General features: G+C 52.9%; 36 protein-coding genes and 1 pseudogene. 19 read left to right on the top strand and 18 right to left on the bottom strand.

The annotated features are described in order from the left end of the window. The first annotated feature begins 286 nt into the window (after nucleotides 1-286). Both RID21_RS24890 and RID21_RS24885 read left to right on the top strand, forming a co-directional pair. On the top strand, nucleotides 287-1,420 hold the full coding sequence (locus tag RID21_RS24890; protein WP_350193639.1) for a DUF4238 domain-containing protein: 1,134 nt from the start codon (nucleotides 287-289) through the stop codon (nucleotides 1,418-1,420). Nucleotides 1,421-1,528: 108 nt separating this feature from the next. Continuing rightward, complete coding sequence (locus RID21_RS24885) at nucleotides 1,529-2,641, top strand: VRR-NUC domain-containing protein (RefSeq protein WP_350193637.1); 1,113 nt, start codon at nucleotides 1,529-1,531, stop codon at nucleotides 2,639-2,641. Nucleotides 2,642-2,716: 75 nt separating this feature from the next. Here the strand turns inward: RID21_RS24885 and RID21_RS24880 are convergent, their stop codons facing one another. Both RID21_RS24880 and RID21_RS24875 read right to left on the bottom strand, forming a co-directional pair. Then, nucleotides 2,717-3,760 (bottom strand): glycosyltransferase family 4 protein, encoded by a 1,044-nt coding sequence (locus RID21_RS24880; RefSeq protein ID WP_350193635.1) that lies wholly within the window; start codon nucleotides 3,758-3,760, stop codon nucleotides 2,717-2,719. Nucleotides 3,761-3,864: 104 nt separating this feature from the next. Beyond that, entirely contained in the window at nucleotides 3,865-5,649 is a 1,785-nt protein-coding gene (locus RID21_RS24875; RefSeq protein ID WP_350193633.1) for a redoxin family protein, read from the bottom strand. Between the two features lie 188 nt (nucleotides 5,650-5,837). Here RID21_RS24875 and RID21_RS24870 point away from each other — a divergent pair, with 188 nt between their 5' ends. After that, entirely contained in the window at nucleotides 5,838-6,773 is a 936-nt protein-coding gene (locus RID21_RS24870; RefSeq protein WP_350193631.1) for a sugar phosphate isomerase/epimerase family protein, read from the top strand. Between the two features lie 25 nt (nucleotides 6,774-6,798). Here the strand turns inward: RID21_RS24870 and RID21_RS24865 are convergent, their stop codons facing one another. From RID21_RS24865 to RID21_RS24855, 3 genes are all read right to left on the bottom strand, one after another. Further along, nucleotides 6,799-7,248, bottom strand: a complete 450-nt coding sequence (locus RID21_RS24865) for a nuclear transport factor 2 family protein (RefSeq protein ID WP_350193629.1) — start codon at nucleotides 7,246-7,248, stop codon at nucleotides 6,799-6,801. Between the two features lie 141 nt (nucleotides 7,249-7,389). Next, nucleotides 7,390-7,947 (bottom strand): dihydrofolate reductase family protein, encoded by a 558-nt coding sequence (locus RID21_RS24860; RefSeq protein WP_350193627.1) that lies wholly within the window; start codon nucleotides 7,945-7,947, stop codon nucleotides 7,390-7,392. A 21-nt stretch (nucleotides 7,948-7,968) separates the two neighbouring features. Continuing rightward, the gene (locus tag RID21_RS24855) at nucleotides 7,969-8,958 is read right to left on the bottom strand and encodes a metallophosphoesterase family protein (protein WP_350193625.1); all 990 of its coding nucleotides are present in this window, start codon (nucleotides 8,956-8,958) and stop codon (nucleotides 7,969-7,971) included. Between the two features lie 280 nt (nucleotides 8,959-9,238). Between RID21_RS24855 and RID21_RS24850 the strand changes: the two genes are divergently transcribed. Next, nucleotides 9,239-9,442, top strand: a complete 204-nt coding sequence (locus RID21_RS24850) for a hypothetical protein (protein WP_145189933.1) — start codon at nucleotides 9,239-9,241, stop codon at nucleotides 9,440-9,442. A gap of 24 nt (nucleotides 9,443-9,466) precedes the next feature. Here the strand turns inward: RID21_RS24850 and RID21_RS24845 are convergent, their stop codons facing one another. From RID21_RS24845 to RID21_RS24835, 3 genes are all read right to left on the bottom strand, one after another. Next, a complete protein-coding gene (locus RID21_RS24845) occupies nucleotides 9,467-10,612 on the bottom strand; it encodes a lactonase family protein (protein ID WP_350193623.1) in 1,146 nt (381 codons plus the stop codon). Nucleotides 10,613-10,702: 90 nt separating this feature from the next. Beyond that, nucleotides 10,703-11,032, bottom strand: coding sequence for a rhodanese-like domain-containing protein (locus RID21_RS24840; protein WP_350193621.1), 330 nt, complete (start codon nucleotides 11,030-11,032; stop codon nucleotides 10,703-10,705). 50 nt (nucleotides 11,033-11,082) lie between these two features. Beyond that, nucleotides 11,083-12,555, bottom strand: a complete 1,473-nt coding sequence (locus RID21_RS24835) for a sulfatase family protein (protein ID WP_502892631.1) — start codon at nucleotides 12,553-12,555, stop codon at nucleotides 11,083-11,085. Between the two features lie 246 nt (nucleotides 12,556-12,801). Here RID21_RS24835 and RID21_RS24830 point away from each other — a divergent pair, with 246 nt between their 5' ends. The 3 genes from RID21_RS24830 to RID21_RS24820 all read left to right on the top strand — a co-directional run bounded on the left by RID21_RS24830 (nucleotide 12,802) and on the right by RID21_RS24820 (nucleotide 17,298). Continuing rightward, the gene (locus tag RID21_RS24830; RefSeq protein WP_155365809.1) at nucleotides 12,802-14,127 is read left to right on the top strand and encodes an Nramp family divalent metal transporter; all 1,326 of its coding nucleotides are present in this window, start codon (nucleotides 12,802-12,804) and stop codon (nucleotides 14,125-14,127) included. A 7-nt stretch (nucleotides 14,128-14,134) separates the two neighbouring features. Beyond that, nucleotides 14,135-15,565 (top strand): sulfatase family protein, encoded by a 1,431-nt coding sequence (locus RID21_RS24825; RefSeq protein WP_350193619.1) that lies wholly within the window; start codon nucleotides 14,135-14,137, stop codon nucleotides 15,563-15,565. A gap of 1,172 nt (nucleotides 15,566-16,737) precedes the next feature. Then, nucleotides 16,738-17,298, top strand: a complete 561-nt coding sequence (locus RID21_RS24820; protein ID WP_145042995.1) for a DUF309 domain-containing protein — start codon at nucleotides 16,738-16,740, stop codon at nucleotides 17,296-17,298. A gap of 95 nt (nucleotides 17,299-17,393) precedes the next feature. Here the strand turns inward: RID21_RS24820 and RID21_RS24815 are convergent, their stop codons facing one another. Then, nucleotides 17,394-18,671, bottom strand: a complete 1,278-nt coding sequence (locus RID21_RS24815; protein WP_155365811.1) for an alpha/beta hydrolase — start codon at nucleotides 18,669-18,671, stop codon at nucleotides 17,394-17,396. A 267-nt stretch (nucleotides 18,672-18,938) separates the two neighbouring features. Here RID21_RS24815 and RID21_RS24810 point away from each other — a divergent pair, with 267 nt between their 5' ends. Both RID21_RS24810 and RID21_RS24805 read left to right on the top strand, forming a co-directional pair. After that, on the top strand, nucleotides 18,939-20,381 hold the full coding sequence (locus tag RID21_RS24810) for a sulfatase-like hydrolase/transferase (RefSeq protein ID WP_350193617.1): 1,443 nt from the start codon (nucleotides 18,939-18,941) through the stop codon (nucleotides 20,379-20,381). A gap of 548 nt (nucleotides 20,382-20,929) precedes the next feature. Beyond that, nucleotides 20,930-21,370 (top strand): hypothetical protein, encoded by a 441-nt coding sequence (locus RID21_RS24805; RefSeq protein WP_350193615.1) that lies wholly within the window; start codon nucleotides 20,930-20,932, stop codon nucleotides 21,368-21,370. A gap of 39 nt (nucleotides 21,371-21,409) precedes the next feature. On the opposite strand, the gene RID21_RS24800 is transcribed toward RID21_RS24805, so the two are convergent. Further along, nucleotides 21,410-22,333 (bottom strand): HDOD domain-containing protein, encoded by a 924-nt coding sequence (locus tag RID21_RS24800; protein ID WP_350193613.1) that lies wholly within the window; start codon nucleotides 22,331-22,333, stop codon nucleotides 21,410-21,412. 370 nt (nucleotides 22,334-22,703) lie between these two features. On the opposite strand from RID21_RS24800, the gene RID21_RS24795 reads away from it, so the two are divergent. Beyond that, nucleotides 22,704-23,762 carry a M42 family metallopeptidase gene (locus RID21_RS24795; protein ID WP_350193611.1) on the top strand — a complete coding sequence of 353 codons (1,059 nt, stop codon included), beginning with the start codon at nucleotides 22,704-22,706 and terminating at the stop codon, nucleotides 23,760-23,762. Between the two features lie 25 nt (nucleotides 23,763-23,787). On the opposite strand, the gene hemL is transcribed toward RID21_RS24795, so the two are convergent. Together hemL and RID21_RS24785 are read right to left on the bottom strand one after the other, a co-directional pair. Then, nucleotides 23,788-25,083: a glutamate-1-semialdehyde 2,1-aminomutase gene (hemL, locus tag RID21_RS24790; protein ID WP_350193609.1), complete on the bottom strand. Its 1,296-nt coding sequence runs from the start codon at nucleotides 25,081-25,083 to the stop codon at nucleotides 23,788-23,790. Between the two features lie 15 nt (nucleotides 25,084-25,098). Then, a complete protein-coding gene (locus RID21_RS24785; RefSeq protein ID WP_350193607.1) occupies nucleotides 25,099-26,367 on the bottom strand; it encodes a PQQ-binding-like beta-propeller repeat protein in 1,269 nt (422 codons plus the stop codon). Nucleotides 26,368-26,622: 255 nt separating this feature from the next. Between RID21_RS24785 and RID21_RS24780 the strand changes: the two genes are divergently transcribed. Further along, on the top strand, nucleotides 26,623-28,224 hold the full coding sequence (locus tag RID21_RS24780; protein WP_350193605.1) for an ABC1 kinase family protein: 1,602 nt from the start codon (nucleotides 26,623-26,625) through the stop codon (nucleotides 28,222-28,224). A 59-nt stretch (nucleotides 28,225-28,283) separates the two neighbouring features. Here RID21_RS24780 and RID21_RS24775 read toward each other — a convergent pair whose 3' ends face one another. Together RID21_RS24775 and RID21_RS24770 are read right to left on the bottom strand one after the other, a co-directional pair. Further along, nucleotides 28,284-32,039, bottom strand: a complete 3,756-nt coding sequence (locus RID21_RS24775; RefSeq protein ID WP_350193602.1) for a 3-keto-alpha-glucoside-1,2-lyase-like domain-containing protein — start codon at nucleotides 32,037-32,039, stop codon at nucleotides 28,284-28,286. 200 nt (nucleotides 32,040-32,239) lie between these two features. Next, on the bottom strand, nucleotides 32,240-33,304 hold the full coding sequence (locus RID21_RS24770) for a protein arginine kinase (protein WP_350193600.1): 1,065 nt from the start codon (nucleotides 33,302-33,304) through the stop codon (nucleotides 32,240-32,242). 439 nt (nucleotides 33,305-33,743) lie between these two features. Here RID21_RS24770 and trpE point away from each other — a divergent pair, with 439 nt between their 5' ends. The 4 genes from trpE (at nucleotide 33,744) to RID21_RS24750 (ending at nucleotide 38,442) form a co-directional block, all read left to right on the top strand. Beyond that, nucleotides 33,744-35,252: an anthranilate synthase component I gene (gene trpE / locus RID21_RS24765; RefSeq protein WP_350193598.1), complete on the top strand. Its 1,509-nt coding sequence runs from the start codon at nucleotides 33,744-33,746 to the stop codon at nucleotides 35,250-35,252. Nucleotides 35,253-35,350: 98 nt separating this feature from the next. Further along, a complete protein-coding gene (locus RID21_RS24760; protein WP_350193596.1) occupies nucleotides 35,351-37,036 on the top strand; it encodes an Nramp family divalent metal transporter in 1,686 nt (561 codons plus the stop codon). Nucleotides 37,037-37,283: 247 nt separating this feature from the next. Further along, nucleotides 37,284-37,631, top strand: coding sequence for a histidine triad nucleotide-binding protein (locus tag RID21_RS24755; protein ID WP_350193594.1), 348 nt, complete (start codon nucleotides 37,284-37,286; stop codon nucleotides 37,629-37,631). 118 nt (nucleotides 37,632-37,749) lie between these two features. After that, on the top strand, nucleotides 37,750-38,442 hold the full coding sequence (locus tag RID21_RS24750; RefSeq protein WP_350193592.1) for a hypothetical protein: 693 nt from the start codon (nucleotides 37,750-37,752) through the stop codon (nucleotides 38,440-38,442). 20 nt (nucleotides 38,443-38,462) lie between these two features. On the opposite strand, the gene RID21_RS24745 is transcribed toward RID21_RS24750, so the two are convergent. Both RID21_RS24745 and RID21_RS24740 read right to left on the bottom strand, forming a co-directional pair. Beyond that, complete coding sequence (locus RID21_RS24745; protein ID WP_350193590.1) at nucleotides 38,463-38,750, bottom strand: hypothetical protein; 288 nt, start codon at nucleotides 38,748-38,750, stop codon at nucleotides 38,463-38,465. Nucleotides 38,751-39,007: 257 nt separating this feature from the next. After that, nucleotides 39,008-42,460, bottom strand: a complete 3,453-nt coding sequence (locus tag RID21_RS24740; RefSeq protein WP_350193588.1) for a pyruvate carboxylase — start codon at nucleotides 42,458-42,460, stop codon at nucleotides 39,008-39,010. Between the two features lie 355 nt (nucleotides 42,461-42,815). Between RID21_RS24740 and RID21_RS24735 the strand changes: the two genes are divergently transcribed. Together RID21_RS24735 and RID21_RS24730 are read left to right on the top strand one after the other, a co-directional pair. Further along, nucleotides 42,816-43,796: a class I SAM-dependent methyltransferase gene (locus RID21_RS24735; protein WP_350193586.1), complete on the top strand. Its 981-nt coding sequence runs from the start codon at nucleotides 42,816-42,818 to the stop codon at nucleotides 43,794-43,796. A 157-nt stretch (nucleotides 43,797-43,953) separates the two neighbouring features. Then, nucleotides 43,954-44,748, top strand: a complete 795-nt coding sequence (locus tag RID21_RS24730; RefSeq protein WP_350193584.1) for an ankyrin repeat domain-containing protein — start codon at nucleotides 43,954-43,956, stop codon at nucleotides 44,746-44,748. Between the two features lie 52 nt (nucleotides 44,749-44,800). On the opposite strand, the gene RID21_RS24725 is transcribed toward RID21_RS24730, so the two are convergent. Next, nucleotides 44,801-45,934: a DUF6263 family protein gene (locus tag RID21_RS24725; RefSeq protein WP_350193582.1), complete on the bottom strand. Its 1,134-nt coding sequence runs from the start codon at nucleotides 45,932-45,934 to the stop codon at nucleotides 44,801-44,803. 146 nt (nucleotides 45,935-46,080) lie between these two features. Here RID21_RS24725 and RID21_RS24720 point away from each other — a divergent pair, with 146 nt between their 5' ends. Next, nucleotides 46,081-47,514: a sulfatase family protein gene (locus RID21_RS24720; RefSeq protein ID WP_350193580.1), complete on the top strand. Its 1,434-nt coding sequence runs from the start codon at nucleotides 46,081-46,083 to the stop codon at nucleotides 47,512-47,514. Between the two features lie 267 nt (nucleotides 47,515-47,781). Next, entirely contained in the window at nucleotides 47,782-49,875 is a 2,094-nt protein-coding gene (locus RID21_RS24715; protein WP_350193578.1) for a hypothetical protein, read from the top strand. Between the two features lie 522 nt (nucleotides 49,876-50,397). Here RID21_RS24715 and RID21_RS30720 read toward each other — a convergent pair. Next, nucleotides 50,398-50,518: pseudogene (locus RID21_RS30720) on the bottom strand (IS110 family transposase); the annotation flags it as partial.

Below are 50,518 nucleotides of genomic sequence, written 5' to 3'. Positions count from 1 at the left end.
CTAAGGATACTTGATGACTGTTTATCAATAGCAGTCCGATCAACAACCTGATGAGGACGATGCTCTTAAAGTTTGACCACCAACCTTTTGCTATATCAAAGCCTCACTCAGAGAAATCTGAGTGAGGCTTTTTTTGCGCGCCTGGGCATGGTGCGAACCGATTAATTAAAAAACGTGTCTTAAAGAACAGTATGGTTGTATAATGTTTATTTTAGGCTTCGTACAAATAAATCGATTTCTATGAAGTGTTGTAGATAATTACCCATTCTTCAGAAAGCTGATTTAAATGACGGAGTATGCCAATCAACATTTTGTTCCACAGTTTTATTTCAAGAACTTCTCAAATGGCAGCAGACAGATTTCTCTTCTTCTTAATGAGTGTGGGAGAGTTATAAATAATGCTCCTATCAAAGGGCAGTGTTCAAAGAAAAACTTTTATGGGTCTCAAGAAATAGAGTCTCAATTTTCATCACTTGAAGCTAACTACAGTAAGGCAATATGCGCAGCACTTCAGATTGCCTGGGATGGTAGTTCTCCCTTCTTTTCTGATCAAGAACTGGCTTGGCTCTTCGAAGCTATTTTATTTCAAAGAGCTCGGACAGCACACCAGATTGCCAAAACTTCTCCAGCAAACATGGCACTCTTCCTAAGGTGTTTTCGTGATTATCTTGAGCATGAAGGAGATGATGATTTAGTCAGATATATTGACGATGAACAAGTTGAATTAGTGGAAGACAACTGGGTGTCAGCTTTGCGGGGTATTGGTATTGCTTTAGAGAGCGTGCCATTAATTATGGATTTGGATCTATATCTATTAAGAAATCAAACAGATTATCCATTTGTTTTTAGTGATGCTCCAGTCGTGTTTCTCAATACTTATCTGCGTAATGTTAAAAATCGTGGAGTTTTGGGTCTCCAGTCACCTGGCTTACAAATATTTTTCCCAATTAATCCATGGACGGCCATTATGTTGATTGATAGAGACAAATATGGAGTGACATTTAAACAATCGATGTTTTATGACATTTTTGAAAGAAGTGACATATCAAAAATCAATGCGCTACAATTTTATCATTCTATGAACGGAATATATTTTAGTGATGAGACATATGTTGATTACGTTACAGATTTGTGGCGAGTGCATCGATCAAAAATGAAATTTGTAAGGTCACAATTTCATTTGAGATCAGACTGGCTTTTAGATGGACAGCCTACTGAATCAAATTTGTATCATTGTTTTGAACCTCAGATAAATTACAAGCTCGACCTGTCTTTTATTCAATGCGAACCAATTGACGAAAAACAGTATCATTTCTCGCATCGTAATCCAGAGATCGTAGCTGAACATAAACAATGGCTTGATGAAATGGATGAACTGGAAAACAAGTCCCAAAAGAAAATCACTAGTAGCAATGAATAATGATGCATTATTATGAATGAATGTAAACATAAACATGTAATATGTCTCAATCAGTACGAGCTAATAAGAAAGTATCAATGTCGAGCTTGTAATGAGGTGATGATGTGTATGTGTGACAAAGATTATGGAGAAATACATCTTCCTCATCAGCTTAGTCAAGGTTCGAAGTTAGATACACAAGAAAGGATTCCGGTTACTATCGGTTTTCAAAAAAACATTTGCCAAGAATGTAGAGGGGAAAAAGTTACAGCAGCACCTGTCTCATCGATGCCAGGGAGGACAACAAAAGTAACTCGTTTCTATTGGCGTGAAATAACTTTCGAAACTACAAAAAGATTTTACGCTAGTCATCCAGAGCTAGATCCAACTTATCTTGGTCATTTAGGAGATGAATTTTCCAAAGAAAGAAAAGCAATTGAAAAGGAAGTTATCGAGGAACTGAAATCGTTACATGAAAAAAATCCAAAATATGATTATACCGAGATCACTCAAAGAGAAGTAATAGACCAAACAAGCACAGAAGTCATCTTAGTAAAAGCGAAACATGTAAAAAGAGATGAACGGAAGGTTGGTATAGAATATGAAAACGAAGTTCTAAAAGTAGAACAATTTGCAATGAGATACTTCGAAAACAGAGGCTATAAAACAATCGAAACGGAAAGCGTCCCTTTTCATGTATTGTTTGGTATCTTTATGTGGATACTTATGGAGGATCCAGATGATCCAAATATTAGATGGTCGAGTTTTGGTAATAGAACTGACTTTGACATGGATGTGACACCAAGATCAATGGTGCGTATGCAGATGCCGGATGATTTTGGATGTGAAGGATATTATTTTCGTCGTGAAGCAGAAATAAAAGAACATATTGAAAGCTTAGATGATGTTGAGTGGCTCTTCGATTACTGGTTTGAGCATAGTAATAATCTGAGGCAATATTTATGGGCTCATAGGCAGGATGATGTTGATAAAGCAAAAAAGATATTAAAGATATTAGGTAAACAGAACTTAAAAAAGGTGTTGCACTTTCTTATACGAAACTACTGGAAAAATTTCTGTGGATGGCCAGATTTATTGGTTTACAAAGATGGTGAGTTGATATTTGTTGAAGTGAAATCATCCAATGATAAGTTAAGTGAAGATCAGAAAAACTGGCTCATTGGTAATTATGAACATATGCATTTTGATGCGAAAATATTTAAGGTTGGAAAAGCGAATTGAATCAGGTCCTGCTTTAAGTGCTCGGAATGGCTAAAGTGAATGATTTTACCGACTAACAAATAGAAAACTCATACTTCAAGGCCCGTCCACAGTCTCTTCCAGGAACTGTATCAAACGCTGGTTGTTGCGTTCGACATCGAATTCTTTCTCGACCGTTTTCCGGCCGCTGAGACCGATTTGTTTGCGCAGCTCGGGTGAGGTGAGTAACTGCTCCAGGGAGGTGTACCAGGCGTCGGTTGAATCGGCACAGAACCCATTCTCTCCCTGTTCAATGATCTCGGCATTGACGCCGACCGGCGACGCGACGGCTGGGATGCCCAGGGCCATGTACTGCAACAGCTTTAAGCCGCATTTGTAGCGGGACCATTCATCGTCCTCTAACGGCATGATGCCGATGTCGAAGGCGGAGAGGTCCTGGTATTCCGTTTCCGAACTCCAGACCAGGTGGCGGACTTCGACTCCGTTCAGCTCAAGCTCTGCGATTGGATCGGGGGAGGCTGAGATGATACAGAGTGTGAATTCATATTTTTCTGCCAGGCGGTTGAGTGCGGGGACGACGAGTTTCAGATTCGGGATGTTGGTATCCAGCCCGGTCCAGCCGATGACTGGTTTTGCGGTGGAGGGCTGGCTAAAATCCTTGAGGGGGTATTTGCCGGTGATGACCGACGTGGGGAGCAGGCGGACCCGGTCGTTATGTTTACGTGCGACTGCACAGAGATTCTGATTGCCGGCGATGAGCAGGTCGACTTTCTCCGCCAGGACCTGGAATTTCTCGGGATAGCGGAGAAAAATCGCATCGTCAATATCGAGAACGCATTTGGCGGGTCGGTTCAGGAACCGGAGTTCCATGTCGTAGGCCGGGACGTCGAAGATTTCCCGTTCGATGAAAATCAGATCGAAGGGGCGCAGACAGGCGTAGAGATAATGCAGGTAGCGGGTGATGCGTTTGAGCAGGTAGCTGAGGCGGTAGCCGAGCCAGGGGATGTGCTCATATTTTTCGGGGTAACTGGCGAGAACCGTACAGGAGATGCCTGCCTGTTTGAGAAAGGGGAGGTAATTCAGCACCCGAAATCGAGAGGAGGGAACATTCTTCCCGGAGATCAGGAACAGGACACGCATGAGGATTCTCGGCAAACAGTCGGCTTCGGTTGATACTGCAGATAACGCTTACGTCCTGACAATCATAACCAGTTCTCAACCAGAAAGCAGCCTGCAGGCGCCGGTCAGGGAACCGCCTGTCCGGTACGGGGATCGATGGTCAGATTCAGCCGCTCATTCGCATAGGTGTAGAAGAAGAACGCGTACAGCATTTCATGGTAGGTCTGCGGTCCCTCCCTGACGGTGGCACCTGGATCCGGATTAAAGGGATTGAACGCCGAATTGTCGTAATGGGCGATGGCTTCGATGCGGGTGCCTTTGGGGAAGAAGTGCCGCTGATCTTTCCAGAGATAACCGATTTGCCAGTCGAAGCTGTAATTGGGAATCACCAGCAGTTTTTCCTGTTTCCCTTCCGGGTAATGGGCCAGGAAGGAGAGATCTTTGCCGCGGAGGTGCATGTGGGCGAAGAGTCCGATGCCGTGGGCATCCTGTTTGAGTGTGCGGGTGTTCCTGACCTCGTGGTGCGGGGCTTCCGGGGGGATCTCGAATTTCGTATTTTTGATGATCAGGAAGCGATACCTTTTCTGAACTTTGCCCTGCACGTATTTAAAGCCGACCGAGATGCGGCAGTTTTCCGGTTTGCCGGTCGAGGTGTAATGAATCTGTAACGCCAGGGCACTCCCTTTGGGGATCATGACTCCCAGTCCCTCGGGCAGCATCATCGGTCCCGAGCCCGGCACTTTTCCGGTGAGGAAATTCGATTCGTCCCATTTCTTCGTTAAGGTGACAGCCGCCATGTTGCAGTGATGGACGACGCCGGGATTGTCGGGTTTGATTTCGATTGCAGAGACCCAGGTATCCTCGGGGAAGACGTAGGGGAGAATGGTGTAGCGGTAGGGAATGTATCCTTCTGCGGGGAGGGCGTGTCTTTCCAGCATGCTGATTTTGAGATCAGGTTCGCCGATGAGCCACTTACCGGCGTCGACTTCAGTGAGCACAGGTTTGAAATCGGAGGGTTCTATACCGGCGGGCATGCCTGACTCGACCCAGTCCGTGACCTGTTTACGTTCCCGGCGGGACATGCCCCGGTGATTGGCGAACTCGGCGTGTGAAGTCCCTCCATACCAGGGAGGCATGCGCTGGTCGGAGACGACCTCGGCGATCATCGCACCGTTATTCTGAACTTCAGCGAGCGTTGTTAAAGCGAAGGGGGCTTCAGTGCCGGGGCGATGACAGTCCGTGCAATGTTTTTGTATGAGTGGCTGAATGTCATGGTAATACGTGAGTGACCGGTCGGGCTCTGTTTCGGCTGCGTGGGTAATCAGGCAGCCATCCACGTTGGTTTCTGTCACGGAAATTGGTGTTCCGTGCAGGACTCCTTCAATCGCGGCCGTCAGATTCTCCTGAGAAGGTCGCGGCAGCGAACCTCCGATGCGGTACTGGTCATCGATGCGGCCGCGGTAATGGAGACGGTAGCTGGCATCCAGCACGGCGACTTCCGGCGTGCGGGTCAGTCCCAGAGCGGCGACGGAGGTTCCCTTGCGATCCTGGACATTGGGGAAGGGGATTTCATGTTCTACCGCAAATTCGGCGATCTCGCGAATGGAATCAGCGGGGCCGGTATGCAGGGCGATGAATTGAACTCCCTGCGGGCGATATTGCTGTTCGAGGCGTTTGAGTTTAGGGATGTAGCGTTTGACGAGGGGGCAGGTCGTGTTGCAGGCGACGATGACGAATGCCTTGCGGTTCGGAAAATCAGCGAGTGAACGGGTGAGGTAGCGAATGTCTTTGAACTGCAGAGGGCCGGCGCTGGACTGAATTTCGGGGCGTGCCTGCTCCCGGGCCGAGGCTGATTGCAGGCAGCAGCAGATCAGGAGCAGCGTACAGAATCGAAGTAGAGAATCGGGCATGATCGGCAATTCGTTCGAATGAAAGTCGACTGATGAGGGAAGTCCGTTCAGGGGAAATACTTCATTGGAGTGGCCTGCGTTTCAGAAAAATCAATATTTCCGGATGACATCTGACTTTGAACTGGCGTACGATGGCAGATCGAAGTTGTCGCGCATGCATTGTAGCGTTCTGAAGCGGAGAAGCAAAAATGAAGTTTTCACGAAGAGCGTTTCTACAGGCGGGCAGCGGTGCCCTGGCGATTCCGTTGCTGGATCAACGGTCTATCAAGGCTGATTCAGGGCAGAAAGCCAAGGCGGCTCCCGCACTTGAGCGTGCGCTGGGGATCACGACTTCTTCTCTTTCAGGGCATCTCTCGCCCCGGGCTGCCCAGGGAAAAATTTCTCTGCTGGATCTGCCCCGCATGCTGCGGGAGGAACTGGGGATGACGATCATCGATCTGAATACGTCCACAGTGTCAGTGACCGCTGGCAAGTATCTGGAGCAGTTGCGGAATGCAGCGGATCGGGCGGGATGCGTGTTGACCAACCTGAAAATGAACCAGGGAAAGCTGGATATGAACAGTCCCGATCAGGCCACCCGCGCACACGCGTTGAAAACCTATAAGGCGTCGATCGATGTGGCTTCCGAGTTGGGGCTGAAGTGGGCGCGTCCGCTGCCTCGGAGGCAGCGTCCCGATATGCAGATTCATATCGACAGTTACCGGGAGTTGTGTGATTACGGTGCGGAACGCAACGTCCAACTGCTGGTCGAGAATTATGGCTGGATGCAGAACGATCCCGAGTCAGTCGTCAAACTGGTCAAGGCGATTGGTCATCAGGTGGCTGCCTGTCCCGATACGGGGAACTGGGACAGTGATGAACTGCGTTACGCGGGGCTGGCGAAGACGTTTCCGATTGCAGTCACCTGTGACTTCAAGGCGCGGGCCATTGGTCCCCGCGGTGAGCATCCGCTGTACGATCTCAAACGCTGTTTCGAAATTGGCTGGCAGGCCGGATTTCGGGGGCCCTGGTGCTTCGAACATGCGAACAAAGACCAGGGACAATTGTTGAAGGAACTGGGTATGCTGCGTGACATGCTGCAGACCTGGATGAAAGAGGCCGGGCAGGAACCCGCGAATTCCTGAAGTTCCTGCGCTGCGACCGGTTCGATCAGGGAATGGGCGTTTCCTGGTAGGAGACTTCAAGCCACTCTCCCTTGCGTTTAATCCAGCATTCCAGAATCTGCACATGTTTGGCCAGCTGCTTACCTTCGAAGGTTCCTTCAATTTGCGCTTCGTAGGTGATGATGGCCGCGCTGGGAGTGGTGTGAATGATCTTTTTCGGGCTGGCTTTGAAGAGGCTCAGCTTGAGTTCGGGTAGAGCCTCCAACTGATCTTTCTGGCTGAAAAACTGGTAGCTGGGCGCGATGGAGATGTGCCGCTCGTCGGTCATTCTGCGAATCGTTTCCTTGTCCCGCTTGGAAAAGGCTTCGTCCAGCGTTTTGACCGCTTTCATCAGTTCGGCATCCAGGACCGCAGTTTTATCGGGTTTATCTGCTGCTGAAAGCAGCGTGGATGAGAGCAGGCAGATGAGAGTGCAGGCAATAATTCGCGTTGACATGGTCTGTTCCTTTCGTGAATCAGACGGGCAGGCAATAGCGGGGAGGCTTCCCACACGGGGTGGGTGTCTTCTGCGGTGGAGTATACTGCGATTTCGCCTCGGGCGGGAAGCGGAATCCTGGGAATTTCGTCGCAAAAACAATCAGTCTGAAGATACTGCAGACTGCACTGCATATCTGCTTTGCACGAAACCGTTTTCAAAGGAACGCGTCTCCCGATGCTGGAGCGGAATGTCCTGTGCGAGTTTGCCGAACAGGGGCAGTCCCTCGCCAATCAAGGTGGGAATGCGCGTGATGATCAGCTCGTCGATCAGTCCGGCTGCAAGAAATCGCTGGATCGTAATGCCGCCGTCGATGTAGGCATTGTGTAGATCTTCTGCTGTCAGATCCTGAAACAGCTGCGTGGGCGAACTGTTTCTGACTTCGACCGAGGCGGGCAGATCATCTGGTAGACTAATCGACTGGCTGCTGAGGACGATCACCCGTTTATCGCCGTAGGACCAGGTGCCGAAGGAGAGAACCGTTTCAAACGTATGACGGCCCATCACGAGAACGTCGATTCCGTTCATGAATTGCTGATAACCGAAATCTTCTGCTGGCTGATCGCCGGCACCATCACTGCCGGGAAGCCAGTCCAGGGAGCCATCTTTACGGGCGATGAATCCGTCCAGACTGACTGCAATAAAGACGCGTCCGTGCATGGTTAATCTCTTCAACGGGAATTAATGATGGGCGTCGGGAACCAGGGGCGGTTTTTCTTCCGCGACCGAGTAATCACGTTCTTCGACCGGGGGATGTCCCAGCGGTCCGAAAGTGCCGAACTCGTCGCACTGGTCGAGGCCGGGAATGAAGGTGACATCGATCCCGGCTTTTGAAACATCGCAGCGATGAAATCCGAAGCGGGTGTCTGCTTCGGGCCAGCGCTCTGCCAATTGTCCGGTGTTGCCTGCCGCCTGGGTGCGGTAAATGCGAATGCCGTCGATGAGTTGCACGGCGCGTCCCGTATGGACGTGACCGCAGAACAGAATCTCCACTTTGGCTGCTTTGAGGATCTCCCACAACCTTTGCCTGTGTGGCGGATTGATTGAGAAATACCAGTTGTCGTATTCCTCGCCTTTGGTTGGGTCCCAGTCCGGTTCATCGGGGGATTCCATGAAGGGCCAGTAATGCATGACGGCGACATGATGTTTCCCTGCAGGCAGATCGGGGAGTTGTTCCAGCATGCGCCAGAAGCGGTCTTCATGGGGCAGGCCGGTGCCTGCGACGGCGGCATAGAAGCCGGTGAAGCGGATCTCCTTATGCATGAAGGTCCACTGTAGCGGGCCAAAGTAATTGCTGAACAGGTCCAGGCGTTCGGCGGTCATATTCAGGTCCGGGTCATTCCAGCCGAGGCCTTTGGGATCCCAGCGCGGTTTGACCCCGTTGACGGCGGTGTGTTTGTTGCCGACATCCATGTTTCCGGGGATGATGAATGTCGGGAAGGGGAGTGTATTCAGGTCTTCGCGTGCCTGCTGGTATTCGAATTCATGCGTATCGCCGTCACGCGTCAGGTCGCCGCCGTGGAGCAGGAGGTCGGCGTCGATTTCCGACATCTGCTGTTTAATCGCCGCCCAGCGTTTATTGATGGCAGGGCGGAAGCGATAGGAACGTGCGGTTCCCATATGACTGTCATTGACATGTAGAAACGTCCAGGGTTCAGAGGAGTGAGTCATGAGTTACTTGTCCTGGTTCGGTTTTCAATGAGTTCGGTTTTCAATGAGGATCGCAGCGCTAACGACCTTAAATAACATACAGGGGGAAGGCCACGGGGCCGTTTCCGTATCGTACTGTGACTGTTGCTGCGGAAGCAACTCAGGCTGAGACGAGAATCAGGTGTTCCGATTTTCCTCTTGCAGGATAACTGAAGACAATCGACAATATCGGACAACACACACAATTCACTGTTCCCTGTACTCACAGGGAACGATTATTTGATACAGAGGAGCCCCAATCATGGTCTGTACGCATTTGAAAACACTCTACAAGTATTGCGAAGAAAATCAGCTGCGCCTGGGTGGTGCCGACCTGATTCAGGTGATTTGCAAACAATGCGAAGAGGAAGAAACCTGCCCTTCTCTGCTGATGGAACAGTATGATGCAAAACACCCTGAAGAGAGCGAAGACGAACCACCCAAGGCTGAAACGCCGTCCGAGTAGACTTTCCTTTCCGTCTGTTGCGGATTAACGAATCATGATGCAGGACGGGCTGGGGATGGAGATCGGTTCGCCGACGGCTGTCAGCTTGCCGGTCTGTTGGTCGATGGCGAAGACCACGACGTTATTCCCCGGCATATTCGCACAGAGCAGATACTTCCCGTCCGCGGTAATGGCCAGGTTCTGCGGTCCTTTGCCCAGGCTGGGGATGATTTCGATCAGCGATAATTTTCCTTCTGGGTCGACACTGTAAGCCGCCAGGCTGTCATGACCGCGATTCGTCCCGTAGAGGAACCGACCATTGGGAGTGAATTTCAGGTCGGCACAGTGGCTGACATCGGTGAAGTCCGGGGGCAGGGTATTAATGGTCTGCCCTTCGATCAGAAAGCCGTTTGCGGGATCGTAATCGAATTCCGTGATGGAGTTCTTGAGTTCGTTGATGACATACATCTGCTTTCCATTCGGATGGAAGGTCAGATGGCGCGGGCCGGCACCGGGGATGGTTCTCACAAACGGCTGCTGAGCGGGAGTCAGTTTCGCGGACTGGGGATCCAGTTTGTAGGCCATGATTTTATCGAGCCCCAGATCGGCAGCGAAGACATATTTCTGGTCCGGGCTGATGACGCTGCAGTGTGCGTGCGGTTCTTTCTGACGCTTGGGATTCACGCTGGAACCCTCGTGCTGCACGAACGTGGCTGCTTCTCCCAGCGAACCATCGGCTTTGACGGGGAGAGAAGCGACACTGCCTGTCGTGTAGTTAGCGACTACAACTGCTTTACCGGTGTCGTCGATATCGAGGTAACAGGAAGCGGTTCCCAGTGATGATTGCCGATTGAGCAGTTTCAGTTTGCCGGTGCGTCCTTCCAGTTCGAAGGCGGAGACAAATTCATTGTCTTTGCCGCTGAATTTACCGGGGGCATGAATCGAGTACAGGTAGCGATTGTCGGGGGACACGGCGAGGAAGAAGGGATGCTCGACATCAGCGGTGCGTGCGACCTGGGTGAGCTCGCCTGTCTCGGGATTGAATTTGTAGGCATGGATGGCACCCTCGTCACCGGGGGCGAAAGCTGAAATGAAGACCAGGGGCTCATCGGCTGCGGTGGCCTGTGTGGTATTGCTGAGCACCATTCCGACGACCAGCGGAAACAGATAAAAGACATGTTCGTAAGACATCGCAAACTCCCACAGTGGATTCATCAGGTGTGGCATTAAAAACGGAGAGCACATTGTATCAACGCGGACGGGCCGCGGCTATGTTCAGGTTCAATACCGCGGCTTGGTATCATCGATTTCGCAGGACCAGGCATCGATGCCCCCCTGCATACTTTTGACATTCGTAAAACCATTTTGTGACAGCCAACTGGCGACCTGCAGACTCCGCATGCCGTGATGGCAGTAGACGATGATTTCCTCGGAACGGAGGTCTTCCAGTTCTCCGATCCGTTCCTGAATTTCACTCATCGGGAGCAGGCGGGCTGCGTCGATATGGACGTGGTCATATTCATTCTGTTCCCGGCAGTCGAGCAGAACAAAGTTTTGATCTGAATCCAGTTTCTGCTTAACGGTCCGGCAGTCGGTTTCCAGTGAATGCATGGAATTCTTTCGTATGCTGGTTGAGTCCGAAACTCTGTTTGGAATCATGATTATTTCGTGGATGTTGTTTTGAGGGTCGGGGGTACCGGATTTTCAATGTGCGCCGCTTTGCGCTGGTTGGCACCGGGGCGATTGGTGCCTCCCAGATCGGCACGTCCCTTTTCGGCGAGGGCCTGCAGTTCTTTGACGATCTCCGGATGCTGGTCGGCAACATTGTGCTCGCAGCTGATATCGGTGACTACGTTAAACAGGAGCGGCTGAGAGCCTTCTCCTTTTTTGAAGTGCGGGTGCCGACTGAATTCTTTGAGTGGCACAAACAGTTTCCAGGGACCTTTGCGAACGGCCTGTAACTGATCCATCGCGTAATAGTAGAAGACATCGTAGGGGCTTTTCGCACCCTCTTTGCCAAAGATCAGTGGTTGGATATCGTGTCCGTCGATGATGCGATCGGTGGGTACTTTGGCGCCCGCCAGGTCGGCGAAGGTGGGGAGCAGGTCCATGGTGGTTGCCAGTTCGGTACAGACGGTGTCGGCGGGAACGCGGCCCGGCCACCACATGATGGTGGGGACGCGGAAGGCTCCTTCCGAAGTAGTGTAGCCGCGACCGTGCAGTGGTTTGTTGGTTCCCCGTTCGGTGCTGTTCATGTCCCGGGCCATGGGAGAGCCATTGTCTGATGTCCAGACGACGAGCGTGTTGTCATCAATGCCCAGCTCTACGAGTTTGTCGAGCAGTTGTCCGGTCGACCAGTCGAGTTCTTCGATGCTGTCTCCCCAGGGGCCATTTTTACTTTTGCCCCGGAAGGCATCACTGGCGAACGGTTTGCTGGTACTGCCGGGCATGGCCTGTGGGAAATAGAGGAAGAAGGGCTCGTCTTTGTTTTGTTCAATAAACTCGACCGCTTTTTCGGTGTAGTCTTTGGTGAGCAGATTACGATCGACGCCCGCTCTGATGACGGTATCGTTCAGCATGACGGGCAGGGGAGGCCAGTTTTTGCCATCCAGGCGATCGCCGAGTCGCTGTCCGACGGCCTGGGTCATGTCATCGCTGTAGGGAATGCCATAGAAATAATCGAAGCCCTGTTTGGTGGGGAGAAAAGGGGGCTGATCTCCGAGGTGCCATTTCCCGATCATGCCGGTCTTGTAGCCTTTCTGCTTCAGGACTTCGGCAACTGTGACTTCTTCAGGATTCAGACCATAGGGAGAGATCGGGCGCAGTACCTGTCCGTCGCGGGGATTCCAGTGCATGCCGACCCGCTGTGAGTAACAGCCGGTCATAATGGAGGCCCGTGAAGGAGTGCAGACACCTGCGGTCACACAGAAGTGTGTGAATTTGCGTCCTTCGCGTGCCATGCGGTTTAAGCAGGGAGTCCGATTGACGGTCGAGCCGAAAGGTTCGATATCGCCGTAGCCCAGGTTGTCGCAAAAGATGACGATGAAGTTGGGCTTCCGGTTGGACTCCGCAGCAGACAGAGGATTGGAGAAAAGTCCAGACAGCAGACAGATCAGGGCGAGCAGATTCAACAGAGCTTTCACGTGATGATCCTTTGGTCGAATGAATCTATGGCGAGGAATAACGAGCAGCTTGAAAGCAGGCGGCAGTCTGCAGCGCAGGAGCCGCCTGTAAAGCTATCTTAAACATTACTAAGAATCTTTACAAAATAAAACCGGACGAAGAAGAAGAGGATTGTGTCTTGTCTTGAGTTTCGCATAATGAAGGTTGCATATGTTTTCCCCACACCACTTTGAGAACCTTCTGAGGATACCCGTCCCGTGAGTGAAGCAGCAGCAGAATCAGCAACGAATAGCCGGCCCCACTGGTGGCAACGGATTGGCCCCGGACTGGTAACCGCCTGTGTTGTGATTGGTCCCGGAAGTATTTTGACCAGTTCCAATCTGGGGGCGAAAGACGGCTACAGCATGATCTGGGTCGTACTGGTCTCCGTTATCTTCATGCTGGTGTATACGTCGCTGGGGGCGAAGCTGGGAACGGTTACCAGTGAGTCAACCTGCACGTTGCTGGCAAAAATGGTCGGACGGCCACTGACGGTGCTGATCGGTTGTGGGGTCTTCTTTATCTCGGCGGCCTATCAGTTCGGTAATAACCTGGGTGTGCACTCCGCTCTTGAGAATTATACGGACTTCAAATATGGCGTGGTGATCTTTAATGCCATCTCGATTGCATTTCTGTTCGGCTTCAAGAATCTGTACAAGCTGGTCGAACGCTTGATGTCGATCTTCGTGGCTTTAATGCTGGCGTCCTTTGCCATCAATCTGTTTTTTGCCAAACCCAATCTGCTGGAAATGGCGCAGGGAATTATTCCCAGTGCAGGCAGTGATTCGGATTCGATCCTGAATATTTCGCTGCTGGGACTGGTGGGAACGACCTTTGTGATTACCGCTGCTTTTTATCAGTCCTACCTGGCCCGTTTTAAAGGCTGGAAGGTTAAGGACCTGAAAGATGGTCGGATCGATGCCTGTATCAGCGCCACGATCATGGCGTTGATCACGATTATGATCATGTCGACCGCTGCCGCAGTGTTGCGGGGGAAAGATCTGTCGGGCGTCGGTGATGTCGGAAATGCATTGCAGCCGCTGTTTGGTGATAAAGGGCAGATTCTGTTCTGTATCGGATTGTTCTCAGCAGCCTACTCGTCTTTTATTGTGAATTCGATGATCGGTGGGTTTATTCTGTCAGACAGCCTGGGCCTGGGAGGGACTCCCCAGGATAAATGGACGCGTATCCTGACGGCAGCAGTTTTATTGACCGGGATGTTTGTGGCCCTCTACGTGATCCAGTCAGGGACGCGACCGGTGGTGGCGATTGTCGCTGCCCAGGCGGTGACCGTTGTGGCGGCCCCTCTGGCTGCAGGTGCGTTATTGCTGCTGACGAGCAGTAAAAAAGTGATGGGCGAACATCGGAACGGAATCGGGGTGAATATTCTGGCCAGCATCGGCTTTCTGCTATTGCTGGGAATGGCCTGGTATATTGCGAGTGAGAAAGTGCTGCCCCAGATTCAGAAAATGCGGGGTGCATCCACGGCGATGATTCAGGTTGAACCTGTGGAAACGAAACTTGCGCTTCAAAACAGGAACTGAGAGTGTTATGAAACGTCTGAGTGTGAATGTCTGTCTGATCTGCTGCGTGGTTCTCTTCGCACTGCCCGTGCAGGCTGCGGAACAAAAGCAGGACCAGCGCCCGAACATCATCTTTATTCTGCTCGATAACGTAGGCAAGGACTGGTTCCGCTGTTACGGGAGTTCGGAAAATCAGACGCCGACCATCGATCATCTGGCTTATAACGGTCTGCGGTTTCGCAACTGTTATGTGACGCCGGTCTGCAGTACGACGCGGCATATGCTGCTTACGGGACGCTACCCGTTCCGTTCGGGCTGGCATACGCACCACGATCCCGCGATTTACGGGGGTGGCTATTTTGACTGGAACCGGGAAATCTGCTTCGCCCGGATTCTGCGTGATGCAGGGTATAACACGTGTATCTCCGGGAAGTGGCAGATCAATGATCTGTTCGATCCCGCACAGAAAGACGCTCTGATCGAGCATGGATTTCAGGAGTACTGTATTTTTCCGGAAGGGAAAAAAGGGCATCCGGCTCATAAGAAACGCTACTGGGATCCGTATGTGATTCAGAATGGGAAGCGGCTGGATACGCAGGGGAAATTCGGTCCGGATATTTTTACCGACTACCTGATTGAGTATATGAAGACGCATCGGGATAAGCCGTTCTGTGCTTATTACTCTACGATTCTGACTCACATCCCCGTGGTGCATACGCCGCATAATCTGGGAGAAGACCTGACGCCGCGTGAGCAGTTTGCGGGCATGCTGAATTATTCGGATCACCTGATCGGGCGGCTTGTCAAGGCGCTGGACGAACTGGGTATCCGCGACAATACGATTCTGTTTATCGTGCCCGATAACGGGACAGATAACGGGACCGATCAGAATGCGGAACAGAGCCTGGGAGGCCGGATCAACGGTCGTGTTTCGGGAGAGGGGATCTACTCGCTGAAAGAGCAGGGCATTAACATGCCACTGATTATCAATTGTCCGAAGCTGGTGGGCAGAGAACGGGTCAGCGATGACCTGATTGATGCGGCCGATTTTCTGCCGACGCTGGCTGATCTGGCCGACGCCCCGCTGCCATCGGGAGTGACGATTGACGGCAGGTCGTTTGCACCGCAGATTCTGGATCAGCCCCGTGAGGAGCCCTGGCGTCCGTGGTGTCTGACCCAGTATTACAAGCAGCGGGTGGTTCGCGATCAGCGGTTCAAGCTGTATTCCACCGGCGAGTTTTATGATCTGTCAGAGGACCCGCTCGAGCAGCACGACTTGTCGGGAACCGAACGCGTGAAAACTGATCGGGCGACTGGATCGTCGCAGGCGGAACTGCAGGCGGTGCTGGATTCGCTGCCGGAAAACGCGAAGCTGCCCTGGGAGTTTCGCAGTATCTCGGCGCGGAAAATTCGGGCTGAGGAATCGCGTCAGAAAGAGGCGGAGAAGACGGGCAACTAGTTTGCTCGCGAATAGCGGCGGTTCCTGCTGTGCTATCCTAACATTCGTGCAAACCCTTCGAGCGGGATGAATCTGCACTGCGCATGTTGTCAGCCTCACTGTTTTCATCTCTCTATGCGCGCGACGGTCGAGTACAATGGGTACCAATGACCCAATGACCGTTCCAGGCGGGGCTGATGCCCTGCGGCTCATTCGTCTTGCTTGTGTTGACTGATGGTGAGATTGTGTGGAACGGCGCGCGGGGGTCAAGGGGAGCTTGTGCTTTGAATTCTCCATGAAAGATCTGAGTTTCGTGTGAGTTGCCTGTGAAATGCTCTAAATGTGCTCCGAAATGATTTGAAATCGTACGAGACATTGAGAAGTAGTGCTGAGGGTTCCGGTGAAAAGGTTGAAAAATCGACGGCGATTCAGGTGCATCTGGATGACTGGTCACGCAGATTCCAGTGCTCATTTCGTCCGCCTCGCGCGCGAAGCACAATTGCGATAATTTATGATTGGGGGAGAGCGGATCAAGTTCAGTTTGAGCAGTGGTGGGGGCAGGAATGGTCAGGTGTCAAATGAGTGGGGAGGGCGAATCCCGTTTATCAGAAGTGGGGAGTCGTTTCCCTGTGTTGGGAATTTGTTAGCACCCACTATGGGTTGCTATGGTGATCGAATGTGATATGGCGGGGTGCGTTTGCAAGTCCATTTACTATATATGGTTATGTTAAATGGCTTTGATTGGTACAAGCCTGGGAACTGATTTGCATGCGACTTGGATTGACTGACTGGAACCCGCTGCGGTGAAATTTCTCAAATTGACGCAAATTGCAAAATCTGGTCTTTAAGTTCAATAAAGCTTGTATATGATGGGTGAGTTAAAGCTTGAAAATAAGCGGATTCAGCTTGTTTTTTCAGTTTCCTACCCCTTTGCTCTCTGCTGCATTGATTGCTGACTGTGAGCCGACAACAAGCGAGCCCATTTGGATGAGGGGCGGAGCCCGAGTAATTTCAATTTGCGCTACCTGTGCGGAAATTATTATGAATAAATAAGTCAGGTTCAGATATCAAATCTAATTTCCTGACACATTTAAGAGCCTCCCGTGCCACCCAGGCACATCTGTCAATGAATGAGACAGATCAGAGTTTTGTTGTTTTTAGCTAATTAGAAGAGAATTTGGAGATTTTAGAGGATGGTTTATCCTGTTGCTGAAGTTGTACGTCTACTGCCATCATCCCGACTGCCTGAATATACGTTTGTGCCTGGCAAGAGTTTGCCGCATCCCTATCGTGATCCCAAGGGCCACAGCTACGGTAATAAGCCGAAGCCCCCGAAGGCGCTCACGCAGGAAAACTGGATGGAGCACCGGAACTATCTGAACGCGATCGACTTCTTCAACCTGGGCTACTACTGGGAAGCCCATGATGAATGGGAGCGTCTGTTACGCGTCTGTGGTCCGGATTCGATTCCAGGCCGTTTCCTGAAGGGACTGGTCAAGCTGTCCGCTGCCGGTATCAAAGTTCGCGAAGGCAGTATTCATGGTGTGCGTCGTCATGCTGCTTCCGCTGGTGAAGTATTTGCAGACGTGGCCGCGGAGTCAAACGCCGATCATTACTGTGGACTGGAACTGACTCGCTTGCAGTTCGCTGCAGACCGGGCTGCTCAGTTGAAGTATCCCGATGATCTGACGATGGGCGAACCGATTCGCGTCTTCCCCTTCCTGCTGGAACCAGAACCGTTCCCGCTGGGCTAGGTTGCCAAGATTGATCTGCTTTGACAGTTCAAAATAGAAAGAGCACACTTTGGTGTGCTCTTTTTTTATGTCTGCTGTTGGTGACATTTGCCTGTTCAACGGAAAGTGCCGCGAACCGCCCGTCCCAGCAGACTGCCGCCACTGCTGTTGAACTTCCAGGCCAGATCCTGCAGCAGGGAACGCAGGTTGCGACGCTGGACTGGAATCCCTTCGAACACCAGTCGGACATCGGAGAGGACGGTGACGCTGTCTGCGTGGTAAGAGTGTCCCAGGGCGAACAGGTTTGTATCGATGTCGGATGCATCCACCACGTTGATCTTCTTGAATTTGGGGAAGACCGTCAGGTAGGAGCCCCCTTCTCCCAGCCTTTGATGCCAGAGCGAATTCACCACCCGGGAGGCTTTGAGGGCGAGGTCTTCCGAGGAAGAGTAGATGGTGAATCGGTCGGCGGTCTGCACGATGTGAGGGGCGATGGAATCTTTAAAGACCTGGGCGTCGATGTCGGGAGCGGTGAGGATGACCTCGTTAAACAGAGGTTTCTCCTGTCGCGCCAGTGTCAGCTTTTGAGAAATGTTTTTGAGTGCACGCGAGAGGACCCGGTTACCCATGCTGTGTGCGATGAGGTGAATCTTGCGTGCCCCGGATTCGCGGGCGATGGCTTCCACAAACAGGGTGACGTTTTCTTCGCACCATTGTGCGGTTCGTCCATCTTCCTTGTAGGCCCAGATCGAACCGCTGCTCTGCGAAGGCCAACTGTACATCAGCGGTGCCCCTTTGAATTTCAGATCGTAGGCGATCTGTGCGGTCCGCCGGGCTGCGTCTTCAAACGAGTTGTTGAATCCATGGATGAAAATAAAAGCTTCGCCGCCCCGTTGCAGAACGCCTGAGGCGGTTTCTTTTGTTTCGACGGAATCCTCGATGGTCTTACGGAGTTCGGTCAGGAAATGCGAACCGGAGGCTGGCTCGACCGATTTCAGTACGACATGCTTATCCGGGTTTTCGCGGAACTCCAGTTTCCAGATGCTGGGGGATTCCAGTTCTCCGGGTTGATGGTTTTCAGGGATGCTGACATCACAGAAACCGAGGGAGAGTGTGGACCGTTTCGTGCCGAAGAACTCTTTGGGTTTGGGGGAACCGGTGAGGTTGCGGTCGGTACCATAGAAGACGCGGATGGTCTCGTGTTTTTCTTTCTCCTCACGCTCCGAGCCTGAGGTAGAGTCTGGCGCTGCTTCTTCAGGCATAGGAGATTCGTCCTGCGTCACGCGCGGGGCTTTATCTGCATCTGGTTCAGGCATGGAATCTTTGGCGCTGTCACAGCCTGTCAGCATCAAGCCGGCCAGGGCCAGCGACATCAGGAGATGGGGGGCTTTCATCGTGCATCCTTGCAGTTTGAAACAATCCAACCGGACGGTGGTAAAATGAATATGGAAAAATACTTGATTCACGAGGATGGCTCAAGGTGAATCTCGGCCGGAACCAGCCTGGATCGTGTTCTGGAAAGACATGGGACCGACTGCCTTAACGCTAAAATTTGCTTTGGGTTACGCTCTCTGGTATGCTGGAAAGTCAGCTTCCGCTGAGGAATCAAATCAGCGGAGGCTTAAATAGAAAATCAATACCCGGACAGACAGGACCGTACTGTGAACAGCGCTCTCAGGATCTTTTGTTGTCTCGTTGCTTTCTGTATTGGATCGATCGAATCCCTGCAGGCGAAAGAGGCGAAGCAGGCCAACCCCAACTTTGTCATTATTTTCGCCGACGATCTGGGCTATGGGGATCTGGAATGCTACGGGCATCCCAGGTTCAAAACGCCGCATCTAAACCGGATGGCTGCGGAAGGGGCGCGGTTGACGCAGTTTAACGTTCCGGTCCCTTATTGTGCTCCTTCCCGTGCCACACTGTTGACGGGGCGTTACCCCTGGCGGCACGGCGTCTGGTTTAACCCGGCTCCGGATGGGAAGCAGTTCAATACGGGGGTGGGGATCGCGGACAGCGAAGTTCTCATCAGTGAGTTGCTGAAAGAGCAGGGGTACTCGACTTTGTGTGTCGGGAAATGGCATCTGGGCCACAATCCCCGGTTCTACCCCACGCGACACGGCTTCGATGATTACCTGGGGATTCTGTATTCCAACGACATGCGTCCCGTGAACCTGATCAAGGGGGAGCAGGTCATCGAGTATCCGGTCATACAAGCGAATTTAACGCAGCGCTATACCGAACGGGCCATTGAGTTCATCAAGGAAAATCAACAGAAGCCCTTCTTCCTGTATCTACCGCATGCGATGCCGCATAAGCCGCTGGCTGCCTCGGAAGCGTTCTACAAGAAAAGTGGAAACGGTCTGTATGGTGATGTGATAGCTGAGCTCGACTGGAGTGTGGGAGAGATTCTGAAAACTCTGAAGGACCTCAAGCTCGATGAAAATACGCTGGTGATCTTTGCCTCAGACAACGGGCCCTGGTTTGGTGGGAATACGGCTGGTCTGTCGGGAATGAAATCGACCAGTTGGGAAGGAGGGCTGCGTGTGCCGATGATCGCCCGCTGGCCTGGTAAGATTCCTCCGCGCCAGGTGATCGATACTGTCTGTGGTTCGATCGATGTGTTCCCGACGATCCTGAAGCAGGCGGGAATCAAGGTACCTGCTGACCGGGTGATTGACGGCAAGGATCTGTTTCCCGTGCTGACCGAGCAGGCGCCGACTCCGCATGAGGCGCTCTTCTCCATGAAAGGGAATTCCCTGTTTACGGTACGAAGCGGGCCCTGGAAGCTTCACATTAAGCCGTCCCCCCGACAGTTGCTGGCGAACCAGGGGAAAGACTGGGTTGACCCGCGCGGGCCCGATGGTGTGACGATCATTGCTCCTTATGAACAGGCTATGCCGAACCAGCCGCCCGGATTGCTCACGGGCGATCAGCCGGCACCGATGATGCTCTTCAATCTTGAAAAGGATCCCGCCGAGCAGCATAACGTGGCGAAGGACCATCCCGAAGTCGTGGCGCGTCTGCAGAAGCTGTATGAGGAGATGCAGACTCAGGTTCCCGATTCCATTCGATATTTCGATCCGCGGGCCCGCAGTAAAAAATAATCTGCGAAGTAACGAAGGTCTGATTCTTTCATCCAGAAGCCTGGTTGACTTTCCCGTTGCCTGCGCCCGTTTCACAGCTTGAAGAACGTTGCGTCTTCAGTTTCTGTACGCCAGTAAATTCAAGGCTGTACAGTAATTCTTATCCGGCTGTTAGATTCTCTCCGCTCAAACGTCGTCTGAAAAATCAGATGATCGTTACCAAAATCCAACATTCACTACCTGGAGTCCGTAGTAAAGGGTAGATATTGCCTCAGAGCTGAACACCTCACAAAGCTGTTTGTTTTATTTGTCGAACCTGTCGCGATGTCTTTTTACATCATTCCAGATTTCAATGTAGAAAAAGCACAACATTCAACGTTAAGAGTTAATGAATATCAAACAGGGCCATAATTCTTAACTCCCTTTTATCGTTGACTTTATCGAGGGGTTGCAACAGAGCTTACGGATTAGACATACGAATGGTCCGCTCTTTGCGTCTATTCAATGTTCTTAACAGTACACTGTTCAACAGCCTTGATGATCAACCAGAAGAAAGAGAGAACCACAGCATGGCATCTAAACGCGATCGAATGAGCGTCTATGAGCGTGACGGGGTAACCGTTCTGGATTTCGGAACTATGGAAATCTGGGATGGAGCCGATCTGGCACTGTTGCGTGAAACGCTCACGCGTCTGGTTGATCACGAAAAGTGCAAGTCGATTGGCGTCGAGCTGTCGTCAGTCAAATACATTCCGAGTGGCTTCTTTGGAATGTTGTACGACCTGTATGAAAAAGGGATCGCGGTGACTCTCTACAGCCCCCAGCCCAACGTCGCCAGCATGCTCTGGTTTAAACAGTTCTGTCAGCACACTGAAGACGGGCGTTATCTGCTGAAAAGCGATCTGGCATCAGCGCATGACAAGGCGTCTGATGACGAAGTGCGATCCGAAAAAGAAAAGTGGGACAAAAGTCTGAAGCAGTCGAACGACTACTCTACCACAGTTTCCTGAAGGGGAGGCACTGCGCCTCCCTGAAGAAGTACGCTCCTGTTATTCGGTTTCCAGAAGCACCGCATGTTTTTCGAGTCGATTTTTCAACGACAGGTAATTTCCCGTCGTTGTGGCTTCTTCTCTCAATTCCTGATCAATCTTGTCTGCCAGTTCAAACAGCTTGAATTCGGGCCAGGCATCATTCAATGTCAGTAACTGATCGAGCCCCTGCGGATTCTGTCTGAGTGGATCGGGGATCAGCGAAGCAACCGCCACGGCGGCTGCAGCTGTTTTACCGAGATTATCGTCTGTGAGCAGTTTGAGTCCCTCGTGATGCAGGTAGACAGCGCAGATCAAGTCATCAGGAAATGACCAGTCCAGCATTACGTTCGCTGCAGCTGCCGAGTGGTCCCAGCTGAAATGCCGGCGTTCATATTCACTCAACAGACAGGGATCGCTGTCCTGGTTGATCGTGAATGTCAGGTACAGATCAAACAGTTCCTTGGAGAGGATGGGCAGCAGGAAGTCTTCCAGCATGGCTGCCGAGAAAGCTACGTCGGCGTCGACCTTCATCAGCATGGCAATCTCGCGTGCCATCAATGCCCGTTCCAGGTTAGTACTCCAGAAGTTGGGCAGGTTGATCAGCTTGGAATCGCTGGTTGCCATCGCCTGTTTCAGACCGGTAGTGACGAGAAAGAGCTTAGTCGAACGAATTCCCAGCAGCGTAATCGTCTGTTGGATTGAGGAAACCTTCCGGCGTAATCCGAACGCGCTGGAGTTAACCATTCTCAACAGTTCGCAGGAAATCCCGGCATCAGTTTCGATGATCTTGCTGAGCTCTTTGGGAGTCGAAGCAGGATCTTCAGCCTTCCGCGAAAATTCCATCACTGCTTTGGGCAGCATTGGAAGTTTAATTTCCGGAGGCAGCGGGCTTTGTTTACCTTCACCGATCAGTTCTTTTCGCAGCTTTGTCCAGTCCGTCATCTGTTCCTCTATTACTCTCAGTCATGAAGTCGAAACAGCTCGCTACTGTTTCGCAAATTCAGGGTTACCAGACGGATCTTCACCCCTTGTCGCAAAAGGGAGAGGATCGCTTAACACATTGAAATCTTAGCTTAAGGTTTCTCTGTAAGTGGCGTTCTTTTCTGCTTTTTTTTCGCAGGAAACCCCTCCACAGGCAGCACGTTGATTTAATACAACACTGCTCTTCTGTCCAAAGAAAACCTACATTGAAAAATACTCATAAGTCACTAAAATTCATCCACTTAAACACATAATTAGAAAACGCTCGAGAGGAATGGCCTCACCTGCTTTCGGGCCCACAGCAAATTCTTAGCATTGTCAGGACAGAATCATGGAAGCGAAATCCTTGGAATTCCTCAAAAACCTACTTCATTCACCCGCTCCCTCGGGATACGAGCGACCCATTCAGGAGGTCGTGCGGGCGTATGTGAAAGAGTTTGCTGACGAAGTGAAAACCGACCTGCACGGCAATGTGATCGCGGCCGTCAATCCCGGAGCAAAACGACGGGTGATGTTCGCCGGCCACTGTGACCAGATTGGTCTACTGGTACAGCATATCGATGATGACGGCTACCTGTGGGCAAACCTGATCGGCGGTTGGGACATCCAGATGCTGCTCGGCCAGAACATGCAGGTCCACACCGATTCGGGGCCGATCCACGGCGTGATCGCTCGTAAAGCCATTCACCTGCTGACCCCGGAAGAACGCAAAACCGTGCCCGAGATCAAAGACCTCTGGATCGACATCGGAGCAAAAGATGGAGCGGAAGCCCGTGAGAAAGTCGCGATCGGGGATCCCATCACATTCGAGCTCGGTTTCCGACCGATGCTGAATCAGCTGGCTTCCGCACCCGGGATGGATAACCGCGTCGGGGTCTGGGTTGTGATGGAGGCCCTGCGCCAGGCGAGTGAAAAGTCACCCGAGTTCGGCGTCTTCTCGGTTTCGACAGTTCAGGAAGAGATCGGCCTGCGTGGTGCACAAACCAGTGCTTACTCGATTCAGCCTGAAGTCGGGATTGCCGTCGATGTGACCCATGCCACCGACTGTCCCGCGGTCAGTAAAAAGGAAAATGGCGAGATCAATGTCGGCGATGGTCCGGTTGTCTATCGCGGTCCGAATGTGAACCCGGTCGTTTTCTCAACGCTCACCGACCTGGCGGGGAAAAACGACATCTCCTGTCAGATTAACTCGATTTCGCGTCCCGCGGGTAACGATGCCAATGCGATGCAGTTGAACCAGGGAGGCATGGCGACCGGAATTGTCGCCATCCCCAACCGGTATATGCACAGCCCAGTCGAGGTCGTCTCGCTGGAAGACCTGGAGCACGCGGCGAATCTTCTGGCTGCATTCTGTCTGGAGATCAATGAACAGACGGATTTCACTCCGTAGTCAATTGTCGTTCAGATGAGATCGATCAGCCGATACTCTGCAGCACTTCTTCAACTGCCTGAATCGTCTGGTCGATATCTTCATCTGTCATACAGGTAGAAGCGAAGTTGGCTTCAAACTGGCTGCAGGGGAGATAGATACCCCGGTCAAGCATACCCTGGAAATAGCGGGCAAATCGCTCGGTATCATTCTGGGAAGAGACCGCAAAGCTGGTCACTTTTTCGGGATTGAAGAACAGCGTGAACATCGAGCCGCATTCTGCAAGCGTATGTGGTAGCCCCGCTTTGGAGGCCGCCGCGGAGAGTCCCTTTGTCAGTCGCTGCGTCTTTGTTTCCAGTTCCGGGTAGGGATTGGTTTCCCGCAGACACTCGAGTGTTGCGATACCGGATGCCATCGCGATCGGGTTTCCTGACAAGGTTCCGGCCTGGTAGACCGAGCCAACCGGAGAGATCGCATCCATGATTTCCGCTTTTCCACCATAAGCGCCGACAGGCATGCCGCCGCCGATGACTTTACCCAGCATACAGATATCGGGTGTCACTCCGAACCGCTGTTGGGCTCCACCGAGGGCGACACGAAATCCGGTCATGACTTCATCCATGATGAAGACCGACTGGTGCTGGGTACAAAGTTCCCTGACCGTTTCGAGGAATCCTGGTTCCGGCAAGACGACCCCCATGTTGCCTACAACCGGTTCGAGGATCACACCTGCGATCTGGTCACCTGCCTGGGAGAATGATTCCTTGAGTTGCTCTATGTCGTTGTACTCCAGGACCAGGGTGTCGGCTGTGCAACCCTGGGGAACGCCGGGACTGGATGGGGCGCCGAGTGTCAACGCACCACTGCCTGCCTGGACGAGCAGGCTGTCGACGTGCCCGTGATAACAGCCGGCAAACTTGATGATCTTATCCCGACCGGTGTAGCCGCGTGCCAGTCGAATCGCACTCATGGCGGCTTCAGTTCCTGAATTCACCATCCGGACTTTCTCGACGGAGGGAACCAGTTCCGCGACCAGTTCCGCCAGTTCGCTTTCCAGAACCGTAGGTGCTCCAAAGCTGGTCCCTTTTTTGAGTGCCTCTTCGATTCCAGACATGACCTGGGGATGCAGGTGTCCCAGAATGTGGGGGCCCCAGGAACCGACGAAATCAATGTAGCGGTTGCCGTCGATGTCATACAGGTACTGTCCCTCGCCGCGATCGATGACGACCGGGTGTCCGCCCACGGCGCCAAATGCCCGCGCCGGGCTGTTCACTCCTCCCGGAATGACCTTCAGGGCGCGTTCAAATTCTGCTTCACTTCGCGTACGGGAGCGGGATGTCATGGATCGGGAGTTCCTCTAGTTCGTAGTCATTTTTTCAGGAGTGACCGGGGCATCTGACCCCAGCTTGAGACATTTCAATGTTTTTGAATCTCTGACGTAGAGCAGACCATTTGACAGGGCAGGCAGAGCCCGTGTCGTGGAGTGGAAGATCTGCTCACTGGCCAGTTCTTTATAGGCATCCAGGGAGGCTTCGGCCAGTACCAGAGTGCCATCCGTTTTCATGATAATCAGTTTGTTGTCGGCTTCAAGTAAGGTCGCGTATCCAAAATCGTTCTCGGCCCATTCGACTTTGCGTGTCTGGGGATCAAAGCAAATCAGGCGGGCTGTGCCGATATCCTGACGACCATCTATGCCGATCAGCTTACCATCATATTCAATCGGCGTCGTGTACTGACTGGACATCGGCTTTTCGCCGCGCCAGATTTCCCGCGTGCCGATCTGTTCAATCTGGCCCCAGAAACCGCCCACGCCGTAGCTGGCTGTCGCAAAGATGTTGTTGCCGATCACTACAGGGTCGGCACCGTTCACCGTTGGGCCCCGCTTACCAAAGGGGAACTGAAACAGCACGTTGCCATTCTTCGGATCCAGGCCGGTCAGGTGCAGCCGGGTGATGAAGATTGCATAGAAGCGACCATGTCGAAAGGCAGAGGTTGGCGACGAGTAGCTGGCATCGTCCTGCAGTGCCTGCCACAAGGTAAAACCCTTGTCCAGGGAAAACGCAACCACGCCGGCATTCTTACGTTTGCCACCCACGTTGACCAGCAGTTTCTCTTCCACAATGATGGGCGTGCTGCCCACTCCGAAGTAACCATCACTGACCTGGAATTCTTTATGAGTGTCGCGCGACCAGACTACCTTGCCGGTCTTTAACTCCAGGCATTGCAGGCGGCCCGTGATGCCGTAAGTGTAAACCCAATTGTTGTGGATTAAAGGGACCGCGATCGGACCGTCATTCGGGTTGAAGGTTCCCCGGTAGCTGACCGGGGCGGACTGTTTCCAGATCGGTTCTCCCGTAACAGCATTGAGTGCTTCGACGATTTCCTGATCGCCAACCCGATGAAAGAGTACCAGTGTATTCTGAAAGACAGCGACACCTGCGTACCCGCTGCCGACGGGACGCTGCCATTTCAATTCCGGTCCGCCCGCAGGCCAGGACGCTGCGATGGTTTCGTCAGCAGCATGAGCATTTCGATAGGGACCCAGAATCTGGGGCCAGTCTCCCGCCTGACAAACGGGATTGGTGAAGAGGATGAGCAGCAGTAAGATGCCTTGTGGAATTCTCATGTGTCGGGCTCCGCCTTACAGATGAACGGGGATCAGATTTCACGGAATCTCATTTTAGCAGGAACGGGGCTTGGCTGCATAGGAACGTCTGTTATAGTCTGATAAGATAAAAGCTGAAACCAACCATCGAACAGGCTGCGCTTTCGAGAAAGGGTTTTCGTGAGATCGTTTGCCCGCCAGGAGAAAACTTTGGATTCAAACCCACTACGGTTAATCAGAAACTTACGCAGAAGTCGCGAGATCGTTACCGTTCTCATGAATTATGGTTTTGATGATCTCGTTGATCAGTTGGGGCTGAGGCGTTATCTCCGTTGGGGCCGCAGGCTGTTGTTCTGGAAACGCACCGAGCCTGAAGTCAAACTCACCCGTGCAAAACGAATTCGTCTTGCCCTGGAAAGTCTGGGTGTCACGTTTATCAAATTCGGTCAGGTGGTCAGCACGCGTCCCGATCTGGTGCCTCGCGATGTCGTCTCGGAATTGGAAAAACTGCAGGAGCGGGTTCCCTCCTTTCCCGGTGAAATCGCGATCGCCATCATCGAACGCGAACTGGGAGAACCCATCGAAAAGCTGTATGCCGAGTTTGATCCTGCTCCCCTGGCCGCCGGTTCGCTGGGGCAGGTGCATAAAGCCCGTCACCACGACGGTACGCCGCTGGTAGTCAAGGTGAAGCGGCCCGATATCGACCGGGTGATCGAGCAGGACCTGAGCCTGATGCACGAACTGGCGACCATGGTCGAACGCCATTTTCCGGATGCCGAAGTCTTCGATCCGGTGGGACTGGTTAATCAGTTTTCACGTACGATCCATCGCGAACTGCAGTTCAGCCGAGAGGCCCGCTCAACCGATGAGTTTTATCGCCTGTTCCAGGATGATGCGACGCTGTATGTTCCTAAAATCTACTCCGAGATGACCCAGGGTGACATCATCACTATGGAATTCATCGACGGCTATCGGATTGATGACGAACAGGAACTGCAAAACCTGCCCATCAGTGCGCATGAGGTCGCCGCGAACGGGGCACGGATCTTTATGAAAATGGTTTTCGAATTCGGCGTGTTTCATGCTGATCCGCATCCTGGGAATTTCCGGGTCCTGCATGATGGTTCGCTCTGCCTGATCGATTATGGCATGATTGGGGTTCTGGAAGAGGAACGCCGCGACTTGCTGGTCGACCTGTTACTGAATGTGGCCAAACAGGATACGAACAAACTCGTCGAAGTTGTGTTGAATATCGGTAAAGCCAAACGGGCCGTCGATCATCAGTTGCTCCGGGCGGATCTCCGCGATTTCATAGGCAATTATTATGGAATCCCGCTGGATCAGATCAGTGTAGGCAAGATGCTGACCGATTTTATCAACATCCTGGCGATTCACCGCATTCGCTGTCCTGTCGATATCATGCTGCTGATTCGGGCCATGATCACCCTGGAAGGGGTAGCTTCCCGAATTGCCCCCGATCTGAATATCGCTCAGGAAATGGAACCATATATTTATAAGCTCTCCTCGGAGCGATATCATCCGCGTGCGATTGCCAGCCGGATCTGGTCTGAGGCCTGCAGCTTTTCCAAGGTGATGCATGATCTGCCGGAACAGGTGGGACGAACCCTGGGGAAACTGGCCGATGACGAACTGCAGATCCACCTGGATCACAAGGGCATTGATCATCTCACGACCGAAATGGACCGCTCCGGGAACCGTCTGGCGATCGGAATGGTGATGTCGTCGCTGATCCTCGCTTCAGCCATAACACTTTCATCGGACACACGGCTGGTTTATATCAGCATTCCGATTTTCATGATGTCGAGTTTGTTGGGGATCTGGCTGATCTACGGCGTCTTCCGCAGCGGACGATTGTAAGATCGGATGACCTTACAATCGCCGTGTCAGCTGCAATGAGAAAAGCGTTTCGACGCGCTTTATTTCCCGTAGAGTCGAGCTTTGGGATCGCCGCCTGACAGCAGGTAGGCAACCAGGTCCCGTACTTCTTCGGGGCTGAGCGTATTCAGCATCGCCTGAGGCATCTGAGAGACCGGAGATGCCTGGATTTCTTCGACGCTCTCTGCCGGGATCTCAATCGGTTCTGCCTTGATGTCGGCCGTGTAGACAATCACTTTGTCGCCGTCTTTCGAAACGAGACCTGTGAAAGTTCGCCCTTCATCGGTGATCACGATCGAGGATTGATATTGATCGGAAATGACCTTACTCGGTTCGACAATGGATTCGAGAATGTAACGGGCATCGAACTTGTTTTTCACGGTCGTCAGGTCGGGGCCGACGTCGCCCCCCAGTCCGTCAAAGCGGTGGCAGGCAGCACAACGCAGGGCATGGAACAGGTTGCGGCCATTCTCGAAACTGGCTTTCTGCAGGTGTCCGCCGGAAGTGTATCGGCTGGCATCGCCGATCGTCCAGGTTCGTCCCGGCCCTTTAGGGGGAGTGATTTTGAAATCAGGAACGGGATTGAAATTCTCTCCACTGATGTCGGCCAGAGTAGCTCGATCGGCATTGGAGAGATATCCGAGTACTTCGTCACGCAGGTTACCCAGGAACTTGGCATAGCTGTTGCCTCCCGGGTATTTCGCCGAGGCGTTGATGAACTCGATGTAGGCACGACGCTGATCCATGGTCCAGCCGTCACGCAGGTTTCGCAGCATGAATGCATAATTGATTTCATGAGTGGGCGGATGCTTGGCCAGCATGTCGAGGACACGCCCGCCATAGTTTTTATTTCGTCCCGCCAGCTCAGTCCAGTCGGGGACTTCAGGTTCGCCCCGGTTTTCAATCAGATCCAGGGCTTTGGCAATCACGGTTGGTGATTCCAGGTAAACCAGCACACGCACCAGTTCGGTGTTGATGTTCTTGCTCTGGCTGGGCAGATACGGGTCGAGTTCGGCAATAACCTGTGCTCTTTGTTCTGCCGTGGGTTTGCCCAGGCGAATGAACGTCAGGGCGTAAGCACGTAACAGTCCCAGGAACTGTGGTTCGCTCAACTGAGATGGATCCAGTTCCAGCAGAGCAGCAATCTGGGCATCGCGGTGAGATTTGTTTCCCATGCGGGCCAGGGCGACTGCCCCGGAAATCCGTGCCTGGGGATTTGGTTCCTTAAATACTTTCGCAGCCCACTGCTCAACGGGCTGCGATTCGATGGCGACACGAGCTGCGTGTCGCAACCAGCGATCAGAACTGGAGAGGTGTGGCCAGGCAGCTGCGACGGCTGCCGGATCCTGTTTGCCATGATAAGCTTCCAGGCTGCGACGCAGTTTTCGGGCCTCAGCGCCAGCCAGTTCTGCTGTAACCGGTTTGGTTGATTCGCTTCCAGTGTAGGTGATTCTGAACAGAGCTGACTTAGTTCCCCGTCCACCGATGGTGAAGTAGAGCGCGCCGTCTTTACCAATGATCGCATCGGTCAGCGGCAGTGGTGAACCGTAGCAGAACGCTTCCTGCTCACCCTTGTAGCCTGCGCCATCCGGAGTGAGATGAATGGCGTAGATCGTGCCGAACGTCCAGTCCAGTGCGAACATCGCATCCTGGTAGCGTGCCGGGAATTTGGCTCCCTGGCCACTGATCACGCCGGTCGGACAACCGGGGCCGATATTCACCACCGCGGGTAGACTGTCTTCGTAGTATTCAGGCCATTTGCCGGAACCACTTCGCCATCCATAGTCGGAACCGCTGACGGCGACGTTGATGCGGGTCGGGCGGTACCAGGGAGTTCCGAGGTCCCATTCCATGTCTGCATCGTAGGTGAAGATGTCACCGGCCCGGTTGAGGGCGATGTCGTATTCGTTTCGATAGCCGGTAGAGATAATCTCGTGCTGTTTTGTTTCCGGTGAGAACCGGGAAATCCAGCCACCCGGTGCCATGCGACCGCGGGCATGTCCGTTGGCATCCCATTCACGGGGTAACAGCAGGTCTTCGTCCCAAGTGGGAACGTGTGAACGAACAATGCTGTCCTGAGGAGGGAGAGCGGCGTGATTACCGCCGATGACATACAGGTGCTGATTATCCTCAGCGACAATCACCGCATGGTTACCGTGTTCGCCACCGCTGCGTTCGCTGGGAAGAACTTCGGCGGTATCGAGCTGGTCGTCTCCGTTTGTATCTGTGACTTTGAAGAGGTTGCCGCCATTCTTGTGAAAGTAAAGTGCGTCCTTGTGCCAGACCATGCCCTGGGCACCGGAAAGGTCGATCTGTATTTTTTCGACATCAACCTGGGGGGCATCCCCTTTTTCGGTGACTGTGATGCGATAGAGGCCTTTGTCTCCCTGATCGCTGGCCAGCAGTCGTCCTTTGCCGTCGGTGGTGAGTGAAACCCAACTCCCCTGTTCATTGGCGGGGACTTCATAGAGCAGTTCGACTTTGAAGTCCTTTGCGATGGTGATGTTTTGGGCCAGTTCTTCCATGTCGACACCACTACGGGTTGTGATCCCGGGTTTACCCCAGGGACCACTGCCAAAGGCGCCCATTGATTTCAGTTTCAGCTTCCAGGAGGAATCGTCGAAGCGGACCTGCTTCCACTCGGGAGACTCCTGGTCCGACAGTTTCCAGTCAGGGGTGGAGCTGATGTGCTGCTTTTTACCATCGGCAGTTTCAATTTCCAGCTTCAGGATGAAGGCTGCGACACCGCCATTGTTATTCGCTTTCACTGCGATCTGATTGAAGCCCGTCTGCACCAGTTTGCGTGCATCGCTCAGCATGACGGGATTTTTCCAGTCGGTTGCAGTACCTGCGTCTTTGCCGTTGATCCAGACGGTGGCTCGATTGTCACAGGTGAAATAGAGACGGGCCGCTTTGATCTTCTCTGAGACTTCGAACTGCTTCCGCAGGTAGATCGGGGCGTTGTCCGTCGGGTTGTCTGTTTTCCAGATCCAGCCTGGAACCGGTTTGGCGGAGACCCAGCCAAACTTGTCCTTTTTATTTTTTGTGGACGATGTTTTGGTAGCGGGTGCTTTCTTCGTATTTTCGACAGCTGCTTTGAGTACGGCCTGGGCTTCTTTGCCTGCTAACGGTCGGTATTGCACGTCTTTGAATTCGACGCGCATTGGTGGTCCTGCGTGAAGCTGCAGACCGAGCACTCCTTTCGCAAACGCCTGGGGATGGTTGTCAGTGATATCGACGGTGTTGACTCCATTCACCTGGTGGACCAACCGGTTGCCTACCGCGACGATCCGCAGTTCGTTCCATTCCCAGTCATTCAGTTTCTGATTTTTATCGCCGATCTCTGCGACGACTTCAGGCTTACCATCCACTCCAATTTCGACACGCTGGAAACGCTGGGCGATGATTCCCCGTCCGGTTTTTTCGCCGTAGAGCATTCCGAAATATTCGGGTTTCGGATGCAGGTCGGCCTGGTAACCTTTAAGTGCGAAGTTCTGCGGATCGACCAGTTCGCTGCGATATTGCACACCTGAGTTATTGCCTTTGAAGCGGACCTGGGCTTTGAATTCAAAGTCACCCACATCTCCCCCCTGCCAGACGAGGAAGGTGTTGGGTTTCGCGGGATGCTCTGGCGTGGTCTCACCCACGATGGCTCCGTCTTCTACGGTCCAGAATCCTTCTCGACCTTCCCAGCCGGTCAGATCTTTACCGTTAAAGAGCTGCTGAAATTCCTGAGCGTGGCTGGTGCTGGTAGAGAAAACGATGCAGGTAAAAAGAACGCGGACGAAAGTATGCATGATGATATTCCGCTTACTGAGATGGGTTGCAGGATACTTGAGGGATCAAAACAGTGAATATCAGGGGAGATCAAAACAGGATATGGATCGCGCAGCCTGATTTTAAATGAACTGGATAACATATAATCCAGAACTGATAGCTTAACCCGCCTGCAGGGCTGTGTCGAGTAGATAGTGGAATTCAGACGAGAGGGGTCGGCTCAGTCTGAGTTGGAGGCGTCACTGATACGTTGCCTGAGATAGTTCGCGCGAGCCGCATTTCGTTCGCTGGACTCCAGTTCTCCTCCCTGCAGTTTCTGCAGGTGAGCGGGCTGTGTGAAGATGAACATCTCGTTCACGGCCGAAATGGGGAGACTTTCGATCAATCCTAAATTGACACCCATGCGCACGCTGGAGAGCAGGTGCATGGTCTCTTCGGAACTGATGGTCTGGGCGGTACTCAATATCCCGAAGGCACGGGAAACCTGATCGTGCAGCCCCTGGCGGTTTTCTTTGAGCAGCGAGTTTCTGACACGCCGTTCGTAAGAGATGATATTGGGGACGACTTCCTTGATGCTGTCGATCAGCTGATGCTCGGTTTGCCCCAGAGTGACCTGGTTGGAGATCTGATAAAAATCACCCATGGCCTGGCTGCCTTCGCCATACAGTCCGCGTACGGCCAGATTGATCTTCTGCAGCGCCTGAAAGACTTTCTGAATCTCTTTCGTGATGACCAGCGCCGGCAGGTGCAGCATGACACTGACACGGATTCCGGTACCCACGTTGGTGGGGCACGCTGTGAGGTAACCAAATTCTTCACTGAAGGCGTAGGTGACTTCGGATTCCAGCAGGTCATCAATCCGATTGATGGTGTCCCAGCATTCGTCGAGAGAAAATCCGCTTCGTAAAACCTGGAGGCGGAGGTGGTCTTCCTCATTGACCATGATGCCGATGTTTTCCTCATTATCCAGTCCCACACCGCGGGGACCAGAGCGTTCGGCATGCTCACGGCTGATCATCTGGCGTTCGACGATGAACTGACGATCCAGGTTGGAGAGCTTGTTCACATTCAGATAGGAGAGTTTTTCCTGCATGCGCAGGTTGGTAATGATCGGCCGCATCAGCTGCTCGATCTCTCCCAGAGTAGATTCCGTACAGCGATTGATAAAGGGGAACTGTGCGAGGTTTCTCGCCAGGCGAATTCTGCTGGACATCACAATATCGGAGTCCGGGCCGATTCCTCTCAGCCATTCACCACTCGTGCGAGTGAATGCATCCAAATTCACCCTGATTCTCCTTGATTGAACTAAATAGGTCAGACCCCGGGCCTGTAATCCGGTTACCGGCCCGCATGGTAACTCGCGTGACTTTCATCCCCAAACGGTGTAGACTCGGGGACTGAATACCATACTGGTTCAGCCCCGGAAAACAAAGTCATACAACCGAGTTCTGTCAGAAAGCCGTTGAAGAACGGTTACTCTGATTTATTCTATGCAATGCGTGTCCCGAATACCATTGCACTCCCGTGGATTCCAAAACTGAAACGGGAAACTCCGGGAGTACACCACCCCCAACCTGTAGACAGCGACCGAGATTTTGCGGATTTTTGAGAACAGGGACCTCCGACAGCTTGTCTCTGTAATCAGAAACACTCATAAGAGAGTCCGCAGCGCACATTTAGAAACGGGATGCCCGGTCATCCATAGAGACGGCAACTGAAGGCCCATGAAATACGTTCCAGATTTTGATACTTTTCAACAGCTTTCCACACAGGCGAACCTGGTTCCCGTGTATCGCCAGTTGACCGGAGATACTTTGACGCCGGTCAGTGCGTATCAGCTGCTGGAGAAGGGCCCGTATTCATTTCTGTTTGAAAGCGTCGTGGGTGGTGAGCAGATCAGCCGCTACAGCTTCCTGGGGGCCAACCCCTTTCTGACCATCGATGCCTACCAGCAGCGGATGGTGATCCAGCAGCAGGGAGAGACCGAAGAACGGACCGTCGCTGACCCACTGCAGGAGCTGGAATCCATTCTCGATCAGTACCAGGCTCCCGAATTGCCGGGGCTTCCCCGTTTTTGCGGAGGGGCCGTCGGTTATGCTGGCTATGATGTCGTGCGTTATTCTGAAAACCTGCCTGATGCACCTGAAGACGATCGTCAGCTCCCGGACTTGTCCTTTGCGCTGTACGACCATATGGTGGTCTTCGATCAGATCAATAAGACCGTGTTGGTGGTGGCACATGCCCATATTACTCCCGGAATGAGTGCGTCTGACCTGCAGGCCGCATACCAGGCCGCCTGCGAGAAGATCGATCAGACCTGCGAACGTTTCCAGACCGGGGATCCTGCCGTATTGAAGATGGCGGACATCAGTGTGAATCCCCATGCGGAACCTGATCTACAGTGGTCGTCCAACTTTTCCCAGCAGAAATTTGAAGCGGCGGTCGATGCCTGCAAGGAATACATCGTAGCCGGCGATATTTTTCAGGTCGTCTTGAGTCAGCGCCTGAAACTGGAGACTTCGGCGACGCCGTTGGATATTTATCGCAGCCTGCGCGTCGTCAATCCGAGCCCGTTCATGTTTTTACTCAAGACTCCCGAGGTTGATCTGGTCGGCAGCTCACCTGAGATCATGGTGCGTGTTGAAGACGGTCTGACAACGATCCGTCCCCTGGCGGGAACCCGCAAACGGGGGAAAACCGAGGCGGAAGACAAGCGGCTGGCCGAGGAACTGCTGGCCGACCCCAAAGAACGTGCTGAGCATGTGATGCTGATTGACCTGGCGCGGAATGATGTCGGCCGGGTAAGTGAGTTCGGTTCGGTGGAACTGTCGGATGTGATGGTGGTGGAACGTTACAGCCATGTAATGCACATCACATCCAATGTGACCGGTACGCTGACCGAAGGCCGGACTGCCCTGGATGCATTGCGTGCCGGGCTGCCCGCAGGCACGGTCTCTGGTGCCCCCAAAGTGCGAGCCATGGAAATCATCGACGAATTTGAACCACATCGGCGGGGCCCGTATGCTGGCGCCGTCGGATATCTCGATTTTACGGGAAATATGGATACGTGTATTGCATTGCGTACGCTGGTTATGCAGGGATCGACGGCCTACGTTCAGGCCGGCGCCGGGATCGTTGCCGACAGTGTACCCGAGACGGAGTACTATGAAACATTGAACAAGGCAAAGGGGTTGCTGAAAGCGATCGAGGTCGCTGAACAACAACTGAAATAATTCAGATCAGAGTGGTGACCGTCTGAATTCTTTCGGCTCTGAATAGTTGTTTCGACATCATCCCCCACTGTCGATAACAAAGGTGAAGCAGGAGTACGATGGAATCTCAACAGGAGAATAGCGCTCTCGATCCATCAGTGGGTTCCGAGAAAGAAGAAGCCATTAACGCCCCGACCAGTTTTGGCGGGATCGTCAGACGCCTGGGACCTGGCCTGATTGTGGCTGGCAGTATTGTTGGTTCCGGCGAGTTGATCGCAACCACCAAAACCGGTGCCCAGGCCGGGATTGCTCTGTTATGGCTGATTATCGTCGGCTGTCTGATTAAGGTGTTCGTGCAGATCGAACTGGGACGCTATTCCATCTCCCGGGGCGAGACCACGCTCCAGGCCCTGAACCATGTGCCGGGCCCTCGACTGGGAGTCATGCGGAATCCGAATCAGCAGGCTCCCAACTGGATTCTCTGGTTCTGGCTGATCATGAGTCTGTGTACGATCGGACAACTGGGGGGGATTGTGGGCGGTGTGGGGCAGGCTCTCGCACTGACGCTACCGATCAAAGGCGACTATCGCCAGGCGATTCAATACCCGTCCGAAAAGGAATTCGTGCACTACCTCGAGATTGAAGAGGAACTTAACAGCGAAGAGAGCTCCCTGGCTGCCATGTCTCCCGAGGAGCGGGAGCGATTCCTGCGGGGGCACGCCAAGATGCAGCAGCGAATCGAAGCTCTGCAGGAAGCGGGGCAGATGATTCTGCAGAAGATTCGCAATCAGGAATCCCTGGTCGATGAGCAGGGCACATCCCTGCTGGAACCGCAAACCTGGGACGATAAGATCTGGGCCGGATTGATCGCGGTGATGACCGCATTTCTGCTGTTCTACGGTCGCTATAATCTGATCGAGCATCTTTCGACAATTCTGGTTGTCTCGTTTACGTTTATCACGATTGGCAATGTCTTTTCACTGCAGACTTCAGAGATCTGGAGCATTTCCGGCGAGGAAATCATGAAGGGGCTGTCGTTCGGAGTTCCGGAAGCGACAGGGGGCATGAATCCCCTGATTACTGCGCTGGCAGCGTTTGGAATTATTGGCGTCGGAGCAACCGAACTGATTGCCTATCCTTACTGGTGTCTGGAGAAAGGCTACGCCCGCTTTACCGGACCCCATTCAGAGGATGAAGGCTGGGTATTTCGCGCCAAAGGCTGGATGCGGGTGATGAAGATCGATGCTTTTGCATCAATGTGCATCTACACTTTTGCCACACTGGCGTTTTACCTGATGGGCGTGGCTGTTCTGCACAAGGAAGGCCTGGATCCGGACGGGATGCGGATGGTGAGCACGCTGGCGGAAGCCTATGTGCCTGTGTTCGGGACGTACGCCAAATGGCTCTTCCTCGCGGGAGCGATTGCCGTTCTCTATTCGACATTCCTGGTGGCGAATGCCGCGAATGCACGTATCTTTTCCGACGGGCTGCGTTTCTTCGGGATCTATGACGAACGTAAGCCGGGCGCACTGCAGAAATGGATCAGGGGCATGTCGTTTATTCTGCCTCTGCTCTGCCTGGCAGTATTTCTAACCGGGGCTAATCCGGTCAGGCTGGTGTTGATCGCGGGGACCATGCAGGCCATCATGCTGCCAATGCTGGGGATCGCCGCCATCTATCTGCGATATACCCGGATCGATCAGCGATTAACGCCTGGGCGGCTCTGGGATCTGATGCTGTTTCTCTCCTGTCTCGGTCTGTTGCTGGCGGGTGGGTTCGGGGTCTACAAACAGTTATTCGCCTGATGTGAAAATTGGAAGCGCGTTCTGAATTGCTAAGATCAGAAAAGTGTCCCAGCCAGGGGGACTCGATGATGTAATGATTTTGAACGCAGACCGGCTGATGATGTGCAGCAGATACCGTTTCGGTATAATCAGACTCAGGCGCCCGAGAAGGTCTGTCAGCATGAATTGCTGGAACAGAACCGGTTTTGCTGGAATTCACCAGGAAATTGAAAATAGTGTCGAATACGAGACGAAGGATGCAGGTTAGATGAGTGACGAGAAAACGATTTTCAAGAAAATTATCGACCGGGAGATTCCGGCTGACATTATCTACGAAGATGAATTGTGTCTGGCGTTCAAGGATGTCAATCCACAGGCGCCCGTGCATGTGCTGGTGATCCCCAAGAAGGAGATCGTATCGATTTCTCACCTGGAGCCCGAAGACATGGAACTGGCTGGCCACCTGTTTCTGACAGTTGGAAAGCTGGCAGAAATGCTCGGGCTGGATGAAGGGTATCGTACAATCGTCAATACTGGTAAAGCCGGAGGTCAGACGGTCGATCATCTCCATTTACATCTACTCGGAGGTCGCTCCTTGCAGTGGCCACCCGGATAACCGGACTACCCGGGAATTTGAGCCCCGGTACCGGCGAGAAACGAATTGCGAACCCTGACTGCTGTCAGTCATAATGAGAGTATCAGACAAAACATCATATGAGCAGGGGATTGAGATCGTGTTGAAATCAAAAAACTTTCGAAAGGTACTGTTTCTGATCGGCTTTATGGGAATCGCGTTTCCAGCGCAAGCTGTCCTGGCCCAGGGGAGTTCCAAGAAAGGGAATGTGAAACAACTCAATATCCAGGCTGATAAACTCCGCGATTCGTTTATTCGCCAGTCTGCTGAAATCGCCCGTAAATATTCTGATGCCGGCGATTATGAGAAATCCAAAGAGATGCTGGAGTCGATTCTCAGCATTAAAAAAGATGTCCCAGGCGTGAAAGCGATGATCGATCAGCTCGATGAAAAAATGATCTCGTCAAATTCTGCTGACTTTGAGATCGATGCGGCTCGTAACTGGAGTGGTCCTGCCGGCCTGGTTGCGAAGGGGAGATCAATTCGGATTCAGGCCACAGGGACCTATGATCTGATTACAGACATCAAGACAGGCGTCGAAGGGCTGCCTGAGAAAAATCCCATGAAAGAACTGGCTTCCGGCATACCCGTAGGAGCGTTGATGGGGGTTGTTCTCTCACAGGAAAAAGGGAAACCCAAAATGGGGAAGCCCTTCAAGATCGGAGAAAAGGTTGAATTCACGCCTAAAGATGATGGCGTGCTGATGATCGGTCTGAATCTGCCTCCAGGACATCAATCCAAAGGGAAAGTAAAAGTCCGGATCAGCGGCTATTTCAGACGCAGTTCGAATTAAGCGAACTGATAAAAGCGGCGTTACTTTTTGTTCTTGCGAGCGTTCATCTCAGCGCGAATTTCTCTCCGCAACAGTTCGGTCATCTCGCTGCGTTCCTGCAGCAGAGGAGCAGTCTGAGCGATCACCTTACGCATATCGGAAATGATTCCGTTCTCCAGCTCTTCGGTCGTAATGCCATCGCAGGCATTCACGCAGGCGACGACTCGACGAACCATCTCCTGATTTTCAGGAGTGTCTTCGCCGAGGATTTCTCCTTCACTCGAGATTACAAAGTGCGGAGGTTGAATGGATTGACGCGCTCCGGTCATTCGCCGATTACTCCAGTTGCTTTAAGCCCGGTGATCGTGTGTACCGCGCTTTATGTGCTGTTTTGGGAATTCATTTCAGACCAGGATAACAATGGTCAAATAAGTACTGTTATCTGATCTATCGGCGAATGAGGAAGCTCGGATTCACTATCTCTAATGGATCATTAAAAAATGAATCCTGATTTTGGTGTCTTTAACTCAAAATTTAAAACTATGGTTCGTCTGGGTAAAATGGGGTGAGTTGAGTTTCCTGTCATTTATTCCAGGACGATCAGAAGGTCTCCCGATTCCACCTGAGTACCAGGCTCGATCAGAATCTCTTTGACGACCCCATCCTGTTCAGAAATGACGCTGGTTTGCATCTTCATGGCTTCCAGCATCAGCAGCTGGTCGCCGGCCTTGACTTTGCTGCCGACCTTGATGGTCAATGAGACCACAACACCAGGCATCACTGAACCGATTTGCTTCTGATCAGATGGATCGGCTTTGCGTCGGGAATCATCCTGCGGCTTCAACGCTTTGTCTACGATCACTACTTCACGTGGTTGACCGTTGAGTTCGAAGAAGACAGTTCTACACCCATCGGTCTGTGGCTTACCAACAGCCAGGAACTTGATGATGAGGGTTTTACCGGGAGCGATGTCGACGGCGATTTCCTCTTCCGGTTCCAGTCCGTTAAAGAACGCGTACGTCGGCAGGCCACTGGTATCGTAGTACGCTTTCTGATGAGCTGCGAAATCTTCGAAGACTTTGGGGTACAGCAGGTAAGACACAACTTCCTGATCGTTAGGCGTGCGGTTGAGCATCTCCTGCACGGTCTTTGCAGCGTCTTCGAAATCGGCAGGAGGTAAAATACTGCCCGGACGTTCGGTGAGAGGTTCTTCTCCTCTAAGAATTCGTTTCTGGACGGCATCGGGGAAACCTCCGGGGGTCTGCCCCATGCGACCACTGACGAGATCCAGTACCGATTCGGGGAATGCCAGATCGCGATCGCCATTAACAACATCATCACAGGTCAGATCGTTGGCAACGAGGAACAGTGCCATGTCGCCGACTGCCTTGGATGTGGGAGTCACCTTCACGATATCGCCCAGCAGCTGGTTGACTTCCGCATAGACATGACAGACTTCAGACCAGCGGTCTCCCAGACCCAGCGATTGTGCCTGTTGCAGCAGGTTCGTGTACTGACCGCCGGGCATCTGGTGGTCGTAAAGATTCGCACCGGCCGGAAGCACGGGGCTTTCAAAGGCCGTATAGAAGTCACGGACGGCACGCCAGTACTCGGAGATTTCGTCGAGGTGTTCGACATCGACCTGCGGCTGGTGTTCTGCAAATCGCTGTGATTCAATCACCGTGGTCAGGTTGGGCTGAGATGTTCCACCGGACATCGACGGCACTGCACCGTCGGCGATATCCAGTCCCGCCTCGGCGGCTTTCAGAATGGATGCTGCCTGTCCGCCAATCGTATCGTGGGTGTGGAAATGGATGGGAATGCCGATTTCCTGCTTCAACGTTTTCACCAGCAGTTCGGCTGCATACGGTTTGCACAAACCGGCCATATCTTTGATCGCCAGGATGTGGGCACCCATGTTTTCCAGTTCCTTGGCCATCTTCACGTAATACTTCAGATCGTATTTCGATTTGGACGGATCCAGAATATCGCCGGTGTAACAGATGCTGGCTTCACAGATGGCGCCGCTCTTCTGCACTTCTTCCATCGCCACCTTCATGTTGGGCACCCAGTTCAACGCGTCAAACACGCGGAACACATCGATGCCTGCAGCGGCAGCTTCTTTCACAAATGCACGGACCACGTTGTCCGGATAGTTGGTATATCCAACGGCACTCGAAGCACGGATCAACATCTGGAACAGAATGTTCGGCACCCGTTCCCGCATATCAGCCAGGCGCTGCCAGGGGGATTCTTTCAGGAACCGCATCGACGTATCGAAGGTTGCTCCCCCCCACATTTCCAGTGAGAACAGCTGCGGGCAGTTATGGGCGTAAACTTCCGCGATCTGCAGCATGTCGTGTGTACGGAAACGGGTAGCGTACAGCGACTGATGGGCATCGCGGAAGGATGTGTCCGTCAGTAGCAACTGTTTCTGATCCAGGATCCATTTGCTGAATTTCTCTGCTCCCAGTTCGAGCAGCTTCTGTCGCATGCCCTCCGGTGGATCGATCTGCTTTTTGTTATATGAGGGCACAGGAGCCGGCATCCGTCGCTTTGCTTTCGCACGGTCTTTGACCAGCGAGTTGCCGTTCACGATCGTTTCTGCCAGGTAGGTCAACAGTTTGGTTGCCCGGTCATGACGTTTGGGGAAGTTGAACAGTTCCGGCGTCTCATCGATGAACCGGGTAATACACTCACCTTTGATGAAGGTTGGGTGCGTGACCAGTTTCAGCAAGAACGGAATGTTCGTTTTCACGCCACGAATTCGGAATTCCTGCAGACAGCGCTCCGTGCGGGCAGAAGCATCTTTGAAGGTCCGCGCCCAGGTGGTTACCTTGACCAGCAGTGAGTCGTAGTAAGGGAAGACCATCGCCCCGGAGAACGCGGTACCCGCATCGAGGCGGACGCCCATACCGCTGGCCGAGCGATAGTGTGCAACGCGTCCATAGTCGGGCATGAACTTGTTCGTGGGATCTTCGGTTGTCACGCGGCACTGTAGTGCAAAACCGTGAGTCTTGATCTCTTCCTGTGAGTTAATGCCGATTCCGGTATCTGAGAGCTGGGCGCCCTGGGCAAGCAGGATCTGTGATTTGACGATATCAACACCGGTGACCTGTTCTGTCACCGTATGTTCGACCTGGATACGAGGATTCACTTCGATGAAGTAGAACTGGTTCGTGTCGTCATCCAGCAGGAATTCGACGGTTCCTGCCGATTCGTAATTTACGCTCCGACCAATTTTCAAGGCGGCATTACAGAGGGCTTCGCGAACCGAGGGATCCAGGTTTGGAGCCGGGGCAATTTCCACGACCTTCTGGTGACGACGCTGTACCGAACAGTCACGTTCGTAAAGATGAACCAGACCGCCGTGTTTGTCGCCGAGCAACTGGACTTCAATATGACGGGCACGGGAGATGAACTTCTCGACGAATACATCGGGACTGCCGAAGGCCGCCAGCGATTCACTGCGGGCCTGTTCATAGGCAGCTTCGAATTCTTTCTCAGTCTGTACGACACGCATCCCACGACCACCACCGCCATGGGCTGCTTTCAGAATGATCGGGAAGCCGATGCTCTGAGCGGTTTTGAGTCCTTCTGCGGGATCGGTAATCGCTTCACCACTACCGCCGAGAACGGGAACACCTGCCTGCTCCGCAATTTTACGGGCCGAGATCTTGTCTCCCAGCGATTTCAGAGTCTCAACCTGGGGGCCGACGAAAATGATGCCGGCGTCTTTACAGGCCTGGGCGAATTCCGCGTTTTCGGAGAGGAAACCGTAGCCGGGATGGATGGCGTCGATTTTCTTCTGCTTCGCCAGTGTGATGATGGCGTCGATATCCAGGTACGATTTCACAGGATGCCCCGGCTTACCAATCTGGTAGGCTTCGTCTGCCTTGGTCCGATGCAGCGCGTAACGATCTTCGTGGGTATAGATGCCGACCGTGCGAATCCCCAGTTCGTGAGTACTGCGAAAGATTCGAATCGCAATTTCGCTTCGGTTGGCAACGAGCAGCTTTTTAATCTTACCCTCAGACATGAGCTATCCTGATTCTTTGTATACTTTATGTTTGATGGTCTGGTTCAATATGGCCCGAGGCGTGATTTGCCCGCTGGCCAGCGGTTCCCAGAGTACCTGTCTGAGCCCGGAAACTCAACACACTGCCCCGTCTGGCAGCAGCGAAAGTCCGATGCGCACTCACAATCGTAACGATGAGATGAATTTTACTAACTTCCCTGCGGAAACCGCCTTGGATTGATTCATCTTGACCTGATTTCCTTCTCTGATTAGTGTTCACGCCAATCTGACCCGTTCTATTGCGGCTCCGCTGAAATTCAAGGGGCCCAGACAGTAGAATTCTTCGAATTACAGGCGAAAAACGGTGGTGAATCAAATGGGACAAAAGCAATGCGATCTCTGTGCAGGAACCGAGTTTGAACAAATTGGAACCCGGGACCGACACAACCAGCCTCTGGAAAGCGTGATCTGCAAGTCCTGTGGCCTGGTCGCCCATGGTCAGATTCCCAGCGACGAAGAGCTCGCCCGCTATTATGCCACCGAGTATCGCCAGAGTTACCACGGCGAAATGACGCCTTCCGATCGTCGCGTGATGCGAGCCTGGAATAACGGCGAACGAATTTTCAGTCAGCTGCAGCCCCACATCGAACCCGATATGGAAGTCTTCGAAGTCGGTGCAGGCATTGGCTGTACCGTCAAAGTCTTCGAACTGAATGGACATGCTTCGCGGGGAATTGAACCAGGCGAAGGTTTTCAGAATTATTCGCAGCAGCAACTCCTGACCAACGTCGTCCGCGGCGACCTCTTCGAGCAGCCCCGCGACAAGAGCCACGAGCTGATTCTGCTCGTCCATGTGATCGAGCACTTTAACTCGCCTCGCAAAGCCCTCGAATACATTCGCGGCATGCTCTCCGACGACGGACTGTTCTACGTCGAATGTCCGAACATCGCGGCTCCCTTTGCCCGTCGCAGCAAAATGTTCCATTACGCTCACATTCATAACTTCACTCCCTCCAGCCTCAAAATGCTGGCCGAGAGCTGTGGCTTCAAGCTGGTGCAGCAGTTCGGCACTCAGGAAGATCCGAACCTGCAGATGCTCTTCTCCTGCAGCGATTCAACCGAACTCACCATCGATCCGGATAATTACCGCGAAACGATGCAGGTCATCAACGCCGCCACTCCCCTGCAGTATCACCTGCGGCCTTATTACTTCACATCGCGCGTGAAGAAAGTCGCCAGCTACTTCAAGGAGCACCTGTCAGCCAAACAGTTCGTGGCAGACGTCATTCAGGAATGCCAGAAGTTCGCCGCAGAACAGGAAGACGAAGCTCCCGAATCACTGCGTTCAGCTGCGTAAGAACAGGCAGTTCGCAGGCTTTCCACTCCGGGGCCGTTATTCAGCCCAGCGCCGTTGGCGTAGTAAAGAATCGCCAGCGGAAGTTGCAATCCCCTCTCTTCAGCGTAAGATGCTCAGAGCAGGCGGACAAAACGATTCTGGATTTCGGAGCGGAATAATGCGGTCATTCAACGGTATTGGACTTTTCCTGGCGTGGATCATGCTCATGCAACTGGGGATGCCGGGGTGCAGTCAGAAAGAATCTCCTGATGAAATGGTAGTTGTCAAAGGGCGATATGGCGATTTTACGAGTGTCACCAGTGATGAAGAGCTGATTCAGGCGGTCACCTATGCTCTGGAAGGACTGGGCGAAGAACAGTTCAGCATACCAGATCTGGAACATGCGACGGCTGATCTGACGCATCCTGATGGCTGGACCATTCTCACGCACGTGGATGGATTCATTCGTCTGGATCACCATACCGAAGATGGTAGTGAATTTGGAAAAACAGAATACCTCTATGCGCAAAACATTCCCCCAGAGGAATTGAAGCAGATCTATCTGCAAATCGGAAGAGGGCAGATTGAAGAGGTTCTCAAGCGGGACTGGAAAAAGAGCGCGGAGGAACTGAAAGAAGACGACCGCATCTTTTATCTCTTTTGGAATCAGCCAGGAGTAAATGATCTGCATCGTGCCGCATTTTCCGGGAATGTGGAATGGGCTCGAGCTGCCCTCAAAGCAGGAGCGGACCTCAATGCCAAAACGGATGTTGGTGAAACGCCTTTGCATTACGCTGTTCTGGCGGAAGAATTGCCTGTGTGCCAGTTTCTGATTGAATCGGGGGCAGAAGTCAATACCCGGAATCGCGACGGAGAGTCGGTCCTCAGTTATGCGACCTCGGAATTCAGTGACGACTCCGAATCAAAAACCAAAATACAAGCACTGCTGATAAAACACGGCGCAGAGAAATAACAACATGTTCAGCCCCTTTTCGTGATTTTCGTGGTAGCAAAAAATACGTCAATCAATTCGCAGCCGGCTTCGGATTACTCCGCGGCGTAATCTTCGCCGAGGGACCCAGCGGGCGTTCTTCCTGATGCGGAAAGGCTCGGATCGTTGTCACGATCTGTTTCTGCTGTTCGAATTCCTTGCCGTTTTCCAGTTTGACGGTCGTCTCCAGGAAGCGGTCGATCTTGGATTCCAGCGGCAGCCCCGTCTGGCGGTCGATCAGACAGCTGCCAAACGATTTCCCGCCCCGGATAAACAGCTGCACCGATTTCCCATGCTGGTTGATCGGGCTGCTGATCTTCGAAGCCGCGATGTCTCCCGCGATATTGATCCGGGCGATGTTGTCGTTGAGCTCCCGCAGCGTGTACTCAGTCTTCAGGACCATCGGAATCGGCTGCGTCAGGCGCCGGGTTTTCGTCCAGCTTTCACCCACACGCACCGCGCCCCCTTGATGCTCCTTGTTGATGTTATAAGGCAGCAGACCAATACTGTCGTCGATGAAGTTGGCCACGCCGTCGTCCCCCGATGTCTCAGAGATCTTCGCCAGCACGGTTTCCCGTTGACTGACCGGCGTGTTCTGCAGACAGCGCTGCATAAACTGATCAAAGCCGACCAGCTCGATGATTTTGTTATCCGGACCAATCCAGAAGGAGAACCCGTTCTGCACGAGTCCCTGGTAAGCCTGGACCTCTGGTGGTGCAGGGCCCGAAGAGCGATTGGAATCGAACGAGACTTTCTCGCCGGCGATATCATGTGAATATTTCACACCCGAATACTGCACGCGCAATCGCTTGCGACCGTCTTCCTGAAGCTCCTCCACTGTCAGCGCCAGAATCAGCTCCAGTTTCGATTTACTCTGCACAACCCCGGCTGCCGAGGCCTGCGACAGCGTCTGCTCCACCGTCTTGATCATCGGGAAACGCTGATTGACGGCCAGGTTCAACTCCAGCACCTCTACATTTTCCTCACGCAGTGAAACCGGCGCGACTTCAACAGGCGGTTGCTTTGTCTGTTCCGCGACCGCTCCAGGAGGTTTGACGTCTTCCACCTTTTCCGACGATTCGTTCTGCTGCTTGTTCAAAAATGACCAGCCGGTCCCGGCAAGAATCACAATTCCGATCATCCAACTGATATAACGCTTGCCCTGCATGGCGACATTGTCCAGAATAGATAAAGAAAACTAATGAATGTGCTTTTTCTGAGGTATTTCCGGCACAAAAGTTATCAGTAATACGGATTTAGTGAAAGACGAATTCAAACCGGCTCCTCGACCCGGGGGCCTGAGAGGGGAAGAGAATGCGATCTGCGATTTTAGTTGGTTTAACAACACTGTTTACGCTCTCCTGCTCCCTCGTGTTCGCCGCTGATGCGCAGCCTGAAACGCCCCGGCGACCCAATGTGATCCTGCTCCTCTCGGACGACCAGCGTCCCGATACCATCGCCGCCCTCGGAAACCCGATCATCAAGACTCCCAACCTGGATCAACTCGTTAAACAGGGAACCAGTTTCACCCGGGCCACCTGTGCCAATCCAATCTGTACCCCCAGCCGTGCGGAAATCCTCACCGGTGTTGGTGGATTCCATAACGGTTCGATGGACTTCGGCAAGCCAATCAAATCCGATCTCCCCACCTGGTCCGAAACCATGCACAAAGCGGGCTACAACTCCTGGTATGTCGGGAAGTGGCACAATGACGGCAAGCCGGTGATCCGGGGCTACGATGAGACACTGGGCCTGTTTACCGGCGGCGGCGGTCGCTGGGCGGTTCCCTCCTACGATGGCAACGGTCTGCTGGTAACCGGCTACCGCGGCTGGATCTTTCAGGATGACGAGCGTCACTTTTTCCCGGAGAAAGGGGTCGGGCTGACCTCCAATATCAGTGAGCACTTTGCTGACGCAGCCATCGAATTCATCGAACGCAAACACAACAAACCCTACTTCCTCCACGTCTGCTTCACCGCCCCCCACGATCCACTGCTCATGCCCATCGGCTACGAACAATATTACAACCCCGACGAAATGCCGGTTCCCAAAAACTTCCTGCCCGAGCATCCCTTTGATCACGGCAACTTCGACGGCCGCGATGAAAAACTGCTGCCCTGGCCTCGCACCAGAAAGGTCGTGCAGAACGATCTCTCCCTGTATTACTCGGTGATTTCGCATCTGGACTCGCAAGTCGGACGGATTGTTGAATCCCTGAAAAAATCGGGGCAGTGGGACAATACCATTCTGATTTACTCCAGCGATCACGGCCTGGCGGTCGGCAGCCACGGACTGCGGGGCAAGCAAAATATGTACGAACACACGATCAACGTCCCGATGATCATCGTCGGCCCCGGCGTCCCCGCCGATCAGCGCTCGGCCGCGCAGTGCTATCTCCGCGATCTCTATCCCACCAGCTGTGACCTCGCAGGCATCCCCATTCCCAAAACGGTCGAAGGTAAAAGTCTGAAGCCGGTCCTCACCGGGAAGCAGGACGAGATCTACGAGGAAATCTATGGCTACTTCCGCGATTTCCAGCGCATGATCCGCACCGACCGCTGGAAGCTGATCCTCTATCCGCACCTCGATCGGGTCCAGCTCTTCGATCTTCAGAACGACCCGCTGGAGATGCACGACCTCTCCGAGGACCCCGCTCATCAACAGACCCGCGACGCTCTGCTCCGTCGCCTGAACGACTGGCGGAAGTCGCAGAACGACAAGTCGCTGGCTTCGGCAATATCTTCCTGATTCAACCGGTCTGTTGCCGCGAATTTGATTTTGGGGTGCTCTCATTCTGATGGCGCTCCGGTTCGCTTTGTGGAATTTACAAGAAAATCCTTGACTGCTTTCCCTGTTGGGAAAATGTTATAAGTTACTTGATAGATATGGCTTGCGGCTTTGCTTGTCAGGCCACCACGTCAAATCGTCATAATTGGCATATTTTACGCTCTTCCCTCATGTCGTTCACATCACAACGCGGGCTTTTAAGATTTAGCCTTAAGGGGGAGAGTCAAGATGATCCAGAGAAAAAAACGTAGCTTACGACGGCCGTTTCGAATCCTGCTTTCGCTGGCATTGGCAGGCGGCATCTGTGGTGCCCCGGCTTTCGCAGCCGACAAGTCATCCCGACGCAGCGACAACAACAGCAGTTCCAGCCGCAGTAACAAAGGCGGTTCCAGTCGCTCCATTCGTTCACAGAGTTCCTCAAGTCGATTTAAAAGCTCAAGTCAAAAACAAAGCAGTCAGCCCAAATCCTCATCACGCAGTCAGTCGCAACGTGTGATCCGCGATTTCAAAAAGAACACTGGCAAATCAACACCCAAAACCTTCGATCGCGGGTCACAAAAATCCCGACCCTCCTTCAAGGTTGCACCGAAATCTTCGCGGCCCGATTTCAAAATGCCGCAGTTCGGTAAGAGCAGTGGTCTGAATCTCAACACCAAAGATCTCAAACCACGCGTTCCCGATCGCAAACGACCGGATTTCAAAAATCCCAACTTTAAAGTTCCGGATCGCAAACGACCTGAAATCAAAATTCCCGATCGCAAAATTCCGGACCGAAAGATCCCAGACCGCAGAGTACCCGGCCTGAAGATTCCCGATCGCAAACCGGACCATGGCAAGTTTGTTCCCAAGCCCGGGAAGAATACGGTTCGTCCTCGACCGGACTTCAACGGTAAAAACAATGTCTTCAAACCAGGCAGAGATGTTTTCAAACCCGGTAAGGGAAATCGCGTTCCTCCCGTCAAAGGGATCTCTCGTGACGACCTGCTCGGCAAGCCGGGTAAGAACTCGGGAAAAACCAGATATCCTGGTGTCATCGATCTCTCCAAACACAAAGATCTGATCAAGGGAAAAGACCACAAGTTCGGTCCCAAAGGTCCTTCGAAAAACTGGCTGGGTAAGAACGGCGTTCCCCTGGATAAAGATTTCTTCAAAGGCAAAAACATCAAGCCGATCAACGGTAACCTTGATAAGAAACTGAAAGCCGGTCAGCTGAACGCGTTGATTAACAGCAAGCAGAACAAGAACTGGCACCTCAAGAAACAGTTTGAACTGCACAAAAAAGGTGACGTCGCCCGTCAGTTGAAACTGAATCAGAATCTGCTCAAGCACGGCGGATGGCGGAACCGCAGCCTGTTCGGCAAAATGAACAATTCCTTCGTCAAGACTCACTTCGGCTTCTTCTACGCCGGTTCCGGGTTCTACCCCAGCTACTGCTGGAGCCCGCACTGGAGTGCCTGGGTTGACTGGTGCTGGTGGGACTGGTGTCACCCGATCTGCGATCCTCGTCCACTGCTCTGTCGTCCGATTATCTATGATCCCTGTGGTCCCTGGGTCTGGTATGACTGCCCCGTCTGGCAGCCGCTGCCCATCGTCACCTGTGGTACCTGGGTTGACGTGGAACCCATCGTGATTGACGCGGGTCTCGACCTGCAGATGCTGGCTGTCCGCTTTGTTGACTCCGGTCACCCGGAACAGGAACTCGGTCCCCGCTACCGTGTCTGGTTCCGCAATAACAGCGACGTCGATATCAACGCTCCCTTCAATGTCATGCTGCTGGCCTCCAACACTCATGATGCGGTCGCAGGTGTCCCTGAAGCAGGTACGCGGGTTGATAACATCGCCGCTGGTCAGATTCAGTCTGTCGACATCCGTCTGCCTTTTGAAGCCAGCATGATGTCGACTGATGCAGAAGGAAACCAGGTTCCCTTCGAACAACTGCACGTGCTGATCGATTCGCACCGCGAAATCCCCGAAGCTTTCGAGGAAAACAACGGTGCTGTGATGCCGCGTGTTGATGTTCTGCCCGTCGATCCCGCCCTGTTCTCGTCTGATTCCGACGTCGTCGTGAGCGGTGCCCTGATCAACCTGGCAGGTGAAGGTCTGGGACCAGAGCCCGGCAAAGTGCTGATCTCGATGAACGGAATGAACTTCGAAGCTGAGATCTACGGCTGGTACGATCTGGGTGTTCGGATTCAGGTTCCGGAACTGCCACTCGTCGATGCTGCAGACGCCACAATGATCGTGGTGCGGGGCGACGAAGCGGTTTCTAATCCCATCGAGCTGGTGATTGCACCACAGACGGCTGCACTCACCGCTGAGTAACGGAAGTGTGCGGGGGCTGGCTTGGAGCCAACCCCAGTTCCGATCGGGGAACAGGTCGCGTACCTGTTCCCCTTTTTTATTGCACCCCACCTGATCCGCTTTCAGAGGATCCTTCATCCGTTTCCTCCGCATCCACTTCCCGTTTTTCAGTTCACTTCTGTCTCTGAAAGGGAACAGATTGAACTGGAATCGCTTCTGCCGAAACGTATCCTGTTTCGCATCTGGCTCGCGCGCGAGACAGGTGATCTGCACTAAAACATCCTGCACCAGTGCTGAAACAACAGCTGAATCCGCGTCGCTTTTCACTGACTGTTTACTGGAACAGAGCACACCCGTTCGCAAAGTTCGCCCCTCCATGTTCAGGGCAAACCAGGACACAAACCGGTCAGACGAGGACAAAATCAGGGACAGATCAGGACAAAATCCGGCCACATCAGGACAAAATTTTGTCTTGACCCCCAACTGCCCTTTTCGAAAATACGAACAGCACTCAACAGACCATGTAGCGACTGTCTTAAAAAATCAGAAATTTATCACGTTAGCCTCCCATTTTTTCCCTTCCTTTACCATGGTGTTGATAATGATGAGTAGTTTTCGCATCGCAGCGACCAGCGCCACCATTTTGGGCTTTCCATTTTCCACG

It is taken from the genome of Gimesia sp. (assembly GCF_040219335.1).
Taxonomy (GTDB): Bacteria; Planctomycetota; Planctomycetia; order Planctomycetales; family Planctomycetaceae; genus Gimesia.
This window is presented reverse-complemented; position numbering and strand designations above follow the sequence as displayed.

What these genes read in the sequence shown, in the direction of transcription:
- RID21_RS24875 (WP_350193633.1), bottom strand. Translation starts at nt 5,649, where the DNA reads ATGCCCGATTCTCTACTTCGATTCTGTACGCTGCTCCTGATCTGCTGC.
- RID21_RS24825 (WP_350193619.1), top strand. Translation starts at nt 14,135, where the DNA reads ATGAAACGTCTGAGTGTGAATGTCTGTCTGATCTGCTGCGTGGTTCTC.
- RID21_RS24725 (WP_350193582.1), bottom strand. Translation starts at nt 45,934, where the DNA reads ATGCAGGGCAAGCGTTATATCAGTTGGATGATCGGAATTGTGATTCTT.
- RID21_RS24865 (WP_350193629.1), bottom strand. Translation starts at nt 7,248, where the DNA reads ATGTCAACGCGAATTATTGCCTGCACTCTCATCTGCCTGCTCTCATCC.
- RID21_RS24740 (WP_350193588.1), bottom strand. Translation starts at nt 42,460, where the DNA reads ATGTCTGAGGGTAAGATTAAAAAGCTGCTCGTTGCCAACCGAAGCGAA.
- RID21_RS24815 (WP_155365811.1), bottom strand. Translation starts at nt 18,671, where the DNA reads ATGAAAGCCCCCCATCTCCTGATGTCGCTGGCCCTGGCCGGCTTGATG.
- RID21_RS24780 (WP_350193605.1), top strand. Translation starts at nt 26,623, where the DNA reads ATGAATTATGGTTTTGATGATCTCGTTGATCAGTTGGGGCTGAGGCGT.
- RID21_RS24855 (WP_350193625.1), bottom strand. Translation starts at nt 8,958, where the DNA reads ATGACTCACTCCTCTGAACCCTGGACGTTTCTACATGTCAATGACAGT.
- RID21_RS24760 (WP_350193596.1), top strand. Translation starts at nt 35,351, where the DNA reads ATGGAATCTCAACAGGAGAATAGCGCTCTCGATCCATCAGTGGGTTCC.
- RID21_RS24820 (WP_145042995.1), top strand. Translation starts at nt 16,738, where the DNA reads ATGGTTTATCCTGTTGCTGAAGTTGTACGTCTACTGCCATCATCCCGA.
- RID21_RS24880 (WP_350193635.1), bottom strand. Translation starts at nt 3,760, where the DNA reads ATGCGTGTCCTGTTCCTGATCTCCGGGAAGAATGTTCCCTCCTCTCGA.
- RID21_RS24870 (WP_350193631.1), top strand. Translation starts at nt 5,838, where the DNA reads ATGAAGTTTTCACGAAGAGCGTTTCTACAGGCGGGCAGCGGTGCCCTG.
- RID21_RS24775 (WP_350193602.1), bottom strand. Translation starts at nt 32,039, where the DNA reads ATGCATACTTTCGTCCGCGTTCTTTTTACCTGCATCGTTTTCTCTACC.
- RID21_RS24860 (WP_350193627.1), bottom strand. Translation starts at nt 7,947, where the DNA reads ATGCACGGACGCGTCTTTATTGCAGTCAGTCTGGACGGATTCATCGCC.
- RID21_RS24890 (WP_350193639.1), top strand. Translation starts at nt 287, where the DNA reads ATGACGGAGTATGCCAATCAACATTTTGTTCCACAGTTTTATTTCAAG.
- RID21_RS24785 (WP_350193607.1), bottom strand. Translation starts at nt 26,367, where the DNA reads ATGAGAATTCCACAAGGCATCTTACTGCTGCTCATCCTCTTCACCAAT.
- RID21_RS24885 (WP_350193637.1), top strand. Translation starts at nt 1,529, where the DNA reads ATGTGTGACAAAGATTATGGAGAAATACATCTTCCTCATCAGCTTAGT.
- RID21_RS24745 (WP_350193590.1), bottom strand. Translation starts at nt 38,750, where the DNA reads ATGACCGGAGCGCGTCAATCCATTCAACCTCCGCACTTTGTAATCTCG.
- RID21_RS24715 (WP_350193578.1), top strand. Translation starts at nt 47,782, where the DNA reads ATGATCCAGAGAAAAAAACGTAGCTTACGACGGCCGTTTCGAATCCTG.
- RID21_RS24800 (WP_350193613.1), bottom strand. Translation starts at nt 22,333, where the DNA reads ATGACGGACTGGACAAAGCTGCGAAAAGAACTGATCGGTGAAGGTAAA.
- RID21_RS24850 (WP_145189933.1), top strand. Translation starts at nt 9,239, where the DNA reads ATGGTCTGTACGCATTTGAAAACACTCTACAAGTATTGCGAAGAAAAT.
- RID21_RS24755 (WP_350193594.1), top strand. Translation starts at nt 37,284, where the DNA reads ATGAGTGACGAGAAAACGATTTTCAAGAAAATTATCGACCGGGAGATT.
- RID21_RS24735 (WP_350193586.1), top strand. Translation starts at nt 42,816, where the DNA reads ATGGGACAAAAGCAATGCGATCTCTGTGCAGGAACCGAGTTTGAACAA.
- trpE (WP_350193598.1), top strand. Translation starts at nt 33,744, where the DNA reads ATGAAATACGTTCCAGATTTTGATACTTTTCAACAGCTTTCCACACAG.
- hemL (WP_350193609.1), bottom strand. Translation starts at nt 25,083, where the DNA reads ATGACATCCCGCTCCCGTACGCGAAGTGAAGCAGAATTTGAACGCGCC.
- RID21_RS24720 (WP_350193580.1), top strand. Translation starts at nt 46,081, where the DNA reads ATGCGATCTGCGATTTTAGTTGGTTTAACAACACTGTTTACGCTCTCC.
- RID21_RS24730 (WP_350193584.1), top strand. Translation starts at nt 43,954, where the DNA reads ATGCGGTCATTCAACGGTATTGGACTTTTCCTGGCGTGGATCATGCTC.
- RID21_RS24840 (WP_350193621.1), bottom strand. Translation starts at nt 11,032, where the DNA reads ATGCATTCACTGGAAACCGACTGCCGGACCGTTAAGCAGAAACTGGAT.
- RID21_RS24795 (WP_350193611.1), top strand. Translation starts at nt 22,704, where the DNA reads ATGGAAGCGAAATCCTTGGAATTCCTCAAAAACCTACTTCATTCACCC.
- RID21_RS24845 (WP_350193623.1), bottom strand. Translation starts at nt 10,612, where the DNA reads ATGTCTTACGAACATGTCTTTTATCTGTTTCCGCTGGTCGTCGGAATG.
- RID21_RS24805 (WP_350193615.1), top strand. Translation starts at nt 20,930, where the DNA reads ATGGCATCTAAACGCGATCGAATGAGCGTCTATGAGCGTGACGGGGTA.